39 protein-coding genes and 1 tRNA gene (1 of these 40 running past the window's edge) are annotated in these 57671 nt (G+C 36.2%); 22 read left to right on the forward strand and 18 right to left on the reverse strand.

The window, feature by feature from the left end; translation table 11 throughout:
- Positions 1-422: 422 nt before the first annotated feature.
- Positions 423-2420 (forward strand): M48 family metalloprotease, encoded by a 1998-nt coding sequence (locus BC008_RS31525; protein ID WP_027842435.1) that lies wholly within the window; start codon positions 423-425, stop codon positions 2418-2420.
- Positions 2421-2650: 230 nt separating this feature from the next.
- Here BC008_RS31525 and psb30 read toward each other — a convergent pair whose 3' ends face one another.
- Positions 2651-2770, reverse strand: a complete 120-nt coding sequence (psb30, locus tag BC008_RS31530; protein ID WP_027842434.1) for a photosystem II reaction center protein Ycf12/Psb30 — start codon at positions 2768-2770, stop codon at positions 2651-2653.
- Between the two features lie 157 nt (positions 2771-2927).
- Between psb30 and BC008_RS31535 the strand changes: the two genes are divergently transcribed.
- Positions 2928-3311, forward strand: a complete 384-nt coding sequence (locus BC008_RS31535) for a YkgJ family cysteine cluster protein (RefSeq protein WP_027842433.1) — start codon at positions 2928-2930, stop codon at positions 3309-3311.
- A gap of 108 nt (positions 3312-3419) precedes the next feature.
- Here the strand turns inward: BC008_RS31535 and BC008_RS31540 are convergent, their stop codons facing one another.
- Positions 3420-5189 carry a DUF4114 domain-containing protein gene (locus tag BC008_RS31540; protein ID WP_027842432.1) on the reverse strand — a complete coding sequence of 590 codons (1770 nt, stop codon included), beginning with the start codon at positions 5187-5189 and terminating at the stop codon, positions 3420-3422.
- A gap of 882 nt (positions 5190-6071) precedes the next feature.
- Complete coding sequence (locus tag BC008_RS31545; RefSeq protein ID WP_058184196.1) at positions 6072-8486, reverse strand: DNRLRE domain-containing protein; 2415 nt, start codon at positions 8484-8486, stop codon at positions 6072-6074.
- An 835-nt stretch (positions 8487-9321) separates the two neighbouring features.
- Between BC008_RS31545 and BC008_RS31550 the strand changes: the two genes are divergently transcribed.
- Together BC008_RS31550 and BC008_RS31555 are read left to right on the forward strand one after the other, a co-directional pair.
- Positions 9322-9777 (forward strand): TMEM165/GDT1 family protein, encoded by a 456-nt coding sequence (locus BC008_RS31550; protein WP_027842431.1) that lies wholly within the window; start codon positions 9322-9324, stop codon positions 9775-9777.
- 73 nt (positions 9778-9850) lie between these two features.
- Positions 9851-10177, forward strand: a complete 327-nt coding sequence (locus BC008_RS31555) for a TMEM165/GDT1 family protein (RefSeq protein ID WP_027842430.1) — start codon at positions 9851-9853, stop codon at positions 10175-10177.
- Positions 10178-10281: 104 nt separating this feature from the next.
- Here BC008_RS31555 and BC008_RS31560 read toward each other — a convergent pair whose 3' ends face one another.
- Entirely contained in the window at positions 10282-10797 is a 516-nt protein-coding gene (locus BC008_RS31560) for a hypothetical protein (protein ID WP_027842429.1), read from the reverse strand.
- 369 nt (positions 10798-11166) lie between these two features.
- Between BC008_RS31560 and BC008_RS31565 the strand changes: the two genes are divergently transcribed.
- Positions 11167-11748 (forward strand): DUF2808 domain-containing protein, encoded by a 582-nt coding sequence (locus BC008_RS31565; protein WP_027842428.1) that lies wholly within the window; start codon positions 11167-11169, stop codon positions 11746-11748.
- Positions 11749-11832: 84 nt separating this feature from the next.
- On the opposite strand, the gene BC008_RS31570 is transcribed toward BC008_RS31565, so the two are convergent.
- Complete coding sequence (locus BC008_RS31570; RefSeq protein WP_027842427.1) at positions 11833-14424, reverse strand: GAF domain-containing protein; 2592 nt, start codon at positions 14422-14424, stop codon at positions 11833-11835.
- A gap of 540 nt (positions 14425-14964) precedes the next feature.
- Here BC008_RS31570 and BC008_RS31575 point away from each other — a divergent pair.
- Entirely contained in the window at positions 14965-16254 is a 1290-nt protein-coding gene (locus BC008_RS31575; RefSeq protein WP_235595964.1) for an APC family permease, read from the forward strand.
- 197 nt (positions 16255-16451) lie between these two features.
- On the forward strand, positions 16452-17702 hold the full coding sequence (locus tag BC008_RS31580; RefSeq protein WP_058184197.1) for a hypothetical protein: 1251 nt from the start codon (positions 16452-16454) through the stop codon (positions 17700-17702).
- A 243-nt stretch (positions 17703-17945) separates the two neighbouring features.
- Here the strand turns inward: BC008_RS31580 and BC008_RS31585 are convergent, their stop codons facing one another.
- Positions 17946-19043 carry a serine hydrolase domain-containing protein gene (locus BC008_RS31585; protein ID WP_027842425.1) on the reverse strand — a complete coding sequence of 366 codons (1098 nt, stop codon included), beginning with the start codon at positions 19041-19043 and terminating at the stop codon, positions 17946-17948.
- Between the two features lie 991 nt (positions 19044-20034).
- Here BC008_RS31585 and BC008_RS31590 point away from each other — a divergent pair.
- Positions 20035-21555, forward strand: coding sequence for a HEAT repeat domain-containing protein (locus BC008_RS31590; protein WP_027842424.1), 1521 nt, complete (start codon positions 20035-20037; stop codon positions 21553-21555).
- A gap of 26 nt (positions 21556-21581) precedes the next feature.
- Here BC008_RS31590 and BC008_RS31595 read toward each other — a convergent pair whose 3' ends face one another.
- A complete protein-coding gene (locus BC008_RS31595; RefSeq protein ID WP_027842423.1) occupies positions 21582-23057 on the reverse strand; it encodes an FAD-dependent oxidoreductase in 1476 nt (491 codons plus the stop codon).
- Positions 23058-23310: 253 nt separating this feature from the next.
- Here BC008_RS31595 and BC008_RS31600 point away from each other — a divergent pair, with 253 nt between their 5' ends.
- Positions 23311-24570, forward strand: a complete 1260-nt coding sequence (locus tag BC008_RS31600; protein ID WP_027842422.1) for a glycosyltransferase — start codon at positions 23311-23313, stop codon at positions 24568-24570.
- 38 nt (positions 24571-24608) lie between these two features.
- Here BC008_RS31600 and recN read toward each other — a convergent pair whose 3' ends face one another.
- Positions 24609-26393 carry a DNA repair protein RecN gene (recN, locus tag BC008_RS31605; RefSeq protein ID WP_058184198.1) on the reverse strand — a complete coding sequence of 595 codons (1785 nt, stop codon included), beginning with the start codon at positions 26391-26393 and terminating at the stop codon, positions 24609-24611.
- A 602-nt stretch (positions 26394-26995) separates the two neighbouring features.
- Here recN and BC008_RS31610 point away from each other — a divergent pair.
- Positions 26996-29086, forward strand: coding sequence for an ABC1 kinase family protein (locus BC008_RS31610; RefSeq protein WP_027842421.1), 2091 nt, complete (start codon positions 26996-26998; stop codon positions 29084-29086).
- Positions 29087-29331: 245 nt separating this feature from the next.
- A complete protein-coding gene (locus BC008_RS31615; protein ID WP_058184199.1) occupies positions 29332-32889 on the forward strand; it encodes a HEAT repeat domain-containing protein in 3558 nt (1185 codons plus the stop codon).
- Here BC008_RS31615 and BC008_RS49835 read toward each other — a convergent pair.
- Positions 32876-33037, reverse strand: coding sequence for a hypothetical protein (locus BC008_RS49835; protein WP_161938189.1), 162 nt, complete (start codon positions 33035-33037; stop codon positions 32876-32878). The two genes, BC008_RS31615 and BC008_RS49835, sit on opposite strands and share 14 nt — an antisense overlap.
- Positions 33038-33361: 324 nt before the next feature.
- Between BC008_RS49835 and BC008_RS52240 the strand changes: the two genes are divergently transcribed.
- The 3 genes from BC008_RS52240 to BC008_RS31625 all read left to right on the forward strand — a co-directional run bounded on the left by BC008_RS52240 (position 33362) and on the right by BC008_RS31625 (position 37087).
- Positions 33362-33484, forward strand: coding sequence for a hypothetical protein (locus BC008_RS52240; protein WP_268768258.1), 123 nt, complete (start codon positions 33362-33364; stop codon positions 33482-33484).
- A gap of 39 nt (positions 33485-33523) precedes the next feature.
- Positions 33524-33937: an IS200/IS605 family transposase gene (gene tnpA / locus BC008_RS31620; RefSeq protein WP_027843606.1), complete on the forward strand. Its 414-nt coding sequence runs from the start codon at positions 33524-33526 to the stop codon at positions 33935-33937.
- A gap of 723 nt (positions 33938-34660) precedes the next feature.
- The gene (locus tag BC008_RS31625; protein ID WP_027843607.1) at positions 34661-37087 is read left to right on the forward strand and encodes a sucrose synthase; all 2427 of its coding nucleotides are present in this window, start codon (positions 34661-34663) and stop codon (positions 37085-37087) included.
- 656 nt (positions 37088-37743) lie between these two features.
- On the opposite strand, the gene BC008_RS51710 is transcribed toward BC008_RS31625, so the two are convergent.
- From BC008_RS51710 to BC008_RS31640, 3 genes are all read right to left on the reverse strand, one after another.
- On the reverse strand, positions 37744-38493 hold the full coding sequence (locus BC008_RS51710) for a peptidoglycan-binding domain-containing protein (RefSeq protein ID WP_027843608.1): 750 nt from the start codon (positions 38491-38493) through the stop codon (positions 37744-37746).
- A 1040-nt stretch (positions 38494-39533) separates the two neighbouring features.
- Positions 39534-39740: a peptidoglycan-binding domain-containing protein gene (locus tag BC008_RS31635; RefSeq protein WP_058184200.1), complete on the reverse strand. Its 207-nt coding sequence runs from the start codon at positions 39738-39740 to the stop codon at positions 39534-39536.
- A gap of 744 nt (positions 39741-40484) precedes the next feature.
- Positions 40485-40556 (reverse strand) — tRNA-Cys (locus tag BC008_RS31640).
- A gap of 1263 nt (positions 40557-41819) precedes the next feature.
- On the opposite strand from BC008_RS31640, the gene cpdA reads away from it, so the two are divergent.
- A complete protein-coding gene (cpdA, locus tag BC008_RS31645) occupies positions 41820-42617 on the forward strand; it encodes a 3',5'-cyclic-AMP phosphodiesterase (RefSeq protein WP_027843609.1) in 798 nt (265 codons plus the stop codon).
- Positions 42618-42847: 230 nt separating this feature from the next.
- Here cpdA and BC008_RS31650 read toward each other — a convergent pair whose 3' ends face one another.
- Complete coding sequence (locus tag BC008_RS31650; RefSeq protein WP_027843610.1) at positions 42848-43444, reverse strand: chromophore lyase CpcT/CpeT; 597 nt, start codon at positions 43442-43444, stop codon at positions 42848-42850.
- A 297-nt stretch (positions 43445-43741) separates the two neighbouring features.
- Here BC008_RS31650 and BC008_RS31655 point away from each other — a divergent pair, with 297 nt between their 5' ends.
- From BC008_RS31655 to BC008_RS31670, 4 genes are all read left to right on the forward strand, one after another.
- Positions 43742-45076 carry a tetratricopeptide repeat protein gene (locus BC008_RS31655; protein ID WP_036265644.1) on the forward strand — a complete coding sequence of 445 codons (1335 nt, stop codon included), beginning with the start codon at positions 43742-43744 and terminating at the stop codon, positions 45074-45076.
- 264 nt (positions 45077-45340) lie between these two features.
- Entirely contained in the window at positions 45341-45685 is a 345-nt protein-coding gene (locus BC008_RS31660) for a DUF760 domain-containing protein (RefSeq protein WP_027843612.1), read from the forward strand.
- A gap of 541 nt (positions 45686-46226) precedes the next feature.
- Positions 46227-47045, forward strand: coding sequence for an SDR family NAD(P)-dependent oxidoreductase (locus BC008_RS31665; RefSeq protein WP_027843613.1), 819 nt, complete (start codon positions 46227-46229; stop codon positions 47043-47045).
- Positions 47046-47099: 54 nt separating this feature from the next.
- On the forward strand, positions 47100-48659 hold the full coding sequence (locus BC008_RS31670) for a GMC oxidoreductase (protein ID WP_027843614.1): 1560 nt from the start codon (positions 47100-47102) through the stop codon (positions 48657-48659).
- A gap of 287 nt (positions 48660-48946) precedes the next feature.
- On the opposite strand, the gene BC008_RS31675 is transcribed toward BC008_RS31670, so the two are convergent.
- Positions 48947-49291: a phage holin family protein gene (locus tag BC008_RS31675; RefSeq protein WP_027843615.1), complete on the reverse strand. Its 345-nt coding sequence runs from the start codon at positions 49289-49291 to the stop codon at positions 48947-48949.
- Positions 49292-50104: 813 nt separating this feature from the next.
- Here BC008_RS31675 and BC008_RS31680 point away from each other — a divergent pair.
- The 3 genes from BC008_RS31680 to BC008_RS31690 all read left to right on the forward strand — a co-directional run bounded on the left by BC008_RS31680 (position 50105) and on the right by BC008_RS31690 (position 52874).
- Positions 50105-50758 carry a hypothetical protein gene (locus BC008_RS31680; protein WP_027843616.1) on the forward strand — a complete coding sequence of 218 codons (654 nt, stop codon included), beginning with the start codon at positions 50105-50107 and terminating at the stop codon, positions 50756-50758.
- Positions 50759-50922: 164 nt separating this feature from the next.
- On the forward strand, positions 50923-51720 hold the full coding sequence (locus BC008_RS31685; protein WP_027843617.1) for a phosphorylase family protein: 798 nt from the start codon (positions 50923-50925) through the stop codon (positions 51718-51720).
- Between the two features lie 86 nt (positions 51721-51806).
- Positions 51807-52874, forward strand: coding sequence for a phosphotransferase family protein (locus tag BC008_RS31690; RefSeq protein WP_027843618.1), 1068 nt, complete (start codon positions 51807-51809; stop codon positions 52872-52874).
- 382 nt (positions 52875-53256) lie between these two features.
- On the opposite strand, the gene BC008_RS31695 is transcribed toward BC008_RS31690, so the two are convergent.
- The 4 genes from BC008_RS31695 to devC all read right to left on the reverse strand — a co-directional run.
- Positions 53257-54525 (reverse strand): glycosyltransferase, encoded by a 1269-nt coding sequence (locus tag BC008_RS31695; RefSeq protein WP_027843619.1) that lies wholly within the window; start codon positions 54523-54525, stop codon positions 53257-53259.
- A 447-nt stretch (positions 54526-54972) separates the two neighbouring features.
- On the reverse strand, positions 54973-56232 hold the full coding sequence (locus tag BC008_RS31700; RefSeq protein WP_027844598.1) for a glycosyltransferase: 1260 nt from the start codon (positions 56230-56232) through the stop codon (positions 54973-54975).
- A 71-nt stretch (positions 56233-56303) separates the two neighbouring features.
- Entirely contained in the window at positions 56304-57299 is a 996-nt protein-coding gene (locus tag BC008_RS31705) for an NAD-dependent epimerase/dehydratase family protein (protein WP_027844597.1), read from the reverse strand.
- Positions 57300-57462: 163 nt separating this feature from the next.
- On the reverse strand, positions 57463-57671 hold the final stretch of the coding sequence (gene devC, locus BC008_RS31710; RefSeq protein ID WP_027844596.1) for an ABC transporter permease DevC. It continues 970 nt past the right edge of the window; only the last 209 of its 1179 coding nucleotides appear in the window; its start codon lies beyond the right edge, outside the window — the gene reads right to left on this strand; its stop codon occupies positions 57463-57465.

Consider the following 57671-nt stretch of genomic DNA (forward strand, 5'->3'; position numbering starts at 1 on the left):
TAATTCGGGATAAGTCCTCTTCTAATCCTTTTGGTTGGTCATGGATACCTGAGTAACTCCTTACCCCGGAATTTTGAGGGGATACAAATAATCTGTAATCACAAACCTGTCAGGGAAATAACCACAAGTATTACAATCTGATTAATAAATATTTCGCCGTAGGTTTATGATAGCCGCGTATTAGCCTTCGCAAAATTTTTGACCTTGTAAAAATTGGACGAATGAATTAGGAATCTCTGCCTGTTCAAATTAAGGTTTATTAAAATTTGCTCTCAGTCAATATACTTGCGCAATTTTACTTAAAGTACTCATTAGGTTTGATATTTAGATAAAATTTTGCGAAATACCGGTGACAGAGACTGAATTTATTAGTGAAATATAGATCGTTATGAAATTATTTTTTATTAGTTTGGAATTGAGTAATGTCACTGCAATCTGGATTAGAAGCTGCTAAAGAAGGACGCTATCAAGAAGCGATTCAAAAACTGGAGCAATTTTGTCGCAATTGTAACGATAACAATTCTTCAGAATTGTTAACGGCACAGATGTGGCTTGCAAGATCCTATCAAGGTGCGGGACAAGATGAAAAAGCTTTGATTCTGTGTCAAAGATTAATGCGAAGTGAAAACTCTCAGGTGAGTAGCTTTGCAAAACAAATGCATCAACAACTGACTAGTTCTTCAAGAACTACATCCGAGCATAGCTCTCAAAGGAAAGCCAATACAACCCACAAATCAAATCGTGCCGGTGCGGGTGTTAAATTAGCAATGGCTGCAGGTATTGGCGGTAATTTAAGCTTAGCTTCTGGGGTTACAATCACTTTACTCTTTGGTATGGTGTTGGCTTTGGGATTGAGCGTAATTTTTATTTTAGGTAGTGAAGACCCCATATCTGGTTTGGGGTTAGCGATCGCTTTTACCCTAATTTTTAATACTGCTGCTTTTTTCCTCTCACCATTTTTAATGGACTTAAGTCAGCGTTGGTTGTACCAAACTCGTTGGGTAGATATCAGTGAAGTAGAAAATCTTTCACCAGAAACTGCGAGTGTTATTCGGCGCGTCTGCGAACAAAAAAAGCTCAAAACTCCCCGTTTGGGAATTATTGATGACCAGAATCCCACAGCTTTTACCTATGGTTCCTTACCCAATAGCGCTCGCTTGGTCGTCAGTCAAGGGCTTTTTACTTATTTAGATGATGATGAAATAGCAACTGTCTACGCTCACGAACTTGGACACATAGTCCATTGGGACTTTGCAGTAATGACGGTAGCTTCTACTCTAGTACAAATTTGTTATTTTATTTACATTACAGCCAGAAGGGTAGGACGTCGTGGTAGTAGCAAAGCTAAAGATGCAGCTCAAAATGTGGCTCTAGTTGCTTATATCTTTTATTTGGTTGGTACTTATTTACTTTTGTATCTTTCCCGGACGCGAGAATATTTTGCTGATCGCTTCGCTGCAGAAACCACAGGTAACCCCAATGGACTATCCCGTGCTTTAGTGAAAATTGCTTACGGTATTGTTGAGGAGGGATCTCGTTCCACAGAACCAAGTCGCTTAATTGAAGGAACTCGCGCTCTGGGTATATACGATCCTAAAGCCGCAGGAAGTACTGGAACCGCATATCGTATCGCTTCCGAGCCAGAAAAAATTGGTAGAGTTTTTCTATGGGATATGTTCAACCCTTGGGGTTGGTGGATGGAGTTAAATTCTACTCATCCCCTCACCGGTAAGCGAGTGCGTGCTTTGAGTAACTACGCCGAACAGCTAGGTTTACCCACTGAATTTGATATGGGAAGAGTTATTGGTGAAGGTAAACATTTAAACAGACAAAAGCTTTACGGTAATTTCTTCTTAGATGTTGTTATTTACAGTTCTCAAACCATAGGTTTGTTTGCAGGACTAATACTTGGAGTGGGTATTGCTGAAACTTTAACTGCGCTAATAGCTTACCCAATAATTGGTTGGGGGATAGGAACCTTAATCAAAGCTTTTGTGATGTATCCCAGCTATAACAAAGCAGTAGAAACCGATGTTTTGACCTTGATGTCCGATCCTTATGCTAGTCCTCTACGTGGTCGTCCTGCGAAGATAGAAGGCGAACTTATTGGACGTGGTGATGCGGGTTATCAATTTGGTTCTGACCTAAAAATTCAAGACCGTAGTGGTATGCTATTCCTACGTTACTCTTCTCGTTTTGGTCCGGTCGGTAATTTCTTATTTGGAATGAAACGAGTTAAAAGTTTGATTGGGATGAAAGTTGAAAGCGTTGGTTGGTTCCGTAGAGGTATTGCACCTTGGATGGATTTAATTAGTTTGCAAAGTGAAAATGGTACCGTTGTTAATAGTTACCATCGCTTCTGGTCATTTATTCTGGGTGGAGGGATGATAATTGTTGGTCTTTTCCTAATCGCTTATTGAGGTAGAGTAGTGCGCTTATATCTTTGCAGCCAGCTAAGTTAAGCCTTACGAACCTTCTAGTGATATTTTTTAACTTGTATGATTTAAAACTTGTAATTGCGTAAATCTGCAAATAAATTATTAGAGACGTAGCATTTTACGTCTCTAATGTTTTTGAAGTTCTTTTTTTGAAATTCAATAATCTGAAATTCAATAATCTGAAATTCAATAGTTTGAAATTCAATTAAGTCTTACATATTACCATTACGGAATGCGAGTACAAAAATTACCGCAGGACCTGCAAGCATAATCAGTGCAACAAATGTCAACTGAAAAATAACTTCCCAATTGATGTTTGCTAAAGCTTCCATTTTCCTCCCTCCGATCTTAAAAAGATTAAATAATCTCAAGTGTTGTATTTGAATTCGATCATATCCGGCTACCGCCTCCTTAGTTTAATTAACTTAACAAAATGAAAAGAAAAACAATAAAACACTAAAATCAGGATATTTAGTATTAGGTTGGAATATGGCAACTTGGCAATGTGTTAAGCAATGTGGAGCTTGCTGTCATCTCGACCCCACAGACCGTCCAGAATTGGAAGAGTACTTGTCTCCTGAGGAGTTAGAGCTTTATCTAAGTATGGTAGGTGAGGGAGGATGGTGCATTAACTACGATCGCGAACTTAGAGAATGTAAAATTTATCCAGATCGTCCGCGTTTTTGCCGCGTAGAAGCGGAAGTGTTTGTTGAAATGTATGGTATTGAAGCGCAGGACCTAAATGATTTTGCCATAGAGTGCTGTAATCAGCAAATAGAAGGTGTATACGGCTTACGGAGTCTGGAAATGATACGCTTCAATCAAGCGATATTTGAGGAGAATGGACAAGTACGGATCGCACACGAAGAATAGAAATTAGGATATAAACACCATCATCTAGAGACGCGATGCATCGCGTCTCCATAGCAAATTTATATTGTGAAATTTTTGTCGCGTCTGTTTGCAACAAGAATAATGAAGTTATTTAACTGTTAAATCAACAGAAAAGACCATATCATTAAAATCGCCATCACCAATACCAGCTAAATCTTCAAAGCCAAAGGTATTATCTCCAAATAAGCGAACGTGATCTAAACCATCTAAATTTGCTTCTAACTGGACAAAGTAAGCGTTATCTTCACTACCATTGGCTAGTAAGTATGGCGCATATAATGCTCCACCTTCTAGGGTTACTGCTTCTTCAGTTCCATTTCGGTCAAATTCTACTACACTGTTGCGAAGTGCTGCTTGAGTATAACCAGAATCACCAGGAGAAAATGTTTCTCCACTTAGGGGATCCACTACCGTTCCATTTTCATCTGTAATTCGGTACAAACCGCCAATATTATTGAAAGCGGCTTGACTTTCTACTTCAAATGAGGCTTCTATTTCCTTACCTTCTTGACCTGTCAAATCAATTATTTCTTTTTGGAAACCACCTTGTAAATTGCTACCTAAAGCTGGTGATTCATCGCTGACCTCAAAGTCAACTACCATATCATCGAAATTACCATTGTCACTTTCAGGATTTTCTTTCCAAGCTAGACGTAATTGACCATCTTCTCGTTCAGAAATTTGTAAACGATCTAATCGATCAGGGTTAGCAACATTAGCGTCAAAAAAAACGTTAGGTGCTGCTTTACCAGCACTCAAATCTTTTAATGCCTGATCGGTGGTACCATCTTTGATGAAATAAAATCCTAAATTCTTACCACCATCTAAACTAATTTCCCTGGGATCTCTCAGATTAGATAAACCATTATCCGCTAGGGCTGAAAAGACTACTTGTCCGCGTTGGAGTGCTGCTTGGGTATAACCATCTTCTCCTGGAGAGATACCGTTAATATCACCATTTTCATTATCAGTAATAAAAACTCCCAATTCATTAACGGATTTAGTATTACTTTCAGTGAGATTAAATTTAAGTCTCGTTCTAGAACCGTCACCAGGGATAAAGACGGAATTATTGGATGTTAACTCAACCTCAACCTTCTCTGAACCTTGGTTATTGGGGGTTAGTTCACCATTATTCCCACCATTATTTTCACCACCATTATTCTCACCACCAGTCTGTCCACCATTATTTTCACCACCGCTATTCTCACCACCAGTCTCTCCACCACTGTTTCCACCTGTGAGACTTTGGTTAGAGACTGTAATTTGACCTTCTGGAGTTTCGCCATTATTTGCTGCTTCTCCAATGTAGAGATAGAGTGTTTCGCCTTGTTCAATAGCTTTTTTGAGGTCAAAACCTATCTTTCCACCATCACCCAAACTGATATGAGAGCTTGATGTGCTTCCATCAGAATCAAAACTTTCTAAAGTTGCAAAGGTATTATTAAGTTTACCATTGAGACTTCCTTGGAGATTTTCGTCTTGAAAATCTCCCGGTCGTTGTGTTCCCGGAGTAAAAATAGTTTTCTCTGGACTAAAGTCAAACACGTCCAAAGCAGGAATATTGTTAATCTCTTGTGCGTCATCAATTTTGACGTTGCTAATTTTAATACCATCAAGGTCGAAGCCACTAAATTTTCCTGTAGCACCTCCCTGTCCGCTATTACTATCAGCTATCTGAATCGAGTTAATATCAAAACCAATATCTGAAAGCTCAGCACGAAAAACACCTGTAGTCTGATTTGGACCTGTAGCTCCATCTATCTTTTCGAAAGATAGCGGTTTGCTTTCAGCAGAATCTTCTACATTTGCAGTATTCAATAATTCTTCGTTAGTTTGTCGAATTTCAGATTCCATGATTTTAGTTCTTTAATTGATGTTTTAAGTTATCTAGCAAACACAGGACAGCACAAAATACGATAGTGTGTAAGCCGAGTCATAAAGAATAAAAATAATAAATTACACGCCAAAATATACACACTAAAAATATCTAGAAATTAACCAAGAGTTACCGAGTTCTCATTGACTATTTCCCCTAATTATTTGCAAAAAATATATGAATAATTGGCAATTTTTTAAATAAAATTATACTCAGTAAACTCTAACTTAATAAATAGTATTTGATTTCAAATAATTCAGTGATTTAAATTAAAATTTAAAATTTATAGTGATAGATAGAAAACAAAGTAAAAGAATGCTTAAATACAATCAATTCCAGATTTAAATTTAGTTAATTAAAATTATCATAAATCTAAAATTACAGTATTTAAACTAAACTTTTAGTTACTTAAAATACGGTTCTTTAAATTTTCCTAATCGCTATATACTTGCACCACAAAAGTATCTGTGAATACTTTTCACAAAGATTAAGTAGTATTATTTTAGACATTTTTCTGCGCATAACCATAAGTTGAATGCAAATGTCTTTCATATAAACATATACTCAAAAATAGTATAGGCATCAAAAAAGTATTATTAAATGACATATTTTGGCATTTTTCATAAATATATAAGTTAGGTTTCTATCACAGTCTTATTTAATTAGATAGGTTGGACTATACGGTATAAAAGTGACAATATAGAGACAAAATAGTTACAAACTTAAGACATGGAAAACATCCGCATAACGGTAGCAGCTAAAAACTTATATAGAGATGTTGCACGGCAATACAACATCTCTACAATGGAATGTACGCAGACAGATAGTTCAATGTCTGCCGTACTTATGTCAGTAAAAACTTAAAAAACGAATTGATCTTCACTCAATTGGTTCGGATTAATATTCTTGAGAATTGCAAGAGTTGTAAACTGTCCACCCCCATCGTCATCATCGTCACCACTAAATGGACTCACTTGTACTTTTGTACCCGAACCAGTACCAACAAATTTCACGTAGTCCTCAAATTCAAAATCGTCTGCATCATCATCACCAATGGAACCTTTGAATAGGTTATTTAAATCGATGCGATCGCTATTGACATCAAAGTCTGTAATTGTATCAATTCCACTATTTACAACATCCTTGTAAACAAAGGTGTCGGATCCACCACCACCTGTAAGGATGTCATCACCATTATCACCTTCTATGATGTCGTTCCCATCACCACCATTAATCTCATCATGACCTTTTTTACCTATGATAGTGTCGTTACCTTTTAACCCTTTAATGAGATCATCTTCAGCAGTTCCAAAAAGTGTATCTGCATTATCTGTACCAACAATTCCTTGAGTAGAGTTTGTTGGGTTTGGAGTGGTGGGATTATTGGGAGTAACTGGATCGCTTGTAGTTTCAAACTCGATCTTCAAGCGTGGTGCTTTGTTCCCCTCTGAAGATGTAAAGTAAACCCCATCTGTATCTGTTGGTGTAATTACCCAACCGAAATTACTGTTTGGATTGGATTGCCAAGCTTGAAGACTTTTTGTAACATCAAAAGATTGTAGACCAGTCTTAACTGGACCTGTCACTACATCCGCACTACTTGCTGCTTCTACATCGTTAGTTTGGATACCAGAACCCAAGCTTTTCCAAGTATCTGATTCTGACCAATTTTGCAACATCCGGTGTAATTCAAGACTGTCGCCTTTGTTAGTCACATCTAACTCCAGCGAAGCAGATTTTATTTCAGCATTTGAGGGGATTTGACCATTAATATCACCGAAAATATTATCAAAACGCAGTAAAGCTTGCTGTTTTGCAGCACCGTTGTTGCTACCATCAACTTTTAGAGTTTTGGTGTTACCGTAATTAGTACCTGATTTATTTTTGTACAAATAGGTGTCTTGTGTACCATTAAAACCGTTAACACCTTGTGCAAAGGTAACCTGAGAAATAGTTGTAATTGGTGGGTCTGTTGGATTTGTTGGGTCTGTTGGGTCTGTTGGGTCTGTTGGATCTGTTGGGTCTGTTGGATTTGTTGGGTCTGTTGGGTCTGTTGGATTAGTAACAATATCGCCGAACTTAATTTGAAGTCGATCGTTTTCTCCCACAGAGTAGTAATCTTTTACTCTAATGGAACCATTATTATCTAAATTGAGGACAAGGTCTTGATTACTTTTATTTTGGTTTACATCTGAAAATTTATAACCCGATAGATCTAGAATATCTTTGCTGTCAGCGCCGGAAATAACGTCTTTACCAGTACTCTGACCAGCTTGATAACCACTAATGGTGTTAGCAGCTTTGTTCAGAAATATTTCATCATTACTGCTGGAGTTGATCAGATTCTCTGCTTTGAAATTGTAAGCAATTGCTGTTCCAAAGGGAGTGACCTTGTAGGTATTTCCATCGCCACGAGCCTTATAGGATTCTCCGTTGTAAGCATTTTTTGTAGTAATAAAACCACCTTCATTTAGATCTAAGTGGTATCCCGACTTATCAAAATCAAGATTTGAAAAGTCGAAGGTATCGGTACCACCACTGTCCCAAATAGTTTGTTTTATTGGCTTATTTTTATTACCGAAGAAATCATTACCAACGTTATAGCCGTAAACCGTATCAAACTTATAAGTTGTATCCTGTTGATTATATTCCTTTGCCCCATAGAGATATTGCAATGCCAGAATATCATAAGGCATGGGAGTTATCCCCCCTGTGAAGGGACTCTTATCTTTGAGGCGGTTGTATGACATCAGAGTATTACTGCTGTTGTCTTGAGAATTGGGTAGAAATGGACCATCATAACTACCATTGCTTGAGCCATTGTAATTACCTGGGTGCTTTAAACCCAATCCATGCATACTTTCATGTATCAAAGTCTCATAACGGTAAGCACCTGCTCCGTTTCGAATGTCGCTAAAAATCTTAGGATTGATACGTATGTCACCAGCAGTATCACTACTGTTGGATATGGTTCCTGTGGAAGCAGACCCAACTTTTGTGGAAGAAAGGTAGCGAATTTGCCCATAATTATTTCCTTTGTCTGACACTTCAACAAAGTCAACATTAATAAAAGGCTCTATTTGATTTTCAAGAATATCTCGAATAGAATTTTTTATGTCATCAGGTAGTTCCTTGATTGTATTATCATCTCTATAGTAAGGACCACCGTCGTAGAAACTGTAGGTAATTTTATTATCTGACCATTTATAAGTACGTGTCAGAGAATCAATTCGATTGTCACCGGACTTCGGAAAATTTTTGATTACTTCTTGCATTTAATTAGACACAACATGACATGAATAAATGAGTCTAAGAATAACAAAAACCCCTACTCTGAATATTTGAGAATCTAAATAAAATTACTGTAATCTGTGTTATCCAGAACTAAATTTTAATCTATACAAACTATAATAATTACTACTGGTATCTAGGCAAACAAAGATATTACTTGTATCACTACTGATAATATCTAAATTTTATTTAGCTTCTTAAAAGATAATTTAGAGTTACAGATATTATTTATATATTTAGATTTAATATTCAGAAATATTAAACTATAAAAGTGACAATCCAGATACAAAAATATGACAAAATCACACACAAGTGTGACTTATAATTTAGATATTTATATTTTGCTTTATATACTGTTGTTAATACTTACTAACCCAAAAAAGTAAATCAATTACATGTTAACCCAAATATAGAATATGAATATTTCAATAAACTTAAAACCATAAATTAAAGCTGATTTTTTATTGTGTTTTAGATTTTCGAATTATTTTTCTATTACTTATAATTCACATACAATCAAAATCAATCAAGTCAATAGTATCTAAAGGTACACTTAATTATCAAATGGTTACAATTAACTATAGGGTTCCAAAATCATTAATTGAGAAATAAGATACAGGAAATGATTTGATTTTTAATTTAATTAAGTATTTTTACTATAATTCAGGAGTTAAAAGAGGAAGAAATCTTAATTTAACTGTCCTGCCTCTGAAAGCAAAAAGAACTAATGCTATATGTATGTCGGGTGAGTTGCAATTTTTAACAAAAATCTGAGAAAATGATAGAAATATGAATAAATGTATCGCAAGATTATAAATCGTGAAAATTGACTCAGCACCTTTCAACTTTAACAATAGTTCTTCCAATGTTGATGAGAAAGGGATTCAGCAACAAAAGGGTGATAAGTCTAGTTCTGTTAAAGTTGTCGAAAACTATTTGACTAACGACTCTGACAATAAAGAAGAGTTATCAAAAGATTCAGAATCCTCAGCACACCAACCATTAGCGATTTTCGGAACTACCTTTGTCACTATATTTTTAGCAGAAATAGGTGATAAAACGCAAATTTCCACACTTATGATGAGTGCGCAGTCTCATCAGCCTTGGGTTGTTTTCCTTGGCGCTGGGGTTGCATTAATTTCAACTAGTCTCTTGGGTGTAGCGTTGGGTAGTTGGGTGTCGAGCAAATTATCCCCCAAAACTGTGGAGAAGGCTGCAGGGGTAACGCTACTGCTGGTCTCACTTATGTTGTTTGGGGACGTAATTTTTGGCTAGTGAGCGTTGTCAGCAAGTAAATAAAGATCTAGAAACTAATTTTTTGTGTAAGCGTTGAATAATTCAGAAGCGTATGAATTGGCATCTTTTAAGTTTAAGCTTTATTACAGTTTTTTTATCCGAACTTGGTGATAAAAGTCAGTTAGCAGCGATCGCACTTTCCGGTCGTTCAAAATCTCCACGCGCTGTTTTTTTTGGAACAGCTGGCGCTTTATTGCTTACTAGCCTTTTGGGTGCGATCGCAGGAGGAGCAGTGGCGGAATTTTTACCGACACGATTACTAAAAATAGTCGCAGCTATTGGATTTGCAATTTTAGCTTTACGTTTGTTGTTTGGAGAGGGTGAGGATGAAGAATCTTCTGATGATATCCAACCTGCAGAAATAATTCCTAGCAAATAATAATCAAATAGTTTCTTAAAAAGACAATTAATTCAGGGAGAATAACTTACAAAAGTTTGCCTGAATTAATCGAATAAAAATTAACTAAATGAATTAATTTTGCTTTATCTTCGCAAGCAAATACTAATTAGTAAACCACCTACTAATAGTTTTACTCCGTCTAAGAGCCAGTAAATACTATGCATTACACCCATTCCACTGGGAATTGCACTTGAAGTCTCAAATAAATTGAGTTGCATCCCAATTGCAGACATCTGTGGTGTTAGAAGGTAAGTATCTATTAAAGATACACTCATCAGAATAATTGCCAACACTATTGCACTACGACTAAGCCAAGTGTTTGAGTTGTAGTCAGACTCAGCACCTACTTGAACTTTTTGGATAACAAAAAATCCTGTTACCACTAGCGCAGCACAAAGTAACTCAATCCGATTGAAATTCCAAAACATTAGATAGCCTGCTGAGGCAAAATTACTCTGACTCATCATGCCCGATACGTAAAGACTTGGCATAATTACCCAGTCTAAAAATATGCTGGCACTTAGCCAAAATCCCAAGGTGAAGATTATGAGTGTTTGCCAGGCTGGATGCTTGTATCCAACCCTAGAAATGATGTTCATATGAATAATTTCGCTAATCTACTTTCAGTATCTAACTTAACAATTTCTTTTGACCACCATTCTCAATCATCTTTTACAAATCCCAAAACAAATAAACATAAACAGTTCATGTTTCTACATGATTCCCACGATAAATAAAACCTAAATAATTATATTTATTTACTAAATATTAAATAAATATAATTTAATTAGCACTATATAAAAAAAATAGTAATGTAAAGGTAATATGAACAATTGGCACGCTCGAATCGAAGATTCAGAGTAATAATACTTATTTATTGGTTTCAGATATAACATTAATAAGCTTAGGAATGAAACTTTGTAAGGCGAAACTTCAAAGTTTTGAGTTGTAATAAAATTGTGAAAACAATGCGTTTTGCTTTGATATTAAGTATGGCACTGACTTTTCTTGGTGCTGTGGAGATATTAGGAACCAAAGTTACACCTGCCGTACAGTTGAGGGATGGGAAAGTATACTTTAAACAGCCACCACGTTTATTGAGGGCTGTGACTACTTTTAAAAATGTGAATGTGTGGGGCGCAACCTACTATTTCACAATTAAATTACCTCCTAATGCAGGTGAGCCCCTACAAAAAGTAAACATTAATCAGCATGAGGGTTTGGATCGGGTTAATTTCGATCTTGATGATAGTTTTGCTTTTATTGGTAATCTTTCAAATAGAGGGAAAAAATTATCCTTAGACGTCACTAGCGATCGCAAATTAAAAACTGTATCTTTGAAATTTAACCCACCAGTATCTCCTGGAGAAACTGTCACCATAGCCCTTAAGCCCACCAGAAATCCCGGGACGGAAGGTATCTATTTGTTTGGAGTCACGGCATTTCCTCCTGGAGACAATCCCCACGGTCAGTTTTTAGGATTTGGTAGATTTCACTTCTACGGTGACGGTTTTGGTTTGCGATCGTATCCTCTATCAGTTAATAAGTGATAACGAACGGGTAATACAAATCAGTTGCCAAGAACTAATTACCAATGACCAATGACCAATTACCAATTACCAGTTATCCATTGACTACTTATCTTTAAAAGTCCACACACCATCGTCCCATTTATTGTCAATATCTGTTGGTGCAGAGTTCAACCAATAATTACAACGATCCCTGTGCATTATTGCGGCTTTATCATTTCTATCTATTTCTAAAACATTTTCAAATTCTTTTTTGGCAAGATTGAACTGGCGATTTACGTAATATTTGCGCCCCTGATGATAACATTCAATTTTTTCTATTTTTTTAGAATCTATAGGTTGATTACGCAAACCAATTAATTCATAGATTGCTACTGGCTCATTTCTACCTTTAACGCGAATATAATCTAGTTCCCTAGCCCATATTTGTTCCTGACAAGGTTTATAAGTGTTATCGCTAAGGATAATATCGCAGCCGTACTGTTTACTTACACTTTCTAGTCTGGAACCAAGATTAACTCCATCACCAATAGCAGTAAATTCCATTCGCTTACTGGAGCCAATATTGCCACTAATAACTGTATCAGAATTAATGCCAATACCGATATTAATAATTGGTTTATTAGCAGCGCGACGACGTTGATTAAATTCATACAGACGATTCCGCATTTCTAAAGATGTTTGCACCGCCATCCAAGCATGTTCTTCTAGAGGTAAGGGGGAACCATAAACAGCCATAATGGCATCACCAATGTATTTGTCCAGGGTGCCTTTATATTTAAATACGGCTTCAACCATTGATTCAAAATATTCGTTGAGCATACTCACAACCTCTTCCGCTTCCAGATTTTCGGTTAAAGTGGTGTAACCACGAATATCGGAAAACAAAATTGAAACTTCTTTGCGATCGCCCCCGAGTTTAGCATCATCAAGTTTTAGTAACTCCTCTGCTAATTCTTGAGTCATGTAACGGTACATTGTACTCTTTAGGCGTTTTTCATCGCTAATGTCATCTATTACTACTAATGCGCCCCGAACTTCTCGTCGATCATTTACATCAGCAATTGTATTAATAGATAAATTAATGCTGTGTTCTTCCTCAGCATTGGAAAGTAAAGTACGATCTGGATAATATTGCTGAGAATATTTAGCTTGGGCAGAATTTAAAGCATCTGTGCACCATTTACTGAAATCACCTTCCTTGATGTTGATGATATCCGTAATTAATTTCCCTTCGATAATTTCTTCTGCTCCCAATCCCAATAATTGTTTTGCACTTTCATTTGCCGCAACTATTTCACCGCATTGATTGGTGGAAATTACCCCATTGGATAAACTGCGAAGAATATCCCTTTGCATTTGCTCTTGCTGTTTGACTGTGGCGAATAACTGAGCATTTTGTAAAGCAACCCCAGCTTGAATGTTAAAAGCTTCCATAAATTGTTCGTCATCGCGGTCAAAGCTTGCTTGGAAACATTCAGGCGGTTCCGGCCAATTTTTAGGATTATATGGTGGAAAATCACCAGATTTCTTTTTATTAACTAGCTGGGTAACACCAATTAATTCACGATCAGCATTAAATACTGGCATACATAATAAGCTGCAAGTCCGATAACCATTTTGTGGATCCATTTTTCTAGCTGTATCAGAACCTGGATGCTCATACAAATCAAAGGGAATATTCAGTATTTCGCCAGATACTGCAACTTGTCCAGCAAAACCAATACCTACAGGTATACGCAACTCTTTGGTGGAACCGTCATCTTGGGTAATTTTTGTCCATAATTCTTGGCAATCGCGATCTATTAACCACAAGGTGGAACGGTCAGCATTCATTAATTCTTTTGCCTCGTCCATCACTCGTTTGAGAGTATCTTCTAAGTCTAAATTACTTTGAGATAAGGACTTCACCGCTTTCATAAGTGCGGCTGCAGCTCTTTGCTTCTGGGTTGCAATATAAAACGAACGAGAAGATTCCAGTATTAATCCAATAGAAGGAGCAAACTCTTGGAACAATTGCTCGTCAGAACTAGTAAAACCTTGAAGATCGATTCTTTTTGATAAAGCCGCACTTCTGTGGTGATTTGGTAATAACTTATTCAAAAGCTGGACAACTGCAACTAGTTTCCCCCGCTCGTTTAACAAGGGCAAAGCTAACATGGTGTATGTCCGATACCCAGTTTTCTTTTCTTGTTTTTTGGCAAATACCGAACGCGGATCGTCATAGAAATCGTAGGGAATATTAATAACCTTCTTAAAAGTAGCAACTTCACCTGCAATACCTTTGTTGGCAGGAATACGAATTTCTAAGGAACTGTTACCATCTCCTTCCGCTACTATTGACCACAATTCTTGTTTTTCTTCATCCAGTAAAAAAATAGTTGTCCGATCTGCTCCCAATAATTCTCCAGTCTTGAGGGTGATCGAATGCAGCATTTCTTGCAAAATTGCCTCAAATCCCTGAGAATCCAACATGGATAGGGTTTGATTGACAACCATTAATTTCTGCTCAACCTCATTGACTACTTGCTTAAAGGTGTCTTGAGTCAAGGGAGCAAGAAAACTAGAAATAGTTCCTTGCTTTTTTGCAAGGGTTCCCACAGGAGTAGTGTCATGAAGTGACATCCTGTTGTTTTGATTTCTATGAATTATAACTTTATCAGTATTATCGCGTAATTGATATTGATGCACTGACATAATAAATTTTTGATATGGGATTTGTTTTCGGAGTATTTAACACTGTCAATGAAGCCAAAAGATATTATGCGTTGTCTGTAATAAAAAATACTCTTTTATCAATGTTAACAGTTTAATCTTTGGAAAGATAAAGCGTCATCTATTCCGAATAAAAGTTGAAAAAAAAGAATTCCTAAGGGAAGAAAAATAATCCCAAGTAATTAAAAAAGGTATTGGGATTGAGAAGGAAGAACCAAGAATCGGCAATTTGTATATGTCCATTGTTCTATTTGTCCTGCTAGCCCTTCATTGTCAGTTTGCAATTTCCCAATTTTTAACTCGATTAATTTAAAGAATTTGTGAAGATGAGGATATATTCGGTAGGTTAACGGTTGTAGCTAAGATCTAAAATTTGCAACAACATGAAATGTGAGTGATTCTAGGGACGCAACTTTGTTAAGAGTTACGATAAAACAGAATTTTGTTATATATATATTTTGCCTGCAAGTATTTTTGCAGATTTAGTTTTTTATGTCTTCACATACCTCTGAACGGAAGACAGTGAGTCTACTCACTGCCACCTGTATAGTAGTTGCAAATATGATTGGTACCGGTGTTTTTACCAGTTTAGGCTTTCAGGTAAGAGATATTCAGTCCGGCTTTACTTTGTTGTTCTTATGGGTCATGGGTGGAGTATTCGCTGTGTGTGGTGCTTTAGTTTATGGCGAATTAGGAGCAGCAATGCCTCGTTCTGGTGGTGAGTATTGTTATCTTTCTCATATTTATCATCCTGTGGTGGGTTTTTTATCTGGATGGGTATCAGTGACAGTAGGATTCACTGCACCAATTGCAGCATCTGCAATGGCTTTGGGAGCCTACTTCTCCAGTGTTATACCCCTGTTACCACCTCTGGCGATCGCTTTATTTGTTGTATTTGGCGTTTCCCTAATACATGCTAAAAATATGGTGTTAGGTAGTTATTTTCAACAAATATTTACTGTTGTTAAAGTAATTTTGATTATTATTTTGATTGCTTGTGGTTTAATTTTTGCAGAGCCACAACATCTAAAATTCCTGCCATCAACAACAGATTTATCCTTAATTTTCAGTTCTCCTTTTGCAATTTCTCTTGTCTATGTAACTTATTCTTATTCTGGTTGGAATGCAGCTATTTATTTAGCCAGCGAAGTAGAAGAGCCAGAGAAAAATATCCCGCGTTCTTTAATTATTGGAACTCTAATTGTTACAGCTTTATATTTGCTACTAAACTTCATTTTTCTGCACAGCACACCTATTGAAAAATTAGCAGGAGAATTAGAAGTTGGTTATATTGCTGCTAATCACATTTTTGGTTCCCAGGGTGCAAAAATCATGGGTTTATTAATCTCCTTTGGACTGATTTCTTCAATTAGTTCGATGGTTTTAGCTGGACCTCGAGTTACTCAGGTAATTGGTGAGGATATTCCTATATTCAACATACTTGCGAAAAAAAATACAAATGGTATTCCCTTGTATGCACTTTTGTTACAACTTTTTATTGTTACAATTCTGCTCATTACCTCTAGTTTTGAGGCAATTATTACTTATTTAGGTTTTACCTTAACTTTGTCTTCCTTTATGACAGTTTTAGGGGTTTTTATCCATCGACTGCGAGATCCTCAATTACCTCGCCCTTATCAAACTTGGGGTTATCCGATAACACCAATAGTATTTTTGCTCATTAGTTTATGGACGCTGATATTTTTACTACTGAGTAAGCCGATGGAGTCTTTCGCTGGTATTGGAACCTTAGCTATTGGGTTAATTATTTATTATTTAGGAGCAAAGAACAAATTTAAACTTAATAGCTAGCATATGTCAGCTGTCAATTAACAGTTTATAGACCTGCTTTCTTTAGACATAAAGTGAAATTTATGTTTATTTATAGGCTATTAAATTGAATTCAATTACGTACTGTTAATTTCTTTTTGTAAAACAAGGAAAATAAGATTAAGTATCCCAGAATACTAAATATAAAGAATTCCTACCATCTCATCAAAATCAGAACTATGAACAATCAAAAAACTTTATCAATTTTAAGTGCAGGTGCGGGGCTACTATTTTTTCTCCAGGCTTGTAATAGTGTCAATAGTACAACTACAAATACAGAGAATATTAATTCCGAACAATCCACAACCGCTAAAGTTGAGCCTACTTCTCAAATAAAAACAGACCCTTTAGCCAAGTTTGACAAGGCAAATTCAAAGAAACTAACTGATACTGCCAAGTTATTTGCAGGTATGAATTTAGACGCTAATAGTCCTTTCGCTGGAGTCCAAAAAACTAATGGTTGGCGCAACCATCAAAATTTCTTTAAAAATGCTTGGTCAAAGTTAGAGCAGCAACAATTGACTAAAGTTAGAAAATGGGGTGCAGAAGAATTAAAACAAATTAATGCTGCTTCTCCGTCTGTTTTTTATCCTTTTAGTGGACCTGATTTTTTATATGCCTACTCTTTATTTCCAAAGGCAAAAGAGTATGTTTTAGTAGGATTAGAACCAGTTGGGACTATACCTGATTTTACTAAATTCAACAATAACCAAATTAATTATAAATTAAGAGAATCTAGAAGTTCTTTATCTGAAATTTTACAATTTAGTTTTTTTCGGACTAATGACATGAAGGTGGACTTGCAAAAGCAAGGAGTCCTACCAATTTTGTATATCTTTATGGCTCGTACCGGCAACCGAATTCTTGACTTACAGTATGTAGGTTTAGACAAAGATGCTAACATTCAAAAATTCCAAAAAGGAATGGTTCCAGGGGTAAAAATATCCTTTGTTCCTGATAAAGATAAAGAAGAATCGGAACCACGAAACCTGTACTATTTTTCTACAGATTTATCTAATAGTGGACTGACCAAACGTCCAGAATTAACAAAATTTGTTAATAACTTAGAGAATCCAGTTACTTATCTTAAAGCAGCTTCTTACTTAATGTACAACAGCAGTTTTTCAAATATTAAAAATACTATTTTGGCTAATAGTAGTCATATCCTTCAGGATGATTCTGGAATGCCTCTCAAATCATTTGATAAATCACAATGGGATTTAACTTTCTATGGTGCTTACACGCGCCCCATTGGCTTATTTCGTAATCGCTATCAATCGGATTTACGCAAGGCTTATAAAGGTAATAGAAACATTAAAACCTTAGATTTTGGAATTGGTTATAAATTTGGTGTTAATCAGTCTAATTTGATGTTGGCAGAGACAAAAGACACTGGTAAAAAGTCTCAGGATTTAGTTGAAGGTAAGTAATACAAAATACAATCTGAATACTCATTTTTAGATTTTTAGCCCAAAAAATGTGATTTTTGGGCTATTTTTGCGTTAGTAGAAAATAATTAGAGCAAAACTTAGATGGTTTTACAAGGCTAACGCTTCTAATACTGCAGCATGTTTATCCGAAATTTCTAAATCATTGCTCGTTACAGTGTGCTCGCTATAGTTGCGCTACTTGTTGATACGCTAGGTGCTAATATTACTCACGAAGAGCTTTGTTTAATAATCTATCATCCAAAACTTAAAAAGTGGATGTTTTCCTGCTAATACTTTACTGACGATTTTTTCAGATATTCTCAGACCATTTTGACTATTGGTTAATATTACAATTCCGGTATTTGACTCTCGGCTACTTAAAGTAAAACTTTTGAACGTACCCAAATCACCCCAGTGCCAAAAAAATCTCCCGCTACTAGTTGTTTCTAAACCCCAACCCAATCCCCAATCAATAGAGTGACTAATTTTAATCTGGGGAGTTAACATTTGGTCTAAACTTGCTTCCGTTAGGTTGGGACTATCAACAGTTCCAGGATTCATCATAGCAATCAGGAATTGGGCATAGTCAGTAGCTGTGGTACGTAAACTTCCGGCAGAAACTGCAGCTTCAGGTTTACTCATAGCTTTAGGTATCCCTTTACGGTTGTGTCCATGGGAAGCTGTTTTTGCATAAGCTGATTTCCAAACCAAGCTACTGCTATTCATTCCTAAAGGAGTTAGTATTTCTTGTTGCAAATATTTTTCTAATGGTTGTTTAGTAATTTTTTCTACTACTTTTTGCAAATAGAGAAAGCCTTCTCCAGAATAACCAAATTTTTTTCCTGGTTGGGTTTTGAACCAGACAGGTTTACTTCCACTCCAATTAGGAAAGCCTGTAGTGTGGGACAAAACTCTACGAACTGTAACACGCTCTATTCTGGGATCGGAAATGTAAGGTTTTTCTGTGTATTTTGTTAAAGGTGTATCTAAATCTAACTGTCCCCTTTCAACCATTTTTAAAACTGCATAGGCGAATAAAGGTTTGGTTAAAGAAGCTGCAGCAAATACAGTTTGGTTATCAACTGGTTGTTTAGTAGAGAGATTTTTAACCCCAAACCCTTGACTCCAAAACAGTTTACCGTCCCGAATAATTGCTAAGGAAAGACCAGGTATTAGTGCTGTTTGCATTAACTTAGGAATTTGCCTTTCAAAATTATTAATTAGATTTTCTGTCGCAGTAACAGAAGGGTCACGAAGTAAGTTAATGATGTGATAGATGGAAAAACTAGTAAGAGCCATCCCACCATGTTTTAGTAATTTTCTACGAAATATTTGGGGCATTTTTATTTTCTTATCTTCATTTTCTTAAATAATTTAAAAGACTATAAGCCTCATAATTATGTTCCAGAAATAGAGGGATGCCCCAGAGTCCAAATTCTAGTACTGACAGATTTTAGTACTAATAAGTTATTGACGATAAATTATGTTATTTCAGTTATGGTATTAACATTATAATATACAAACAAAAAACCAAAATTTAATTTGCAAAATTAGATATACCAAACAACATAATTACCATCCCAGCGACTTAATTCCGATTATTTAAGTTTTGTGTTTAAGCTTTGTCCTTAGAAGTTCTGCTTCCTAATATGCAATTTCTTCTAAAAACTAACTTTGACAAAATTACCATTTTGTGAATAGGTTTTGGCTAGTTTTAGATTCAAAATATTATTTTGGTATGCAGTAGGGAAATCGGTATTTTTAATTTTCAGTTTTAAAGAAATTACAAGTTGAAGTTTGCCGTCATAAATTTCTCTTCTTGTATTATCCTTGTTTGCGATTTGAATCCCTGATTTGTACTACTCCGTGATTTAAATTGCTTACTCACCGGAACTTTTATATTTTTAGGATACTACTAGTAGTTTCTAATATTAAGATTTATTTTTATATTTATAGCATCTTCAGTTTGAGAGATTTATGCTGTGATAACTTCAGGAAGCTCTGCTATGTTCCTATACTTACTCATGGCTAATTAGCCAAATATTTTGTTGATTTTATTTTCGTTGACTTTATTTTCTAATTTTACTATTTCTTCCTAAGAAATGTAACCAACTAATATCATATTTTACTTTTATTTATGTAACTATTTTTTATTAAAAATTAAACATTATAAAATGTTACCTCTCATATCATGTTTTAGCTGACTTTCGCTGTTATTTTAATCTATTTTAAGGTTTTTGATATATACTTTAAATGAGAATTGAGTATGGTAATTTAATTCCGTAGGCAGCCTCGCCCAACTTAAAATTTCGGCTTGTTATGGAGGTAATTTATGTCTAGCCACCTTAAAAATACTTTATTTATATTACTTAAGTCTACCTTTTTGGGACTATCATTACCTCTGCTCATACTAAGCAATAGCTATGGACAAACGAGAAACAAGCAGAATCCTGGGTTAGGATATAATCAAGTATTTGAAAACTCTATATCTCAGACAAATAAATATATCCAAACTCAGAAATTACAATTGGTAAAACAAGAACAATCAACAATATCAGAACAAAAAGAACAGGATGAGTTATTCATTTCAATATTAGTCTTTATAGTTATTATTTTAGTTTTATATCTGTTATTGCTTCGCTTGCGCCCCATGTGGTTGTCATATTTAGCAAAAGGAAAACAGAATGAACTCAAACAACGGATGGAAGGTTTAACTAATAAGCTTTCGAGTTCGGAAATTGAGGAGAAGTTAGACGCTATTAAAAAATTAAAGGAAATTGGTTCACCAGCAAAAATAGCTGCTCCTGCTCTGGTCGATGTTTTAAATTTTGATAACTCAGAAGTGCGTTCCAGTGCTGTTAAAGCACTGATTGAATTAGGTAATAATTCAGAAGAAGTAGAAAAACCTTTATTAGCATTACTTGAAGAATCTCAAGATTATGAAGTGCGAGCTAATGCTGCTAAGGTTTTGCTTGGATTAGGTAGTACCTCAAATCAGTTAAGATTTGTTTTACCAACTCTCCTGGAAACCTCTGGGGATTCTAGATTGCGCTTGGATGCTGCTAAAGGATTGATTGAGTTAGGTAATACCTCTGAAAAAGTTCAATCTATTTTGCTGGAACTAGCTGAAAATAAAAATGAAAATTCTCAGCTGCGTTCGGATGCAACTAAAGCTTTAGGTTATGTAAGTAATGTTTCAGAAGAATTACAACTTTACTTGCTTGGGTTACTTAAAGATAAGAATGACAATCTCAATGTGCGCTTGAGTGCAGCACAGGCATTGATCCAGTTAAGTATTAACCTTGAAAAGATACAATTTAGTTTGTTGAGAGATTTCAAAGATTCCGAAGATACTCAGGTTCGCTTAGGTGCTGCTCAGACATTAATCAAATTCAGCAATATTTCCGACCGGGTCAAGCTTGACTTAATAGAAATACTTGGAGATAAAGATGATGACTCCGAAGTTCGTTTGAGTGCTTCTCAGATGTTGATGAAATTAGGTGAAATTTCTGAAGAAGTGCAGCTTGCTTTAGTAAGAATTCTTGAAGATTTAAGGATAAGTTTAAGTGCTGCTCAAGAATTGATGCGATCGCGTCAGATATCAGATAAACTGCGAATTGAGTTATTTTCATTGCTTGAGGATAAAACTGATGAACCAAGGGTGCGATTGAGTGCTGCTCAGATATTGATTAAATTTGGTAATATTTCAGTCCGTCGGTTACGACAGGGACTATTAGCGTTACTCGAACATAAAAATGAAGGTTCTTGGTTGCGTTCCAATGTTGCTCGGGTCTTGGAAGGTTTGGGTCAGAATTCGACTACTGTTCCCACAGGTGCAAGTAAGTCAGCGTAAAAATTTTAAGGTATATCAGCGGAGTGTCAAATTGTTAAATTCCTCAGTCCAAAAACCAAAAAAGCTAATACAAGCATCAGGATAGATACATACAATATTTTAGTTGTGCGTTGCTCTCTGAGTAATATTTCTTGGTAGGAAATTTTTTGGTTTCGGATGAGAAAGACGGCTTGTGGACTAAGTATTGAGGGTAATGCTTTACTTAGTAAAAGTCTAAGAATAACATTAATATTCCATAATTTTTTGCGAATAGGAGCTTGATTATACTGCCAAGGATAACCAATTTGCATCAAACGAATCAAAGCTTTGACATCGGGAAGTCGTAAAGATTCATATTGTTCTAAGGCGTTAGAAAGATTGTTGTCATTGCTTTCTAGTGCATCATTAAGAATACATACATCTTCTAATGCTGAGTTTACACCTTGTCCGAGGTCTGGGGGAAAGCTATGTATGGCGTCTCCTAAAAGAACTATAAATGCTTTTTCATGATTTAATTTGGAATAAAATCCACAACAGTATTGAGGAGAAGGAAAACTACCACCTTCACTTGCAGCAAATCTTTGGACTTCTTGGAGGGAAATTATTTTATCTATGGGTATTTGTGGAAATGATTTCTTGAAAAAATCATACATTTCCTCACCATTTTTCAGTTCCCAAATTTTATGGTTTGGTTTGGTAATAATATTTGCGCTACGGTATTCATCTGGGTTTTTTAGGGGTAATAAGCCTAAAGATATCTTGGTCTTGGGATCCTTGAATGCACTACGCACAGCATATGACATTTCACTGGTGGTGAGTTCGTTCCCATTTTCATCTAAAGGAAACCTTGGTGGTAAGGTTAATACTTTATATCTTAATCCCGCACTTCCTGAAGGAAAATAATTCATTTCAAACCTGTTTGATGAAGATTTATCCCACTGTTTGAGGGTATTTCGAACAATGGAATTAATTCCATCACATCCAACAAGCAGAAAAGGCTCAAATATGAGAGATTCGCCATTTTTGATTTCGGCTGTAACTTTTAATTTTTCAGATTCTCCTTCATCAGCCAGAATTTTACTAATTTCAACGCATTTTGCATTAAAAATGACAGTGATAGATTCTTGCCAATTCTTTTCTATCTCAGAATAAAGTAGGCTTACAAATGTCTTTCGTGTTACCCAGTAGGAAGTTTTGCAATCTGAATCTGCAAGTGGAACTTTAAGTGTTTTACGATTTCCATTTGCTTTAATTTCTGTAAGATAAAATTCTGTATTTGGAACGCCATTTTCTATTAAATTTTCGGTTATTCCTATATAGTCTGTAAATTTTTGACCGCGACCATCTATTAAATAATTAAATGATTTATCGGGTTCGTAATAATCTGCGTCAGGACGTTTTTCTAAAACTGTAATGTTTTTCCAGCCGCGTTTAGCTAACATTAACGCTGTTGCGAATCCTGCGGGACCACCTCCAACAATTAATGTTTGTTGCAGTTCGGGACTGTTATTGTTTGTTACCATAGGTTTTCTCAACCATCTGATTCCTGAGTTCTAATTCATATTCTAAAAAACTGCTGCTAGAATTACAGCTTGATACTGCAAGAGGTTTAATAGAAGAAGTCTTGAACTCAAATCAAGAGCAAGATTTCGGCAACAAAGGGGGTACGCAAAACATAGGAAACAACCATAAAATATGCGATCGCGCTATTTGTGACGTTGTGTACACTTACGTGTCCAGATAATTATTGCCTAATATCTACTCAGACTTAAAGTAATGCAAATTACTATTCTTACCTTGGGTTCCCGTGGCGATGTTCAACCTTTTATTGCTTTGGGAATCGGTTTACACAAAGCTGGACATCAAATAAAAATTGCCAGTCCAGCCAATTTTGAATCGGAAATTCGCTCTCATGGTTTAGAGTTTGCTTTGATAAGCGGTAATCCAGAAGAAGATATAAAAAGTCCTCAAGCACAAGCATTACTACGAACTAAAAATCCGATTGATTTTGTCCGTCGCATGGGCGATTTGCTCAAACCTGTCATGGAGGATGTTTTACTGGATTCATGGCAAGCTTGTCAGGGGACAGATGCGATTATTGGCGGAGGATTCCCTTTCTGGGGATTTGATATTGCAGAAAAATTAAGTATCCCTTTTTACTATGCCTATTTGACGCCGAGTTATCCTACTATGGCATTTCCCCATGCACTTACACCACCAAAGTTGGAAAAATTAGGAGGTATTTACAATCGGTTTACCTATACGCTTCTACATCAAATGTTTTGGCTGCTTTTTCGCCAATCTATCAATCAATTTCGCAATAATATCCTCAATCTACCACCGAAAAGTATTTGGCAAAATCCTTTCGTAAGAATGGAAAATGCTAAAGTCACTTACACCATTGGCTGTAGCCCATTTGTAACACCTAAACCAGCAAATTGGTCAAATCGCGCTCATCTTACGGGATATTGGTTTTTGGATACGTCTGATAGCTTTATTCCTCCCACAGATTTAGTAGAATTTCTCAAAGCCGGTTCTCCTCCTGTGTATATTGGCTTTGGTAGTATGGCTGGTGAAAAAGCGCAAAAAATTAGCGAAATTGCTTTAGCAGCACTAGCAAAAACTCAACAGAGAGGAATTTTTCTTTCCGGTTGGGGTGGAATTAAAAACTCAGATTTACCGAATACAGTTTTTCAAATAGATAATATTCCCCACAGTTGGTTATTTCCCCAAATGGCTTGTATAGTCCATCATGGTGGTGCTGGAACTACCGCAGCAACTTTCCGCGCTGGAGTACCTGGAGTTATTATTCCATTTTTTGGAGACCAACCGTTTTGGGCGTATCAAGCTGTGAAATTGGGTGTAAGTCCAGCAATGATTGATAGAAAAAACCTGACGGTAGATTCTCTTACTCGAGCAATAACAAATGCAATTGAGAATGAATCAATTCAGAAACGTGCTGCGGTTTTAGGAGAAAAAATTCGTTCTGAAGATGGGATTGCAAAAGTTGTGGAGATTTTTAGTAGAGATTTTTAGTAGAGATTTTCTGTAATTAATTGGATAACATGCCTCTTTTACTTCTTCTTTTTAGAACTGGAATCACCATTACTATTATCATTTATTTGACGGTGACTAGCAGCCTGGGCTAACAAAGACTCGGCAAAAGCTACAGCATCTTGGGCTGATTTTCCACCAGCTAATAGTGCAAGTTCGTCCCGGCGTTTATTGATATTATCCAAAGTTTTCACCCGCACTACCGTGCGCTGTTCGCCGTTACCGTTGGTTTCTTTTTTACCTTTAGATTGATTTACAACTTGTTTTTCTACACGAAAGTGACGGTCAGCCATAGCCGCTACCAAAGGTTGGTGAGTCACACATAATACTTGCTGTTGCTGGCTGAGTTGATGGAGTTTTTCCGCGATCGCTTGAGCAACTCTTCCGGAAACACCAACGTCAATTTCATCGAATACCATGGTTTCTGCTGTATCAGTTTGTCTTAAACAAGCCTTGAGAGCGAGCAAAAAGCGACTCATTTCCCCACCAGATGCAATTTCCGTTAATGGTTGCAAAGGTTCACCGGGGTTGGGACTAAACAAAAAAGTAATTTTATCTGCACCATTAACTGATGGAGAAGTAGGTAAAATCTCAACTTCAAACTTGACTTTATCCATCGCCATCGGTTTGAGTTGTTTGAGCAAGCGTGACTGGAGGTTAGCCCCTGCTTTTTGTCGTAACTGGGTTAGCTGCGCGCAGACTTTAGTAACCTTTTCTAAAGTTTGTTTTTCTTGCTTTTCTAAATTTTCAATTGATGATTCGTCGTCATTGAGTTCGTTGAGTTCCTCTTGAATATTTTCATAATGGGCGATCGCATCGGCTAAACTTGGACCATACTTGCGACAAATCAGCTTTAATTCCCGAATTCTTTCTTGCACTTCGTCCAAACGTTGGGGGTCTGCTTCTAAATTTGCACCATAATTATTAATTTCTCGAGAAACTTCCGCGATCGCAGCTTGAGCATCCCGAACTAAATCCAATAGATATTGCAATTCACTGTCATACTCCACCATTTCATTTAAGGTGGTTTCACTATCCCCCAACAGGTCAGTTGCGGTGGGCGCTTCACCATCATCATTTTGATACAACGCCTGATAGATGTTGTAACTCATTTGCTGCAACTCAACTACATGATTGAGACGTTCCTGTTCTTGCAGCAATTTTTCCATTTCTGAAGCTTCAGTTAAATTTGCTTCTGCTAATTCTTTGGCTTGGTAGGTAAGCAAATCTAATTTTTGCAGCCGTTCCCGTTCGGAGGTACGACGTTTTTCCAGGGCTGAATGTACTTTTTGATAATCGCTAAAAGCTGCAGCGACCGCTTGACGTTGTTGAATTATTGAATCACCACCATAAACATCCAACCATTCCCGCACCTGTGCAGACTGTCCCACTTGAACGCTTTGTCCTTGGGCGGTAATTTCTACTAAACGTTCCCTTAAAAGGTTCATTAACTGGCGATTAACCAAAACCCCATTTACTCGGGAGCGACTGCGGACATTATTACTAGTAGTTGTTATTTCACGACTAATGACAACATAATCTTCATCAACTAAATCAATTTCTTGTTCCGTCAACCAAGCAGCTAATGAAGAATTAATTGTAAAGGTACCTTCCACTATCGCCCGATTTGTTCCCGTGCGAATCACTCGACTTGATACCTTTCCACCCAATACTGCATCAATCGCATCCAGAATAATCGATTTTCCCGCTCCAGTTTCACCGGTTAGAACATTTAGCCCCCTGTAAAACTCCAGTTCTAATTTATCAATCAGAGCAAAGTTTTCGATTCGCAATAGAGATAACATAAGTCAAAAAGAACGAAAAATCTTATAGGAAGTAGGCGAAAGGTTTACACTAACATTTTCCAAATTATTAAGATTCCAAATTATTCAAATTCCAGTTTATGCAAATTTCAGTTTATTTAGATTCAAACTATTAAAATTTCAAACTACCGCAGTTATTTGATTCCTAGCTACTTCGATATCCATAATTGCGGCTTGTAAAAGATCTAAAAATATGGGATCTACCCCCTTCTCAATCAAATTTTTTTATTACCATTGAATCAGTATGCCGCTTTCGAGCAAACAAACATAGTTTAGTTTGAATTTATTAAAGATTTGAATTTTTTGGGGATTGGGGACTAGTGTTAGCGCTAGTGCTAACATGACTCATTACTGTGCGCTTACSCGCCCCGCTGCGCTAACATCACTCATTACTCACTAGGAAGATGTGGTGTTAAGAAAAAATAACTAAAGTTATTTCCAATCCCCAGTCCCCAGTCCCCAGTCCCCAATCCCCAATCCCTCACTTAAAAATAAATAAACTATTCCTAATAGCTAATCCCCGATCGCCAGTCCCCTTGTTACAATACTTAACAGAATGTTAAATCCGATGCAGTGGTAAACCCATGAACCCCAATACAGTACCCCCAACCTCCAAATCGAGTCAGGATAATAGTCGCAGTGGTACACCCCCAAACCAAAGCGGATTGTCAGTTGCGGGTGTTGTACCGGAAAATGGCGGACTACCTCCCCATACAATGGATGTATACGCGAGAGAACAAGCCCCAAAAGCGAAGCTTTTACCCAAAACAGCTAACGAATCTGAAGGTTTACGTTACAGCGCTCAGCAAATAGCTAATTTTTACAAGGGTAAGCCTGCAGAGGTCTTTAAGCGTATTTTGACTGTTTTGCGCCCTACATTTGGTTTTGTTTTGAGTTTGTGGTGGGATCGCACAAGGGGCTTTGATATCAAAAATGATATTCGCCGTGCTATACGGTTGCGGGAAATTCTTACCCTGCTCGGACCTGCTTACATTAAAATTGGTCAAGCTGTATCTACTCGACCGGATTTGGTTCCTCCGGTATATTTAGAGGAACTTACTCGACTGCAAGACCAGTTACCGGCTTTTGATAATAAAATTGCTTATCAGTTTATTGAAGAAGAATTGGGAGCAAAACCAGTTGAGATATATTCGGAACTATCTCCAGAACCAATAGCAGCTGCTTCTCTGGGTCAGGTTTATAAAGGTAGACTCAGAACAACTGGTGAAAAAGTCGCAGTTAAGGTTCAACGTCCAGACTTAAGGGAAAGTATTACTATTGATTTATATATTCTGCGGAAAATAGCTGCATGGGCGCAGAAAAATATTAAAGTAATCCGTAGTGACCTGGTCGGTATCCTCGATGAATTGGGAGAACGCATCTTTGAGGAGATGGACTACATCAATGAGGGTGAAAATGCCGAACGGTTTTTTGAGTTATATGGTCATATTAAAGATATATACGTACCACAAATCTACTGGGAATATACCAATCGTCGCGTGTTGACGATGGAGTGGATTGATGGTATCAAATTAACTCAAACCGCCGAAATTAATGCTCAAGGAATAGATGCTCGCTATTTGGTTGAAGTAGGGGTGCAATGTTCCCTACGTCAATTGCTCGAGCATGGGTTTTTCCACGCCGATCCTCATCCAGGAAACCTACTAGCGACGCCGGATGGTAAATTAGCTTATCTTGACTTTGGGATGATGAGCGAAGTTCAAGCACCCCAAAGATACGGTTTAATTGAAGCGATCGTCCACGTGGTCAACCGCGATTTTGATGGTTTAACCAAAGATTACGTTAAATTAGATTTCTTATCACCAGATACAGATTTAACTCCAATTGTTCCAGCATTTGCGAATGTATTTGCTGATGCTCAAGGTGCAAGCGTTGCAGAGTTAAACATTAAGAGTATTACCGACGATTTATCGGCGTTAATGTATGAGTACCCTTTCAAAGTACCACCCTACTACGCGTTAATTATCCGCTCTTTGGTGACTTTAGAAGGTATTGCTATTTATATCGATCCCAATTTCAAAGTTCTTAGTGAAGCTTATCCCTACGTTGCTAAACGGTTATTAACCGATCCAGCGCCAGAATTAAGAGCATCTTTGCAAGACTTACTGTTTAAAGAAGGTAGTTTCCGCTGGAACCGTTTGGAAAATTTGCTTAAAAATGCTCGTAACAGCGATGATTACGACTTAAGTTTAGCCGTAAATCAGGCGGTTGACTTTCTTTCTTCCGAGCGCGGTGCTTTTATCCGTAATAGACTTGTTGATGAGGCATTTAAGGGAATTGATGCTCTGAGTAAAAATGTGATGCATAACTTCACCTACTTATTAAGCGAACGAATAGGAATCGCAGCAGTTAACCCCACACCGAAAGCTAGCCTCGAACAACAGCAAACCCTCGAGCACATTAAGAGAATATTAGGACTTCTGCAACAAAGTCCCAGTTTTGACCCCGCAAAATTAGGTTCTCAAGTTGTAGAAATTATCTTTAATCCAGGGGTACAGCGTTTGGGTCAGCAAATGACCGCGCAACTAATGCAGAAGTTTATCGCTAGATTGATTCGCGATTTGCTTGCTGAAGAAGAAGTTAATAACTTAAAGGTAGAGCGATCAAGTTCACTGACTAATTCGTCAACTAAGATTTCTTTACCTGCTTCGTAAGGAATTATTGGTAATTGTTAGGGATATGATTCCCGTAAACCCGAATCAAAAATTTTTGTAGAGACGTAGCATTGCTACGTCTCTACATTTTGTGGGATATGGCGCGTCTTTACATTTTTTGGGATATCACAAAGTCTTTGATAAAGGGTTTTATTTTTTATAGCTAGCAGTATCCCATAGGTATATGTAATTTTGCTACCATATCAAGCAGATGCAAGCTTGCTAAATGTTTTCTAAATCACAATATGGATCCTGTAACAGCAATGATTGGTACCTGGGTTGGTGAATTTATTACAACAGAAACATCTAAAATATTACTTTCTGGGGTTCGTAGTAAATTTAATTGCACCGATTTAGATAAAGCAATCAAAATTGCAGTTAAAAAAGCCTGTGAGAAGGAAAACAAATTATTTTTACGTTGTGAACCAGATTTTATTAAAAAGTTTATTAATAAATTTTGTCAGGGAAAAGGACTTGAGGAATTACAAAAGCCCCTGAGGAATGAAGGAAAACCAGATATTGTTTTTTTAACGAAAGTTTTTACAGAAGAAGCCTTGAAGGATTCCAAGATGAAAAATATCGCTAAAGATTGCGTTCATCCTTGGATGGAAACTTTCGTTAATACTTATTTTGAAAATACTGATACTTATCTCAGGTTCCAAGTAGCAAAGGAAGATTACTTTAAACAATTAGCAAACTGGTTTGATGATGTAAAATTTGCTGGAATTCCTGTAGCAGGACAAGAAACAGAAAAGTCTGAAAAACTGGAACACATTTTTGTGATGCCAGATGTAGAAGAAAATGTTACCAAGCAAGATTATTCTGTCATTGCAAATGAAAAGGAGTTAAATGAAATTATCTCAGATCATTCCCTTGGGGAACGTCAGAAAGAATTGTTTTTAGAACAACGACAAAAGGCTCTAATTAATGGTTATAGTGAAAAGTTTCTCGCTACACAACTTTTAACCGAAAAAAACTCAAAGAAAAAAAACTCGCAAAAATTTGTTTTACTGGGTGCTCCAGGTTCGGGAAAAACCACTTTGTTGAGCTATTTTGCTGTAATGCTGGCTCAAGACAAAGCAAAAAAAGCTGAAAATCAAGAAAAATTAGGTTTAGACCCAGATGTAGATTACCTACCGATTTTAATTCGGATGCGGGATTTATCTAGACAAGGAAATATCAGCATTCTCGACTATGCAAAAGAGTTTGCCGAAAAAACTATGTCTGTGAAAACTTTACCTACCGGATTTTTTGAATATTGGCTCGAAGATGGACGCGCTCTAATTTTACTGGATGGTTTGGATGAAGTTGCTGAAGAAGCAAAACGTTATGATGTTGTACGACGAATTGAGAATTTCTTAGGTCAGTTTCAAAATAACCTTGCTATTATCACTTCTCGTCCTGCTGGTTACAAACGGGACTTTTTCCGCACCGAAGAATTTCCTCACTATCAACTCCAATCCTTTGATGATGAAAAAATAGAAGAATTTATTGATCGTTGGTACGATAGCCGCATTCAAGATCAAGCGGAAGCCGAACGCCGTAAAGATAGTTTGCGTAAAGCACTTAATGATAACGAAAGAATTAAATTACTTGCACGGAACCCTTTACTATTAACCATTATTTCCTTAATTCATCGCTATCAAGCTATATTACCTAGAGAACGCCATAAACTTTATAACAAAGCAGTAGAAACTCTCTTAACTTCCTGGGATGCAAACAAAGAACTCACCACTCACAAAGTATTGCAATATCTCAGTTTGGATGATTTACGTCGGTTAATGGAACGCCTGGCTTTTTGGATTCATACTCAAGGGAATACTAGGGATAATGAAGGCGGAACTTTGATTGATTGTGAAGAATTACTCGATCAACTAAAAAGAGAAATTAAAGACCTCAAAGGTATTGAACTCTATAAAGCTGAACAAGAAGCAGAAAGATTTTTACATTTGATTCGCGATCGCACCGGTTTACTGAACGAACAAGGACAAGATTGCTATGCATTTGTCCATAAAACCTTTCAAGAATACCTTTGTGCTGAGGAAATTAACTATCAAGCAGACAATGAAGGGGATTTTGGAATAATTTTAGAGCAAATTAACTCTAACCTCCATGACCCCCACTGGCGAGAAGTTTTGTTATTATTGGTTGCTCAGCAAAAACCGAAAAAAGCAGCAAGAGCGATTAGGACAATCCTTGAGAATGGTAGCGAATACGAAAAATGGCTGCATCGAGATTTATTGTTTGCTGCTACTTGCTTGGCTGAATACACCAATAATTTGAATGCAGCAGATCCAAACTTAGGTGAAGAGATTTTGCGGGCTTTAGTTGACTTGGAGGTCAGTGGTAGCGGACGGGCTGGGGAAAAAGTTATTCGGGAAGTTTTCTCAACACTTTGTCATTTTTATGAAACGGCTTTTGAAGAACAAGTACTAAATTTATTAAAAGCTGAAGCTGAAAATATTTATGAGTTGAGGTTACAGGAATATCAAGCACAACTAGGAGATATAGAAGGAGCAGTTAGTATTCTGATTGAATTGCTCAATAATGATAATTCTGAGATGCGCAACAGTGCTGCTCTTACTTTAGGTAATTTAGGTGAGGACTCACAACCGGTAGTGGATCCGCTTGTGAAACTTCTAGCTGATGATGATTTACTGATATGTTACAGCGCTGCTCAAGCTTTAGGTAAGTTGGGTAAGAACTCACAACCGGTAGTGGATCGGCTTGTAAAGCTTCTAGATAATGATGAACATCGGGTACGTAACAGTGCTGCTCAAGCTTTAGGTAAGTTGGGTAAGGACTCACAACCGGTAGTGGATCGGCTTATCAAGCTTCTAGATGATAGTAGTTCTCGGGTACGTAACAGTGCTGCTTTTGTTTTAGGCAAGTTGGGTAAAGACTCACAACCGGTTGTAGATGGACTTTTAAAACTTCTGGTTGATGGTGATTCTCGGGTGCGTAACAGCGCTGCTCAAGCCTTAGGCAAGTTGGGTAAGGGCTCACAACTGGTTGTGGATCGGCTTGTAAAGCTTCTCAATGATGATAATTCTCGAGTCCGTAACAAGGCTGCTTTTGCTTTAGGTTATTTGGGTCAGAACTCACAACCTGTTGTAGATGGGCTTGTAAAGCTTCTCGATGATGATGATTCTCGGGTGCGTCACAAGGCTGCTTTTGCTTTAGGTAATTTGGATCAGAACTCACAACCTGTTGTAGATGGGCTTGTGAAACTTTTGGCTGATGATAATTCTCGGGTGCGTAACAAGGCTGCTGTTGCTTTAGGTAATTTGGGTAAGGACTCACAAGCTGTTGTAGATGGGCTTGTGAAACTTCTAGATGATGATGATTCAGGGGTGCGCAATAGGGTAGCTCAAGCTTTAGGGAACTTGGGTAAGGGCTCACAACTGGTTGTGGGTCGGCTTGTAAAACTTCTGGATGATGATGATTCAGGGGTGCGTAACAAGGCTGCTTTTGCTTTGGGTAAGTTGGGTAAGGACTCACAACCGGTTCTGGGTGGACTTATGAAACTTCTAGTTGATGATGATTCAGGGGTGCGTAACAAGGCTGCTTTTGCTTTGGGAAAGCTGGGTAAGGACTCACAACCGGTTCTGGGTGGACTTGTGAAACTTCTAGTTGATGATAATTCTCGGGTGCGTAAAAGCGCTGCTCAAGCTTTAATAGAATTGCACAAAAACTCTAATAAAGTTCTTCCTCAAGTTGTCCAATGGCTGGAAGAAAATCAAGATAGCAAATTTATTGGTAGCGGTATTGATGCACTGTGGGATATGGTCACAGCACATTAGAAATTACCAATCTCAACCCTCTGGGAATTAATAGATATTTCCCGCAAATTAAATACCCATCACCCGAAATTCCTGTAGAAATCGCAGACTTGGTCACCCACACCATCATTTGTTCCATATCCGCCTTAGAATAAATTCTCAGGCTCATAGACAAAGTCGTCTAAAGCCGACTGGGTAAGCTTTGCAGTACGTTTTAACGTACTTGGTTTATGAGCCTTGAAATTTATTTCAAGGTGGAATTATGATCTAAATGAGATTGCTGTAATTTACCAGTTTTCAACGGTTCCTGGTTTATCAGCCTGGAAATAAATTTCAAAGGTAAACCGCGACCAATACCATTTTGCCCTGTCCCATATCCGCCTTAGAATAAATTCCCAGTCTCATAGACAAAGTCGTCTAAAGCCGACTGGGAATATTCCAATTTATTATGATCATTTGAATAAACTTAGTCCGTTTTCAACAGACTTAGATTATGAGCCTTGAAATTTTTCAAGGTGGGACTTTGGGTAAAACCATGATTGATTTAAAAGCAATGCAATACGAGATTATCCCTTCCCATCCATACCAAAGCGACAATTCCCAAACAAGCGAATAAAATCAAAAAAGTTTATTATTCAATTCCTATATAACAATCATGGCTTTTTGGCGTACTTATTATCATCTTGTTTGGGCTACCAAAGAACGCCAACCCTTAATTACGCTTGAAAAAGAAAATAAACTTTATAATTACATAATTCACAAAGCTGATAATCTGAATTGTATAATTCATGCTGTTGGTGGCATCGAAGACCATATTCATTTAGTAGCTTCTATCCCACCAAGTTTATCCATCGCTGATTTTGTGAAAAATATTAAAGGTAGTAGCGCCCATTTATTAAATAAAAACAGTAGATTATCTACAAATCCAATTTCTTTTAGTTGGCAGCGTGGATATGGTGTATTGTCCTTAGGTGGTAAACAGTTAGAGCAAGCTGTTTCTTATGTAGAAAATCAAAAAAATCATCATTCTCAAAAAACAGTGATTAATTCTTTAGAAAAATATGAATGATAGCTCAACTTCAAATATAGTTAACCGACAAAATTAAACCACTCATATTAAATCTATGAAGTTCTAAGATTTTAGAACTAACCCACCTGGATCCCATAAAATATCAAATTACTACAATTGATCTAACAATAATTTTACGATTAATTAAATTTTAAAATTTAGCTAATTCTCAAATCTATAAAACATTAACTTTTATTACATAACTTACAGAAAACATTTGTAGTCTCAAAGAATTCAGATCCATAATCATCAGGGATCCAAAATACATCCATAAAAAATAGATTAAATATATCTATGATTGCAAAGCAGATAATTCTGATAAAATCCTCCTATAGTTGCTTCAATATTTTTCTCCTTCGTAGTCAGAGACAGACTATTCAATTGCACCAAACAAAATCAGTATATACACTGATGCTAGGTGAAAATTGGTACTGGAAAATATCTAAATGGATAGTGACAAAGATGACAAAAAAGTAAATTAAAAAGCTTTTTTGTTTATTAAAATGTGAATGTTTTATTCTTAGCTTTTAGGTATAAATTATTTATCTTGAGCTAGAGTGAATAATTCTCATTGATAAGGTATTGGAAAGAAGTAAGAATAACTAGTATTTGGATAGCGATTATCAATGATAAAGCTATCCCCATTCTTGCTATGATTTTTCGATTGCCCCATAAGTAATTTCATAACCACCCACACAGTGAAGGATAATCTGGTAAATTTTCATGTCTGAATTAATTCAAGCAGTTCTCGATAGTGAAGATAGAAATGATTTGCGTGGCTTAGTCAGCGAGTTACGCCAGCAAGAGCAGGGATATTTACTACGTAACGACATTCTGAATCTTTTTGACGAGTATTGTTCCAAGTATCAAAAACCTGAAAACTTTTTCACCTACTCAAATTTAGGTAAGTTAATTTACTATACTCAAGAAATTATTCATATTAAAGAAGAATCGACTCTTTGCTTTATTATTCGTCCCAAAATTGCGTCTCAAGAAATCTATCGACTGACAGCAGACTTTAAAGTCGAAGAGATGAGCGTTCAAGAACTGCTTGACTTGCGCGATCGCTTTGTTGATAAGTACAACCCGAATGAAGGTGACCTATTAGAACTGGACTTCGGACCATTTTATGATTATTCCCCTGTAATTCGCGATCCTAAAAATATTGGTAAAGGGGTGCAGTTTCTCAACCGCTATCTTTCCAGTAAACTCTTCCAAGATCCCAACCAATGGTTAGAAGGTCTGTTTAACTTCTTACAGTTGCATCAATATAATGGCATTCAATTGCTAATTAACGATCGCATCGCTTCTCAGCAGCAATTGTCAGAACAGGTTAAAAAAGCGATTGAATTTGTCAGTCAGCGTTCCGACGACGAAAGTTACGAAGTATTCCGTTTCCCCTTACAAATGATGGGATTTGAACCAGGATGGGGAAACACCGCTGCAAGGGTACTGGAAACTTTAAATATTTTAGATGAATTAATCGATTCTCCCGATCCCCAAACCCTAGAGGCTTTCATCTCTCGGATCCCGATGATTTTCAAAATCGTTTTGGTGTCCGCTCACGGTTGGTTTGCTCAAGAGGGAGTGTTAGGAAGACCTGACACCGGGGGACAAGTGGTTTATGTTTTAGACCAAGCTAAGAGTTTAGAAAAGCAATTACAAGAAGATGCAATCCTTGCTGGTTTGGAAGGCTTAAATGTCCAACCTAAAGTAATTATTCTGACTCGTTTAATTCCTAATAGTGACGGTACGCTGTGTAATCAACCTCTGGAAAAAGTCCATGGGTCAGAAAATGCTTGGATTTTACGTGTACCCCTGAGGGAGTTTAATCCTAATGTTACCCAAAATTGGATTTCCCGTTTTGAATTTTGGCCTTATTTGGAAACCTTTGCAATCGACGCTGAGAAGCAATTATTAGCAGAGTTCCAAGGTAGACCAGATTTAATCGTTGGTAATTACACCGACGGTAACTTAGTTGCTTTCTTATTAGCGCGGCGTTTGGGAGTTACCCAGTGTAATGTAGCCCATGCTTTAGAAAAATCTAAGTACTTATTCAGTAACTTATATTGGCAAGATTTAGAAGATAAATATCACTTCTCCTTGCAATTCACTGCTGACTTGATAGCAATGAACGCTGCTAACTTTGTGGTCAGCAGTACCTATCAAGAAATCGTCGGTACTCCCGATAGTATCGGACAATATGAGTCCTACAAATGCTTGACTATGCCCGAGTTATATCACGTAGTCAACGGCGTTGAATTATTCAGTCCCAAATTTAATGTTGTTCCACCAGGGGTAAACGAAAGTTGCTTCTTCCCCTATAACAATAGTCAAGAAAGAATCCAGAGCGATCGCCAGAGAATGGATGAAATGCTCTTTACCTTAGAAGACGAAAGTCAAATTTACGGTAAATTAGACGATCCCACCAAGCGTCCTTTATTCTCCATGGCTCGTCTCGATCGCATTAAAAACATCACTGGTTTAGCCGAATGTTTTGGTAAGAGCAAAGAACTCCAAGAACATTGCAACTTAATTTTAGTTGCGGGTAAATTGCGGGTTGAAGAATCAGGTGACAATGAAGAACGGGACGAAATTGTCAAACTCTACCGCACAATTGACGAATACAATCTCCACGGGAAAATCCGTTGGTTGGGCGTTCGTTTATCTAAAAATGATTCCGGTGTGGTCTATCGAGTAATTGCAGATCGTCAAGGAGTATTTGTTCAACCAGCATTATTTGAAGCTTTTGGTTTAACAATTTTGGAAGCAATGATTTCCGGTTTACCAACCTTTGCAACTCAGTTTGGTGGTCCTTTAGAAATTATTCAAGACAAGAAAAACGGCTTTTATATTAATCCCACAAACTTAGAAGAAACAGCAGCAAAAATTGTCGAATTTGTCACTAAATGCGAGCAGAATCCTAACTACTGGGAAGAAATTTCTCAAAAGGCAATCGAACGGGTTTACACTACTTATACTTGGAAAATTCACACCACTAAATTACTCTCCTTAGCAAGAATCTACGGATTTTGGAATTTCAACTCTAAAGAGAAACGCGAAGATTTACTACGCTACTTAGAATCTCTGTTCTATTTGATTTACAAGCCAAGGGCGCAAAAGCTTTTAGAACAACATCAATCTCGCTAATTAACTGTTGAGAACTAATACAAACCTGTGAGTAAATAAAATCTGTAAATAAATCAGGTAATACGGGTAAGTATTAAATCAGAGCTAATTCACCAATAATCCTGTGTTGTGGAATTCGATATTGTGGAATTACACCAATAAAAACAGAGACGCAGCATTGCTACGTCTCTTTTTTTTACAAAAATCTAAAAAGTATTGGGTTATAAGGTTATTTAAAGTTACAGGTTTAGAAGTTAGGAGTTAGAAGTTCAAACTTTAAAAGCTAAAAGTGATGACAACTCAAGTGTGTGAGTTAAGTGTGTGAGTTAAGCGTATAAGTTAAGTGTGTAAGTTAAATGTGTGAGTTAAATGTGTAAATTATAATTGCTTATAAGTGAGCGAGGAACCAGATATATTTATTTGTGGTCTGTCCTGTGAAGCCCTACGGCGAATAGCTTCTCATCGAACGCATAAAGGAGAAAATGCGTACAATTCTGCTTGAAAGTTCAGAGATGAAAGTCAAATATGAAAATTCAAATATCAGACAGGATAATAGAAAATCATTCATAATTAGTCGTCAATTACTCATAACACTTAGTGCAAAACTTATAAACTCATAACCTATATATTAACAACCTATAAGTTTGTAACTCTAAGTTTTTAACCCAGAACCAAGACTATTGTGATAAAGCTCGCCATGTCTTATTACCAACAACTCCATCTACTCCTAGGTCGTGTTGATTTTGGAAGGCTTTAACAGCAGTTTCTGTTAACGCTCCAAAAATACCATCTACACTTATGGCGTAGCCATTATAAATTAATAATCTCTGTAGAACTTTGACAGGAATACCTCTATTACCAAAATGCAAAGTGGGTAGAAATTCTTTACTTCTTGTTGTTGCAATTGCATTATTTAATCTTCCAAACCCTCCAGTTTCCTCATATCTGAATCGCTGACGGAGAATAATTTGGGAATATAATTTGTTGTTTCTCCTTGGTGAAATATTTTTTAGCTTACTTGGTACAAACAACAGCTTTAAGGGATATCCTTCCTCACTTCTAGATACTCTCGTTACTAACTTTAAAGACTTTTTTGTACCGCAAGAAAAATTGGAATAATTAATCCTCCTCATTTTCATTTTTACTGCTTGTGATTTGGATAAACATTTAGAAGCCAGCTTTTCCCGGGTTTTTTCCAAAATTTCTTCTTTTTTTAGAACTAATTTTGGCGCAGTATCTGAAGACATCTTATTCAACTGCATAAATTCTGGTGGTGTAATTTGAGCAGTTGACGCTTGTTGAGACATCTGTTGATGATTATTATTCTTTTGTTTTTCAAGTTGAACTAGTTGTTGTTTTAGTAATTGGGGTAAAGGTGATTGTCCAGTTGTTAAGCCGCTTGTAATCAGTATACTAATATAGTTCATTGTGTGTTGTTTTACTCATGCCCGTATTTCCCTCACAGTTGAAAAAGCTGTGGTTTTAGAATTGAATATGGCTATTACTTACAAAAATATCGCGATTATTTTTACAGAAGATGTATAATCATACTTAGCCTCCTACGAATTAAAAAGCACACAGGTTTGCTGCAAAATTTTGCGTTCAATGTCTAGAACACTGACGCAACCCTTATCAAACTTAAGGGAGATTTCGACTGTTATGATGTCCGATCTCTCAGATCTAATCTTAGTTTGACTATTTGAATCTTATTATGCTCTGTGCAATTCTAGTTTGTTATTAGCGGTAGATTTGTAGCTCCGATTACCCATGGGTGCTGTAATCCGCAATAAAACTGTTCTTAGGAAACATTTTACGAATATTCCTTACATAGTGACTAAAGCACCGATTATTAATACAAATCCTAATAATAGAAAAAATTTTCCATTATTTAGGTTTGCTTGGGACATTAACTTAAGATACAAATAATTTAACTTCCAAATTTAACTTCCAAAGACGTCTATTACCTATTGCTTTAACTGTGCTAGTCCTAAAATAGATCGAGCACACTCAATTAATGCCGCTAAGTTAAGGCTCATCCGCACGTAGCGTGTGTGAACAAACCTTGAACTGATGTAGAGTGTGGGAGGTGTGGGAGGTAGCTTTATGCAACAACATACAACAAGCCTCATTAATTAAACTCCCCCCTCTCCCCTTTCTACCCCCTCTTCCCACACCTCTCTTCTAGTAAGGCTTTTGGCTTTTATTAGTGCCATTCCATACTCAATCAAATGTGCAAAGGGAATAATTATCTTCTATATGCGTCATCGGGGAAGTTATTATTCTGGTTTGTCCATAATCCTAAATTAAATACTGCATAACAATCCCGAACTAAAACATTGCTCTTTTTAAGGTCATTGGGGATGTCTTTCTCGTAGCAGCAGCACATTACATGTATTATTATAGGGCAACAAACAAGCAGGTAGAGTGTTGAATATAATTGTTACCCACGCAATACTACATTGATCCTTTATCTAGTTAATTCTCGCCAAGTTATTGGACCAACGATCCCATCCGGGATAAGACCTCGTTGTTCTTGGAAAGCTTTAACTGCTGTTTCTGTAACTGCTCCAAAAGAGCCGTCAACACTAATAAAATAACCATTTGATAACAATAAACGTTGTAATACTCTAACAGAGCTACCAGAGCTGCCAAATCTTATAGTGGGTAAATTCATTTTTATCCTCGTTGTGTTTATGTGTTTTAGATTGTTGCTTGTACAAAATGTATTGTTAAGCTAATTTTGAAAATTTATTTTCTCCTCAGTATCAAAACTACAAATGATACTTAACACTTTTCGGAATATAATAATTACTCTTTGGTTTGAAAATAGCTTAATTAGGAAGACTGTGGAGAAAAATAAAAATTACTGACAGAGCTTAGTATAATTAGATCTAGCAAACGCGAATAATGTTAGCAGTTGGCAAAGTTTAGTGTCAGTACTTCATGGAGTTAACTGATATTAAATAAAAATAATATAGTAATCCTAAATCATTCATAAAAAACTCATCAGCAGTTATCTGCAGACACCGTTAACCGCAGGTGCGTCTCAGGGTCTGTCGCATTTCTGCAGGATTAATCTGTTAGGGAATCAAACATGATTGCTATATCTGAATAATTTTTATAGGACTTACGCAAAATCTACGTAATTGCGTCATTACGTATGACTAACGTCACACTTTTGCTAATAGCTGAATTACGTTCCGGTCGCAATCACAAATTTTAGCTGCGTAAGTCCTGGTTTTGATTTTTTAATTATTTTCAATAATGTCTCTTTATTTGGGATAGGATATAATCTTAAATATAAGGCTGTTACAAGCCACGGGGAAATTTTTACTTTGGAAGTCCCTGCAGCGAAAAGTATTAGACCACGACGGAAACTTATTTGTCGACGCGGTCAAACAATTTGACATATAAAAAAAGGCGACACCCGGATTCGAACCGGGGGATAAAGGTTTTGCAGACCTCTGCCTTACCACTTGGCTATGTCGCCGCACTTAAAAACACTGTCTTTAAGCAAAAAGTTACTATGTTACGACAGTTGCTTTACATCAGTCGTAACATTGACTCGAAACATTATAACCCCATTAATATATATTGACAATATCGTAATATTACTACATTCAAAAGATAACTATTTTACTGAATTAATAATATCGTTCTAATTGTAGGATAGTATAATGCGCAACTTACTTAAGTGGCAAAAATAATTACTTTTAGAATGGTACATAACTATAGTTAGAACAACTTAAATATCAATAAAATCAGAATAAAAAGTTTTTCACCCATAGATTGTGCACCTTAATATTCTCATCGACTAGTGATCGTAATTTCATAGCCAGTCTCAAATAAAGGGGATAATCTCAAAATACATTTAATAAAAAACAGTGCTTATACTGATGGAAGTATTAAAAGTATTGGTGATATTTAAATAGTCTTTTTTCTGGATTTGTGTATTTTTATTATTTCCAAGTGCTTAATAAGCATTTTCAGTTTTGCAATATCCAGAATAAAACTGTTTGTCAGCGCAATTTGATGCTTATAAATATTGATTAAGCAATTCTCCACTGATTTTTTCCAAGAATGACTTAGGGAAACTACTTAAACATCCTAGAAGAATTAAGTTTTACAAAAATAGGGAATTTAAGTGGAGCAAATACTTGAATACATAATTAGCGGCTCAAGTTATCTTGCTGAGTCTTATCAAGCTAATTCAGAGTGAATACTACTTGAAGAGTAAGAAGTATTTTGTTACTCTCAGTATTTAAAATAATTAGTTGTTTTTTTTACTTTCACTCTATGTAATTACGTTATCTTTCAAATCAAAGTTCTATAGCTTTCTGAGATTACATCATATTTGAGGTATCATGCCAACAACATCATATAGATATATCATCTATATATCTATATAAATTTTGTGTTATAGGTTACATTATGTAACTAAGGTTGATGGTGCTTAATGTTTCGCTGTATAGTTTTTTAAAATCAAGATAAGTGCTTAAATATGTCTTAAGATAGATGACATTACATGCATGTGATTAGATCTAATAAAAATACAATTACTTTGGTTTTTTTAACCGTAAAATCACAAACTCTAGGCGATATGGAGGTATTTATTATGAAGTAAATAACTATGTATTAATCCAATGAAGTACAAGTTAAGATTATAAGTTAAAAATGATACTTTCTTTAGTTTTGGTTGTTGAACGATAAGGAGTAATAGGATATTAAAACGCTTACATTGTTGCCAACAAAAATGAATCAATTTTCTCCGCTATCAGTAGCACAGATAACGGACCTACATCTATTTGCAGATGAAAATCAAGCATTATTGGGTATACCCACTACCCAATCTTTTGAAGCTGTAGTCAAAAGATTAAAGCAAATCGATTCCGAAATTGATTTACTATTGGTGACCGGAGATTTATCTGGTGATGGGACGCCAGGCTCTTACGAAAATTTACAAGCATTTTTTAATCAACTTCAGATACCAACCTACTGGTTACCTGGAGATCACGATTCTGCTCAAGCCATAGACCAATATTTAAATTTAGGTTTGGTTTCGCGACGCAAGTGTTTTGAAAGGGGTGGATGGAATTTTATTTTGCTCAATTCATCTATTCCCGGTCAGGAACAGGGTTATTTATCAACCAAAACGTTATTTTGGTTAGAGAAGCAATTGGAAACAGTTGGAGATAGTCCAACTGTAGTGGCTTTACATCATCCACCTTTTCCAGTTAATTCCAAATGGTTAGATAGTAATAATTTGGAAAATCCAGAAGAGTTTTTCCAAGTTTTAGATCGCTATCCACAAGTGAAATTAGTTTTGTTTGGTCATATCCATCAAGAATTTCAACAACAACGCGGTAGCGTGTCTTACCTTGGAACGCCTTCAACTTGTATTCAATTTCGACCAAAAACTCCATCTTTGACTATTGACAGCAGATCTCCCGGTTTTCGACTGCTCAAGCTTTATTCCAACGGAGTTTGGGAAAGTTCTGTTGAGCGAGTTGATTACTACAATCCTTTGGATATACCTGCGATGGGATATTAAAATAAAAGTGATTTAAAAATTTTGACTGATAATGTGCCAAAATACAGGGTTATTCTGAGTAAACCTATATGTATAATGTTTTATCAGCCATTATGGTAGGTATTTTTTACGGTGTGGTCCTAATTTACGAAACAATACACCTGCGTATTTTTTATTTTAATTATGCTGTCATTGGCTAGAGACATCAGCTAGCAACATAACAAAAGAATATTTTAAGAAGTTAGAATCTATTAATTTAAAGTTTTGACTTCACTCGCAAAGCTCTGTTTGCGAACAAAATGAAACGGTCCAGCAACAGAACCCCAAACCCGTTCATCTGTTTCGACGTCCCTTCCCCGATCGAGACTAAAAAAATTCTCCGCGTCAATTTCAAATTCGTTATCTAGATAAGTCGTTTTCTCATTCCTAACGACTACACAAGCTTTACCTGGTTCCACCCTACCTTTGAAGCTCTTACCAGTCCATTCCACAATCATGTTACAACCAGGCATATCTTTTAAATCCTCAATTGTAAGCTTGTTGAGGCGTTGTGGTTGACGGGATGCACCATAGAATAATTTTTCATCCTTGAGAGTATAATGCTTGATAACAATATTCTCTTCAGTGGGAATTAATTTCATGACCCGCATTCGATAAGGTTGATTTAGTGCAAAATCATAAGCTTGTTCTAAAAATAAGCTAACTCCGGACAGCAGGTCCAGGGGTAAGGGACGAATACATACGCGAATATGAGCAAAAAAAGGTGGATTTTCGTAAGCTTGTTCTTGATTGCTAAAATCAGCAGCCATCCAGCGAGCGAGAGTTGCTATATCTTTAGAATGGGTCATTATCAGAAATTAATATTTATCTCAGACTAGTATTTTAAGCGTTTAGATTTTGGCTAAGCTTGAAGGGATGTAAGATGCTACATCTCTATAAAGGTTGTAGCTAGTCAAAACCAAATTGCACATCTTAACCCTAAGCAGGGTTAAAAGTACGCTCCAAAAATATTGTAAAACCAATAGTTAGCAGTTTTTCAGGAGAAATTTTTGTCAAACTGCGTCAATATCGAATAACTAAATCAAGCAACTAATAAATAATAAGGATATTTATCCCTGTCCCCAGTTCCTAATCCCTATGAACATATGAACAAAAAATATTTGAGTATTGCTGTTATTACTTCTATTGTTATTTCTCTATTTTCTCCTGCTTTAGTTTTAGCGAAAAGTAAAAAACCACAACTACCAGATAAATTTCCGCCAAATCCTTTGGAAATCAAGAAAGAAGATCCATTATTACCGTCTGCTGCTCCAAAAGAACCATTAACGCGACAAGAGAAAAGAGAACTTGAAGCTGCACTTGATGATTTAAACCAACAAGCAATCGCTAAATTTGAAATAGGAGACAAGCAAGGAGCTTTTGATATTTGGAACCGAGAAATCAGACTGCGTCGTTATTTAGGTATTATTCCCGAAATACAAGCATTATCACGAGTTGGTGCGATCGCTTGGAGACAAAATAATCGCCAGCAGGTTTTTTATATTACCCAAAGATTACAAAAAATTCAAAAAAATCAAACGAAATCCAAATCTAAAAATAGAAATCAAAGAAGAAATTCACAAGAAATAAGTTCACAAGCAAACAACTCACAACTAGAAGTTTTGCAAGCTTTAGGAGAAGCTTATCAGCAAGTAAGAACCCCTAAGGAAGCATTACAAGTATATGAGCGAGTGTTATCAATAGTTAGAGAAAGGCGAGATAATGCACAAGAAGTTGAAGTTCTTAATACCATAGGAAAACTACATTTAGCTTGGTTTGACTATGACAGAGCTGCAGTCACCTACGAAGAATTACTTGGTTTAGCAAATACAAGGGGAGAAGACACCGAGCGAGTTCAATATTTGGAGGAGCTAGCTTATATTTATGAGAAAACTCAACAACCGCAAAAATCTCTAAATGTACGCAGAAAATTAACTCAAATTTATTCCCAAGGAAATAATCAAAGTAATAATCAACAGGATAACCAACTAAATACTCAACCAAATACTCAAATTAAATTATCAGCACTCAAAATAGCAATTGGTTCTGATTATGAATCTTTAGCAAAGAAAAATCCAGCTTTTTTAGATGAAGCATTCAAGAACTATCAGGAAGCTTACATCATTGCATGGAAATTACAACAATATGTACGCGCTGGGGAAGCATTACAAAAACTGATTGCACTGTATACTTCCCAAGGACAAATGGAAGAAGCATTACAAACCAGCAAAATATTGATAGAAACAGCAAGAAAAGCTGCAAATCTGTACAATTTAATGAATGCTTACGACCAAATAGCTAAACTTTATTTGCAACGTCAAGATTATCCCCAAGCCATGGAAGCTTTTCAACAAGGTTTACAATTAGCCAGACAGCTTCAACATCAGGAAAAATATTTTACTGAAGAGATTAACAAACTATCTTCTAAGATAAATAACTGATACTAGAATTACAAAAATAACTAAGAATTGATGAAAAATTCGAATTCCATATAAAGTTTATTCGATTGGATTTGACTTTCAGACCTTAAGAGTTATCGTAGAAATTATATTCCCCACAAACAAATTTAGTTTATGTGTGAATAATTTAGATATGCACGGTAAACCGAAATCTAGCAGTTCGGTTTATATGACTATTATCAGCGCAGAATATTGCTAAATTAGGTAACAACAGCTAACTAATAGTAATTAAATCAGTAAAATATCATGAATCATAACACTAATAGTCACTCTCAGTATTTAGATGAAGCAAATCCAAGCGAAAATGCTCTTTGGAATTACGTTCAATCAATGAACCCTGATACTATTGCTAAGTTATCTCAGCCTGCTTCTGGTGATGTAATGCAAGCAATTGAACGCACCATCGTTAGTATGTTGGGTAATTTACCTCAGGATAATTTTAATGTTCTAATTAGTACCAGCCGTGAAAACCTCGGTAAACTCTTAACTTCTGCTATGGTAAATGGTTATTTTTTACGTAACGTAGAACAACGTATGGATTTTGAAAATTATCTACAGCTATCTGATACAAGTTCAGTAGATGATGAGTGATATTACTAGTATATTAAGTGTTTATTTATTAACTTCTCATCTATTCTCTTCCCATTTACTCAAAAATCTCCAGTGTAGATTACACTGGAGATTTTTACTAATTCAATTTGCAATAAACAATTTGCGATAAAAAACATCAAATTTGTTTGATTTATAATTTCAAATCAATATTTTTATGAATGGGAAACAAAAGACAATAAATGCTCTAATCAAAAAATAATGCCACAGAATACATTTTTTACAAAAAATATTTTGTAATTTATGCTACTGATTAATAACAACTAATCTAATCTTTAATTACACTCTATTCTAAATTTTTACCAAGATTTTGCTTCTGTTGATACTAATCAAAATTACAGAATGTGAAATCATTTTACTTAATCTCTTTTTGATATGAGATTTTAATCAAAATACTCAATTTAGTTATCTGTAATTAGTAACTAGATGACTGGAAGACTTAAATAATTAGCTTTTCAGGGAAATTCTATTCTTTCTAGCTAAAGATTACAGTTCAAAAATACCCAATTACTGACGGGTAATTATGAAAGATATAGTAGGTAAGATAGTTGTTTTAACCGGCGCTTCTGGTGGTATTGGAGCATTTATTTCTCGTGCTCTTGCTAAAGAAAAAGCAATCGTGGTAGGAGTCGCTCTTTCTCAACAAAAATTAGAGCAAATTCAAGTTGATATAGAAGCTAACGGTGGTAAATTCATTGGGATTCCATTTGACATTAGTCGAGTGGAAGATCTATCGATTTTAGTGCAGCAAATTAACGAACGTGCAGGTTCTGTAGATATTTTGATTAATAATGCTGCAATTGAAAAATTTCGCTATTTACAGCATTATTCCCTAAGCGATATTAATTCAATGTTCTCGGTCAATTTAATAGCAGCAATAGAATTAACTCGTTTATTACTTCCGAGTATGCTCGATCGCGATCGCGGTCACATTATTAGTATTGCATCTGGTTCGGGAAAAAAAGGAATGCCTTACAACAGCGTTTATTCTGCAACTAAAGCTGGTTTGTTGGTATGGACAGATTCAATGAGACAGGAGTTAAACGATTGCAATGTGGATATTTCAGTCGTTTGTCCGGGTTATACAAATACAGGAATGTTCCTCAGAACTGGTTTAGTCGCACCTAAAGTCGCTAATGTAACTGAACCTTCAGAAGTTGCAAAGATAATAATCCGCGCGATTAAGGAAAACCAAGCAGAAGTCATTATTGATGGTTTTCTATCGAAATTACTATTTGCAATTGGTCAATTATCACCAAAATTTGGAGATGCAGTATTTAGAATTACCGGTATCACAGAGTTATATAAGTCTTATGTGGAAAGTCAATATCCGCACAGATAATTGATAATTAGTCATCGGTCATTGGTTGTATTAGACGCGCTACAAATTGGTAATATGAACAATACTCATTACGATGTCATCATCATTGGAACTGGTGCTGGTGGAGCTACAATTGCAAGAAAGTTAGCGCCAAGTGGTAAAAGAATTTTGGTTTTGGAACGAGGAAATTTTTTACCTCGAGAAAAAGCTAATTGGGATTCACGAAAAATCTTCCATAACAAATGCTACCGCAATTCAGAATTATGGTATGACAAAAATGGTAAATCTTTTTACCCAATGACTCACTACTATGTTGGTGGTAATACCAAATTTTATGGTTCTGCGTTATTTCGGATGCGCGAACGAGATTTTGAACGGGTCGAACATGAGGATGGAATTTCTCCTGAATGGTCGTTAAAGTATCGTGACTTTGCACCCTACTACACCGAAGGGGAGGAACTTTACGTAGTCCATGGAAAACGTGGTTTCGATCCAACTGAACCACCATCAACTGAAGATTATCCTTTCGAAGCTATTAGTCACGAACCTTTTGTTCAAAAAATTCATAACGCTCTGAAGTATAAAGATTTACATCCTTTCCCTTTACCATTGGGTATTAAATTAAATGAAGCCGACCCGGTTTTTAGCGGTTGTATTCGCTGTGAAACCTGTGATGGTTTTCCTTGTTTACTTGATGCGAAGGCCGATGCTGATATTATTGGTATTCGTCCAGTCATGACCAATGAAAACTTAACTTTGATGACCGGTGCTAAGGTATCGCGACTTTATACTAATGCTTCTGGTCGGGAAGTTACTGGAGTGGAAGTAGAAGTCGATAGTGAAAACGAGCGTCAAAAACTGATTTTCAATGCAGATATTGTTGTTGTAGCCTGTGGTGCAGTTAACTCTGCTTTATTATTACTGAAATCGGCAAATGACCAACATCCCAAAGGATTAGCCAATAGTTCGGATCTTGTCGGACGTAATTATATGGCTCATAAATTTGGGGTAGTTATGAGTTTATGTGTAAGACCAAATCCAACAATTTTCCAGAAAACATTAGCACTCAATGACTTTTATTGGGGAGAACAAGATTTTCCTTACCCCATGGGAAGCGTACAATTATTAGGTAACGTCGCCAAAGACAGAATCATTGCAGATGGACCGCCTTTTATGGCAGATTTTATCGCGGAGGCGATCGCAAAAAATTCTAGTGCTTGGTTATTAATGACAGAGGACTTACCAAGCTTAAACAACCGAGTACGTGTCCAAGGGGACAAAATATTCCTCGATTATACAAATAACAACGAAACGGCATTTAATCGATTAATAAAACGCTGGATTAAAGTCTTAAAGTCAATTGAAAATCCTACTTCTAAGCTACTACCAGCGTTGCATATTCCTAAAAAAATGACTATCGAACATGTCGCTCATCAATGCGGAACTTGTCGTTTTGGCGAGGATCCAAAAACTTCAGTTCTCGATCTAAATTGTCGAACTCATGATATCGATAATCTTTATATTGTTGACGGTAGTTTTTTCCCTTCTAGCAGTGCAGTCAACCCATCTTTAACTATTATTGCTAATGCTTTGCGTGTAGGAGAGCATTTATTGGAGAGAATTGGTAATGGGTAATGGGTAATTGGTGGGAAACAAGAAATAAAAATAGCTAAGAAAATGCTCAGACATACTTTTTTTGCCTGAGCGACTTGTACCCTATCTATAATTACCTACGAATGGCAATGATTATGCAATGGTTGTTTAGTTATTTAGTTTTTTACGATTTAAGGTACACAAAAACTCATCCCAATTCACGTTAACAGCAGCAAGGCTTAGGTTTTGTGTGTTGAGTGTCCGGTAAAATACTTTTAATAAGGCTCAGTTACCCTATGGTTTTACAGGTCTTACTTAAATCCTGAATTCTAAGCTCCTAATAAATTAAAGATTATAGAGTTCGCCACACTTAAAGCAATTGAACCAAACAAAGCACTCCAAAAACCAGAGCGCAAGCGAAATCCCGATACTAACCAAGCTGCAAGACTAAAAACAATCGCATTCACGACAAACACGAACAAACCAAAGGTCAAAATAATCAAGGGAAAACTAAAAAAAGCTAATATAGGTCTTAAAATTGCATTAAGAATTCCAAAAACTGCTGCTGATACTGCTGCTTTCCCAAAACTATCAATTTCAACTCCTATTGGTAGTCGAGAAATAATCAAAAAACTCACGGTAGTGACCAACCAAGTCATTATAATTCCCATCATCTCATTACCTCCTTGTCTCTAATTATCTAAAATTCTAATTACCTAAAATTCTAAAATTAATAAACTTCACTCACCTAAAGGCGATCAAATAGGAATACTGAGCCAAAACATTCATAGTATGAGCATAGAGTTTGTACAATTCTAGTCTGAAACGCTACCGAACCTTAGACTGTGTAGAGTATCAGAATCAATACCCCCTAAAACCTTGAGAAAATAGATTAACTGCACTGAATAACTTAGCTCAATTACTTGTTAAAGCTCTTAAAATCATATTTTTTATATTACTTAGAGGTGGTGTCACCGTCACCTCCAAGCAAATAAAGGAAAAGCCACCCTATCTTCTCTATATAAGGTGGCTTTACTGCGTTATGTGCGATAAATAACACCCTAATAAACATAAAATAACATTTCTGCGTAGAAAATTTCCTAGTTTTAGGTTTCTATAATCTGCATCGGTTGCAATATGTTCATTTATTGAAATTAGGTTAGGAATTGGTTATCAATCAATTAATTAATACGACTTTTGACACGAACTTTGCAAATAATCCAAAAATCGTTATTTTCCGAGTTATTTAATCAATTTATATTTATTCTAGAAAAAAAATAAGCAATTTTCAGTTTTTCAACCGAGTGACTTGGTAGTAAATAACAAGAGCTGGGTTAAATTTGAAGTAATTTCACAGCATGGATAAACCATTAGAGTTTGTAATATTTTTTAAAAATGTACTGACTTTTTGTGAAAGGAAAGAATTAATAAAATATACCGGCGTTGTAATTTAATAAAATTATTATTTAAATCAAATATAAATTAATATGGAAAACTTAACCTCAGAATATATAAACTTAGCGATCGCAGAATCAGTTCAGGAGAAACCGGACTTAGCCAGAATGCTCGCTGTAATTTCCGGTCAAAACGGTTTCGCTGAACCAAAAGTAATAGAAGATAAATTAGAAAAAGATCTCACCGGATACTACAAATTAGGAGTAGATTTAAATGCAGGTGCGATGGAAAATCCTGCATTATCTGCTCTAAAGTCGCAACATGAAGCTAATAAAGTTCTCAATCAAGAGTCGATTGAGCGATTGGAAAATGCTAAGAGATGGAGTGAAAAGAATCGATTCATATCAATAATTGCTATTGCATCTGGGATAGCTGCATCAATTTTGACTATTACTTCCATGCATCGGACAAGCTTAGCAGAGCAAGTTATTCAAGGTGCAGATGCTCGGAATGCAAAATTAGTAGAACTGACTGATGAAAACGAAAGATTAACAAAATTGGCGAAAGATTATCAGGAAAAAAATGAAGAATTAATGGGATCTAAGCTTGCAAAAAGGCTCAAAAATTGGCGTATTCTATACTATCAAGCGAATAAAGAAAAGGAAAAAATAAGCATTAAACTAAACCAAGTTTGTAGTAGAAAGCGCAATCGTTTTGCTGCTCCAGAGTGTTACGGATACAGGTAAAAATATGGACATTTAAATATAAGATACAAACCCAATTTAGTAGAACACTTCGAATAAAAGAGCAAATAGATTTTAGATTTAATCTAATTTTTACAACTATCCCCACTCACAAAAGTTATATTGATTATTTGCAAATTAGCAAGCTACTTTTCAAAATATTAAAAATGAAATCTGTTGCAGTTATAGTCGGAAGTGCTTTTACGGAAGAATTACACGCAGATCTAGAACTTTCTCACCAAGAAATTATTACACCTTGGGGTAAACAAGAACTATATCAAATTACCAATCTCCATCGCCCAGCGTATTTATTATTTCGACATGGTATACCCCATCAAATTTTGCCCAATCAGATCAATTATCGAGCCCAAGCAAGAGCTTTAAAAGAAGTAAACTGTGGTGCTTTGATGGTAACTAGCTCGGTGGGAATATTGGATGCTAAATTACCTCTGTACAGTCCTTTATTGGTGACAGATTTGATAATGCTAGAAAACCGTTTACCTGACGGTAGTACTTGCACTATGTTTGTCACACCAGAAGCTCAGCAAGGTCATTTAGTTCTGAATGAAGGATTGTTTTCTAAAACATTGACTCAGCAAGTATATAATTTAGCTCCAGACTTGATATCATCAATGGAAAAGGAAGTGATTTTTGCTTATGTTGGGGGACCCAGAGGTAAAACAGCAGCCGAAAATAGAATGTGGTATCAATTGGGTGCGAGTGTAAACTCTATGACTTTAGCACCGGAAGTAGTATTAGCTAATGAATTAGAAATTCCCTGCGTGGGTTTGGTGGTGGGACATAAATATTCTTTACCAGGAAAAGAGACATCGGAAGACCATCAAGGAGTAAAGGAATCTTTAGTAAATTCTCGTTCTTCAATGGAAAAAATTATCATTGAGTTCTTAAAAAAAGCTTCGGAAGTTCCTTTTAAAAATCAAATTTTTCGCTTTGCTGATAAATAAGAATAACCGATGGGAATAAAGTTTATTATCAAGAGCAATAGGTGTGAATATTGTCTAAATTTGAATTTATGGAATAAAATAGTGAAGTGACTCAAATAGATATACAAGAAATCTTAGATATCATCAAGGATGATCTAAGTTGGTTTCAACCGAAAAATTCTCCAGAAAAGTTACAAGGTGGCTTGCTTAATTATGTTTGGCGAGTAAATGGCGAACCAAAACCAATTATTATTAAATATTTTCCTCCTTATATCGCCACAGTACCAGAAGTTTTCCTTGACGACCGCAGAATGCTGATTGAAGCTAGAGCGCTTCAAGCTTTTCAAACAGGTGGAATATTTTCTACTCTCAATACTAATAAGATTCGTCCGCCACAAATCTATTATGCTGATGAAGTGAGAAAATTTCTAGTAATGGAAGATGTCGCAGATAAAAATAGTTTAAAAGTAAATTATAATTGGGTTTTAGCTGATTCATCCGGTCAGGAAGCAGGAAAATTAATTGGTAATTTTATTGGTAATTTACATGATTTGAGTTTTTCTAGAACTGATTTAGCAGAAGGTTTTGAGAATTTTTCCATTCAAAAGACTCGTTTAGATTTACAGTATAGAGCGATTGCTCCACTTTTGAAGGACGAAGAAATTGAAGATTATCAAATATTGGGAGATAAAGTATCTCAATTAGGAGAAAAATATCTCCAAAAAGGTAAAAATGTTATTATGGGCGATCTATGGCCAACTTCGATTATTCCTGTCGCTGATGGATTGAGGATAATTGATTGGGAATTAGCTCATTATGGTTATCCCGCTCAAGATTTAGCCCACTTTGCAGCACACTTGTGGATGAAGAGGGAACGCGCACAAACCAAAGATGAAGCTGAAGAATTAGATCGAATGTTAGACAGTTTTTTGGATAGTTATGTTTGTGCTTTGGGTTCTCATCGTCAAGATATTTTAAATTCCCAGGAAATTATTGATTGTTCTCTTCATTTTGCTGCGGAGATTTTAGTTAGAACCATTGGTAATTTTAAAGCTGGTTATTTATACGATGGATTAGCTTTCAACTCTTCTCCCATTCAAAAAGCAGTACGAACAGCAGTTAATCATCTTCGGTTCCCTGATAATGTGACTACTTTTTCTTCTCTTGTTAGTTAGTTATTTATTTTTCTCTATTTTCCTGCTCCCCATTATTAAAAAATAAAACCCGGTACAGCGATCGCTATACCGGATATATCTCCATCCTAATTTGTAAAAACTATTGCCTGTGATATAGGATTACTACATGAGACCTATACACATTGGTAATAAATTTTTGCTTTTCAAGCTAAGAACTCAAAGCTAGTAATCCAAAGTAAATTAAATAATTTACTGTCAAGACCTCAAATTATTACTCATTGCAACTTCTAACTCCTATTAGCGGATCCGGAAGTAGCGCAGCTAAAGACTTAAGAACGAATACCGATCAACACCGCATACTCTAGCGTGTCCGCAGGATATGTCCTGATTCCCAAACTCATTATTTATTACTTATTACTTATTACTTGTTACTCATTACTCCTGAATTCTGAGATTCTTCAAAAAGTCGATAGAGTTTTTCTTCTAACTTTTCCATACATGTAGACCAGTCAAATTCCAGTATTCCAAGACGAGCTTGACGAGACATTTCTTGTTTGAGTTCAGGATTTTCCAAAATCTGGATTATTTTATTAGCAAAATCTTGTGAGTTATTGGCTTCAGCGATAAAACCATTCTCACCATGTGTAATCTGCTCTGAACTAGAAGGTGCAGCTGCAGCAACTACCGGTGTTCCAGAGGCTAATGCTTCTGTATTTGTGGTACAGAAATTTTCGGTAACTGAAGGATTAACAAATATATCTGCACGAGCATACCAACCTAGTAATTCTTCTCCATGAGACTCACCCCATACGGTCAAACCGGGAGCTAAACTTTTACCACGTTCTTCTATTTCTTGAGATAAAGGACCACTACCGATGATAACCATATGGACATCATTAATTTTGGCAGCAACTAATTGATATATTTCGAAAAGCTGGGAAACATTTTTTTCTGCACAAATGCGTCCAACAAACAGTAGAGTTGGTCTATTATCCTCAGGAATTGGATTGCAAGCAATATTTCCCGGATTGAATTTTTTGCAATTAACTCCTTGATAGGGAAGATATTCACTGCGTTGAGATTTCATTTGCTGATATTTGAGTAATTGTCCCTTAGAAGGAAATAAATTCAAATCATAATTTCCGCTGAATTTTTTAATCAGACTTGGAAGTATGGGACGAATTAAACGAAAAACTCCATCGCCCAAGTAGTAGTTAATGTAAGCTACGATGTCTGTGTGAAATAGAGATACTGTAGGCGTACCAGTTAGTTTGGCATATTCTCGGGCTATTGGACGACCATAACCTTGTAAAAAGAGTGAATAAAAACCTCTGATTTGTGCGGCTTCTTCAACCATTATAATATCTGGCTTAAATTCTTGTAGGAGTTTAGTATCGCTCCAATGTCGATAACTCAGAGGTTGGGGAAGAGATTTATAAAATATCAGAGGTTTGGTAGGAAATGCATAGGAAGAAAAGTTAGGGAAGAACTGTAATTTACTTAAACCAGCCATCGGACGACTTCCCACACTTTCAGGGTACTGTTCGTTAATTTCTGGGTGAATCAAAAATACAAAATGACCACGTTCTAATAACCAGTTTGCTCGCTGATGCACTGCAATAGACACTCCAGTTAAAAATGGAGCATAAAGACTTGTAAAAAGAGCAATACGAAGAGGTTTTTTGTTCATTTGTTGTCCGCTTCTTATATCTGTTTAATAACTTTTATTACTTAAAATTTGGCGAAACCACCGATATCATATGGAGGGTTAGACCCATTGAATTTATACTCAGAAGTGAGATATGGTAACAGGTCTAACACATCCTACAACAACGTCATTTTTTATTTACGAACTCCTGTTTTCTGTCTCCTATCTCCTATCTCCTATCTCCTATCTCCTGACTCCTGACTCCTGACTCCTGACTCCTGACTCCTGATTCCTGTCTCCTGACTCCTGATTCCTGACTCCTATCTCCTGACTCCTGACTCCTGACTCCTGATTCCTGTCTCCTGACTCCTGATTCCTGTCTCCTGACTCCTGATTCCTGACTCCTATCTCCTGACTCCTGACTCCTGACTCCTATCTCCTATCTCCTATCTCCTGTCTCCTGTCTCCTGACATCTTCTCTAACAACTCTCAAAGAGAAATTTTTGGATCTATTGGTTGATCCACCCATTTATAAGGACGATATTCCATCATGCGAATTTTGAATGGTCCTTTAATCTGATAATTAATCCCACGCCAGTTAACAATTGGCATCCAATGACAAGAAACTAATGCAATGAAATAAAACCATTGGGTAAATGGAGTTCCAACAAATATTTTCCAAATTTTACTTTTATTAAATCTTGGACTAACTTCACCACGCCTGCTAATAACTTGACGTACGCTTTTTTCTAGAGTCAGGATAAGTGCAAGTAAACCGACTAAATAGCTACAGTAACCAATCAAAGCTAAAATTGCAGCTTGTCCTTGTCCGATAACAAAGCTAATAAAAAAGAGTCCCAATACTAGGTTCGGTAACACTATAGTCAATATGGAATCCCCAACTACTGCTGGCCATAAAGGATGATATAGTCGGGAAATAAATAATTGTCTTCGAATCCAAGGAAGTAATCTTGGTAAGTTAGTTTCTTCTCGATTAACTATTAATAGTGAAGGTACAAACTTGACTTGATAGCCGTGTTTTCGCATTACTCGACTAATCATTGTGTCATCAGTATAAGAGTGTTTCCATTTTTCCAACAATCCTGTCTTCTGTATGACTTCGGTTTTGATTGCTAAAGTTCCACCCCAAGGAATACCGTACAAAAACATCTGTACGACTGCAGAAGTGTTCCATATGTAGCGCACCAAAGTTCCCCAATATTGACCCGTCGGTAGATACCACCTATTACCTGTTGTTGCTGCAACTTTGGGATCTGATAAAGGAGAAACTAATTCCCGCAACCAATTGGAATGAGCTACTGTATCAGCATCTACTAAAGCAACAACTTTATATGTCTTATCTAACGTAGAAAGAGCCTGCACCAAAGAGCTACACTTGAGAGTACAAGTTTTTCGTCGGTATTTGAGAGCTTGAATTTCTACATTACTAGCTTTTTCTTCTGCAACAGTTTTGATCGCGACTTTCCAAGCTGGATCTTCCTCACTATCAACAATTAGCTTAATGTCATAATTTGGATAGTTTTGTTGAAAAAGCGATCGCAAACACTTGGAAAGATATGGGTCGGCTCCACGTAAAGATAAAATAACTGCTGTTTTAGGTAATTCTTTTACTGGTAATGCTTTACTGTTATAAGAACGCAGATATCTTAAAAATAACAACATCAGAAGCGATTGGATGATAAACCAAACCAATAAACCCAGACAAAATAGTGTAATTAACTGATTCACCTTTGATTCCCTTAATAATTCCTAGTTTGAAAGAAATTCTTAGTAAGCTCTTTTGAATGAATAAATAAATTCTATTTACCCATAAGCTTTTTGAGATTTGCAGTTTTCAACCATTGCTTTATCAGCTGCATTCCATCTTTTAGACTAACTGCTGGTTCGTAAGTTAATTTTTCCCGTGCTTTCTGAATAGAATAACTATGGGGACGAGACATAAAATCTACAGCTTCCGGGAAAATATCTGGCTGTTGACGCAAAAGTTTTTGTCCTCCAGAACGGACTTTTAAAAATAACTTAAGTTCATCCTTTGGTAAGGAAAAAGGTGCTGGTAAATCCCCTGTTTCCGCTAGAAGTAAAAAATATTCTTTCCAAGAAGTCTTTTGTCCATCAGTGACATTAAATACTTCTCCATAGGCTTCTTTTTCTATGCTGAGAAAAATAGCATCAATTAAGTTATCAATATATACGTGATTGATAACTCCCTCTCCATCATTAACATAAGCGAATAATTTTTGACCCATCAAATGTAGAGGTCTGACAATCCAGGGAATACAACCTGGACCATAAATATCTCCAGCGCGGATAACGATCGCACCAAAATCAGGTGGAGAATTCAATTGTAAAATAGCTTGTTCTGCTTCTATTTTAGTTTGGCAGTAGGGATTATTCTCATTAGTAAGTGGACCATCTTCTGTTATATCTTCAGGATAGTTGAAGCCGTACACCATCGCACTAGAGAGATGAACAAAAGTTTTAACACCCACTTCTTTAGCTGTATAAGAGATATTTTTGGTACCATCAACATTGACTTTATGGAAATCTTTGAGGGAACCGCCTTCTTGAGCTAATTGTTCGGTGTGTAATACTATATCAACTCCCTGACAAGCTTTTTTGAGATTTTCAGCTTTGGTTACACTTCCAGAAATAACTTCTACACCTAGTTTTTTTGCTGTTGAGGATTTGTCTGTTTTAAGCTGTAGTCCGCGAACTTTCATTCCTTTAGCGATCGCAAGTTCAGCAGCACGTAGACCAATAAATCCAGAAACATCAGTAATGAGTAGTGTTTTCATGTTGGGGATTGGGGATTAGGGATTGGGGATTGGGGTGAAGCCCGCGCCTAGCGGCGTTAGCATAGCGTGGCGTTAGCCATATGGGGATTGGGGATTTGCGATACGGAGTTATGAATTTTCTTAGTTCCCTATCGCTATTCGCTAGTCGCCAGTCGCCGGTCTTCTAAAAAATATCTGCTGGATCTGTAGAGCGGAGTTGATTGACTGTTAATGCTCCGGATATAATGCACATTAAAATTGTTGAGAGTAAAACTATCGCTGTATTGTGCAAGTTCATCATAATTGGTAATTTTGTTGCTTCCATGGCAAAATCATACAAACCTAGAGAAATTGCAAAGCCAGGTATGTAACCCAATACAGCTAGTATGAATG

The sequence above is a fragment of the Mastigocoleus testarum BC008 genome (assembly GCF_001456025.1).
Lineage (GTDB): Bacteria > Cyanobacteriota > Cyanobacteriia > Cyanobacteriales > Nostocaceae > Mastigocoleus > Mastigocoleus testarum.

Bases quoted from the DNA above. Each gene is read 5' to 3' on its own strand.
- BC008_RS31525 (WP_027842435.1), top strand. From the start codon at position 423: ATGTCACTGCAATCTGGATTAGAAGCTGCTAAAGAAGGACGCTATCAA.
- psb30 (WP_027842434.1), bottom strand. From the start codon at position 2,770: ATGGAAGCTTTAGCAAACATCAATTGGGAAGTTATTTTTCAGTTGACA.
- BC008_RS31535 (WP_027842433.1), top strand. From the start codon at position 2,928: ATGGCAACTTGGCAATGTGTTAAGCAATGTGGAGCTTGCTGTCATCTC.
- BC008_RS31540 (WP_027842432.1), bottom strand. From the start codon at position 5,189: ATGGAATCTGAAATTCGACAAACTAACGAAGAATTATTGAATACTGCA.
- BC008_RS31545 (WP_058184196.1), bottom strand. From the start codon at position 8,486: ATGCAAGAAGTAATCAAAAATTTTCCGAAGTCCGGTGACAATCGAATT.
- BC008_RS31555 (WP_027842430.1), top strand. From the start codon at position 9,851: ATGAATTGGCATCTTTTAAGTTTAAGCTTTATTACAGTTTTTTTATCC.
- BC008_RS31560 (WP_027842429.1), bottom strand. From the start codon at position 10,797: ATGAACATCATTTCTAGGGTTGGATACAAGCATCCAGCCTGGCAAACA.
- BC008_RS31565 (WP_027842428.1), top strand. From the start codon at position 11,167: ATGCGTTTTGCTTTGATATTAAGTATGGCACTGACTTTTCTTGGTGCT.
- BC008_RS31570 (WP_027842427.1), bottom strand. From the start codon at position 14,424: ATGTCAGTGCATCAATATCAATTACGCGATAATACTGATAAAGTTATA.
- BC008_RS31580 (WP_058184197.1), top strand. From the start codon at position 16,452: ATGAACAATCAAAAAACTTTATCAATTTTAAGTGCAGGTGCGGGGCTA.
- BC008_RS31585 (WP_027842425.1), bottom strand. From the start codon at position 19,043: ATGCCCCAAATATTTCGTAGAAAATTACTAAAACATGGTGGGATGGCT.
- BC008_RS31590 (WP_027842424.1), top strand. From the start codon at position 20,035: ATGTCTAGCCACCTTAAAAATACTTTATTTATATTACTTAAGTCTACC.
- BC008_RS31595 (WP_027842423.1), bottom strand. From the start codon at position 23,057: ATGGTAACAAACAATAACAGTCCCGAACTGCAACAAACATTAATTGTT.
- BC008_RS31600 (WP_027842422.1), top strand. From the start codon at position 23,311: ATGCAAATTACTATTCTTACCTTGGGTTCCCGTGGCGATGTTCAACCT.
- recN (WP_058184198.1), bottom strand. From the start codon at position 26,393: ATGTTATCTCTATTGCGAATCGAAAACTTTGCTCTGATTGATAAATTA.
- BC008_RS31610 (WP_027842421.1), top strand. From the start codon at position 26,996: ATGAACCCCAATACAGTACCCCCAACCTCCAAATCGAGTCAGGATAAT.
- BC008_RS31615 (WP_058184199.1), top strand. From the start codon at position 29,332: ATGGATCCTGTAACAGCAATGATTGGTACCTGGGTTGGTGAATTTATT.
- BC008_RS49835 (WP_161938189.1), bottom strand. From the start codon at position 33,037: ATGAGCCTGAGAATTTATTCTAAGGCGGATATGGAACAAATGATGGTG.
- BC008_RS52240 (WP_268768258.1), top strand. From the start codon at position 33,362: ATGAGCCTTGAAATTTTTCAAGGTGGGACTTTGGGTAAAACCATGATT.
- tnpA (WP_027843606.1), top strand. From the start codon at position 33,524: ATGGCTTTTTGGCGTACTTATTATCATCTTGTTTGGGCTACCAAAGAA.
- BC008_RS31625 (WP_027843607.1), top strand. From the start codon at position 34,661: ATGTCTGAATTAATTCAAGCAGTTCTCGATAGTGAAGATAGAAATGAT.
- BC008_RS51710 (WP_027843608.1), bottom strand. From the start codon at position 38,493: ATGAACTATATTAGTATACTGATTACAAGCGGCTTAACAACTGGACAA.
- BC008_RS31635 (WP_058184200.1), bottom strand. From the start codon at position 39,740: ATGAATTTACCCACTATAAGATTTGGCAGCTCTGGTAGCTCTGTTAGA.
- cpdA (WP_027843609.1), top strand. From the start codon at position 41,820: ATGAATCAATTTTCTCCGCTATCAGTAGCACAGATAACGGACCTACAT.
- BC008_RS31650 (WP_027843610.1), bottom strand. From the start codon at position 43,444: ATGACCCATTCTAAAGATATAGCAACTCTCGCTCGCTGGATGGCTGCT.
- BC008_RS31655 (WP_036265644.1), top strand. From the start codon at position 43,742: ATGAACAAAAAATATTTGAGTATTGCTGTTATTACTTCTATTGTTATT.
- BC008_RS31660 (WP_027843612.1), top strand. From the start codon at position 45,341: ATGAATCATAACACTAATAGTCACTCTCAGTATTTAGATGAAGCAAAT.
- BC008_RS31665 (WP_027843613.1), top strand. From the start codon at position 46,227: ATGAAAGATATAGTAGGTAAGATAGTTGTTTTAACCGGCGCTTCTGGT.
- BC008_RS31670 (WP_027843614.1), top strand. From the start codon at position 47,100: ATGAACAATACTCATTACGATGTCATCATCATTGGAACTGGTGCTGGT.
- BC008_RS31675 (WP_027843615.1), bottom strand. From the start codon at position 49,291: ATGATGGGAATTATAATGACTTGGTTGGTCACTACCGTGAGTTTTTTG.
- BC008_RS31680 (WP_027843616.1), top strand. From the start codon at position 50,105: ATGGAAAACTTAACCTCAGAATATATAAACTTAGCGATCGCAGAATCA.
- BC008_RS31685 (WP_027843617.1), top strand. From the start codon at position 50,923: ATGAAATCTGTTGCAGTTATAGTCGGAAGTGCTTTTACGGAAGAATTA.
- BC008_RS31695 (WP_027843619.1), bottom strand. From the start codon at position 54,525: ATGAACAAAAAACCTCTTCGTATTGCTCTTTTTACAAGTCTTTATGCT.
- BC008_RS31705 (WP_027844597.1), bottom strand. From the start codon at position 57,299: ATGAAAACACTACTCATTACTGATGTTTCTGGATTTATTGGTCTACGT.